The organism is Micromonospora sp. CPCC 205554 (genome assembly GCF_036902745.1).
Classification (GTDB): domain Bacteria; phylum Actinomycetota; class Actinomycetes; order Mycobacteriales; family Micromonosporaceae; genus Micromonospora; species Micromonospora tulbaghiae.
Genome location: NZ_JBAKHP010000003.1, coordinates 336279 through 392036, shown reverse-complemented (window position 1 = coordinate 392036; position 55758 = coordinate 336279). Strand labels below are relative to the sequence as shown.

At 72.1% G+C, this 55758-nt stretch carries 57 protein-coding genes (2 of these 57 running past the window's edge); 27 read left to right on the top strand and 30 right to left on the bottom strand.

The window, feature by feature from the left end; all coding sequences use genetic code 11:
• Positions 1-205: the final stretch of a phosphoenolpyruvate carboxylase gene (ppc, locus tag V6U82_RS07830; protein WP_334460109.1), read on the top strand. Its footprint begins 2582 nt before the window's first position; only the last 205 of its 2787 coding nucleotides appear in the window; its start codon lies off the left edge, out of view; the stop codon is at positions 203-205.
• Between the two features lie 49 nt (positions 206-254).
• On the opposite strand, the gene V6U82_RS07825 is transcribed toward ppc, so the two are convergent.
• Positions 255-1046 (bottom strand): hypothetical protein, encoded by a 792-nt coding sequence (locus V6U82_RS07825; RefSeq protein ID WP_334460108.1) that lies wholly within the window; start codon positions 1044-1046, stop codon positions 255-257.
• Positions 1047-1100: 54 nt separating this feature from the next.
• Here V6U82_RS07825 and V6U82_RS07820 point away from each other — a divergent pair, with 54 nt between their 5' ends.
• Entirely contained in the window at positions 1101-2279 is a 1179-nt protein-coding gene (locus V6U82_RS07820; protein WP_120571611.1) for a DNA recombination protein RmuC, read from the top strand.
• A 148-nt stretch (positions 2280-2427) separates the two neighbouring features.
• Positions 2428-5718: a S8 family serine peptidase gene (locus V6U82_RS07815; protein WP_334460107.1), complete on the top strand. Its 3291-nt coding sequence runs from the start codon at positions 2428-2430 to the stop codon at positions 5716-5718.
• Between the two features lie 58 nt (positions 5719-5776).
• On the opposite strand, the gene V6U82_RS07810 is transcribed toward V6U82_RS07815, so the two are convergent.
• Both V6U82_RS07810 and V6U82_RS07805 read right to left on the bottom strand, forming a co-directional pair.
• Positions 5777-6187 (bottom strand): hypothetical protein, encoded by a 411-nt coding sequence (locus V6U82_RS07810; protein WP_128136696.1) that lies wholly within the window; start codon positions 6185-6187, stop codon positions 5777-5779.
• A 38-nt stretch (positions 6188-6225) separates the two neighbouring features.
• A complete protein-coding gene (locus V6U82_RS07805; RefSeq protein WP_181726526.1) occupies positions 6226-7215 on the bottom strand; it encodes a 4-hydroxy-3-methylbut-2-enyl diphosphate reductase in 990 nt (329 codons plus the stop codon).
• An 87-nt stretch (positions 7216-7302) separates the two neighbouring features.
• Between V6U82_RS07805 and xseA the strand changes: the two genes are divergently transcribed.
• Both xseA and V6U82_RS07795 read left to right on the top strand, forming a co-directional pair.
• Positions 7303-8559 carry an exodeoxyribonuclease VII large subunit gene (gene xseA, locus V6U82_RS07800; RefSeq protein WP_334460106.1) on the top strand — a complete coding sequence of 419 codons (1257 nt, stop codon included), beginning with the start codon at positions 7303-7305 and terminating at the stop codon, positions 8557-8559.
• 13 nt (positions 8560-8572) lie between these two features.
• The gene (locus tag V6U82_RS07795; protein ID WP_128136699.1) at positions 8573-8785 is read left to right on the top strand and encodes an exodeoxyribonuclease VII small subunit; all 213 of its coding nucleotides are present in this window, start codon (positions 8573-8575) and stop codon (positions 8783-8785) included.
• 40 nt (positions 8786-8825) lie between these two features.
• On the opposite strand, the gene V6U82_RS07790 is transcribed toward V6U82_RS07795, so the two are convergent.
• Both V6U82_RS07790 and V6U82_RS07785 read right to left on the bottom strand, forming a co-directional pair.
• The gene (locus V6U82_RS07790) at positions 8826-9665 is read right to left on the bottom strand and encodes a hypothetical protein (RefSeq protein WP_128136700.1); all 840 of its coding nucleotides are present in this window, start codon (positions 9663-9665) and stop codon (positions 8826-8828) included.
• Between the two features lie 92 nt (positions 9666-9757).
• The gene (locus tag V6U82_RS07785; protein ID WP_181726527.1) at positions 9758-10447 is read right to left on the bottom strand and encodes a DUF4245 domain-containing protein; all 690 of its coding nucleotides are present in this window, start codon (positions 10445-10447) and stop codon (positions 9758-9760) included.
• Between the two features lie 147 nt (positions 10448-10594).
• Here V6U82_RS07785 and glpX point away from each other — a divergent pair, with 147 nt between their 5' ends.
• Both glpX and V6U82_RS07775 read left to right on the top strand, forming a co-directional pair.
• The gene (glpX, locus tag V6U82_RS07780; protein ID WP_091415773.1) at positions 10595-11626 is read left to right on the top strand and encodes a class II fructose-bisphosphatase; all 1032 of its coding nucleotides are present in this window, start codon (positions 10595-10597) and stop codon (positions 11624-11626) included.
• Positions 11623-12603 (top strand): DMT family transporter, encoded by a 981-nt coding sequence (locus V6U82_RS07775; RefSeq protein ID WP_442933427.1) that lies wholly within the window; start codon positions 11623-11625, stop codon positions 12601-12603. The genes glpX and V6U82_RS07775 overlap by 4 nt, the downstream gene beginning before the upstream one ends.
• Here the strand turns inward: V6U82_RS07775 and V6U82_RS07770 are convergent.
• Complete coding sequence (locus V6U82_RS07770; RefSeq protein ID WP_334460101.1) at positions 12600-13538, bottom strand: NAD-dependent epimerase/dehydratase family protein; 939 nt, start codon at positions 13536-13538, stop codon at positions 12600-12602. The two genes, V6U82_RS07775 and V6U82_RS07770, sit on opposite strands and share 4 nt — an antisense overlap.
• Before the next feature lie 140 nt (positions 13539-13678).
• Between V6U82_RS07770 and V6U82_RS07765 the strand changes: the two genes are divergently transcribed.
• Positions 13679-14365, top strand: coding sequence for a TetR/AcrR family transcriptional regulator (locus tag V6U82_RS07765; protein ID WP_334460100.1), 687 nt, complete (start codon positions 13679-13681; stop codon positions 14363-14365).
• Between the two features lie 12 nt (positions 14366-14377).
• On the opposite strand, the gene V6U82_RS07760 is transcribed toward V6U82_RS07765, so the two are convergent.
• From V6U82_RS07760 to V6U82_RS07735, 6 genes are all read right to left on the bottom strand, one after another.
• Positions 14378-15346: an NAD(P)/FAD-dependent oxidoreductase gene (locus V6U82_RS07760; RefSeq protein WP_334460098.1), complete on the bottom strand. Its 969-nt coding sequence runs from the start codon at positions 15344-15346 to the stop codon at positions 14378-14380.
• Between the two features lie 106 nt (positions 15347-15452).
• Positions 15453-16106, bottom strand: coding sequence for a rhomboid family intramembrane serine protease (locus tag V6U82_RS07755; RefSeq protein WP_128138489.1), 654 nt, complete (start codon positions 16104-16106; stop codon positions 15453-15455).
• A gap of 101 nt (positions 16107-16207) precedes the next feature.
• On the bottom strand, positions 16208-16894 hold the full coding sequence (locus tag V6U82_RS07750; protein ID WP_181726709.1) for a transglycosylase SLT domain-containing protein: 687 nt from the start codon (positions 16892-16894) through the stop codon (positions 16208-16210).
• Between the two features lie 232 nt (positions 16895-17126).
• Positions 17127-18533: a PhoH family protein gene (locus tag V6U82_RS07745; protein ID WP_128138491.1), complete on the bottom strand. Its 1407-nt coding sequence runs from the start codon at positions 18531-18533 to the stop codon at positions 17127-17129.
• A gap of 317 nt (positions 18534-18850) precedes the next feature.
• Positions 18851-19276, bottom strand: coding sequence for a hypothetical protein (locus V6U82_RS07740; RefSeq protein WP_334460093.1), 426 nt, complete (start codon positions 19274-19276; stop codon positions 18851-18853).
• Complete coding sequence (locus V6U82_RS07735; protein WP_013284064.1) at positions 19273-19614, bottom strand: hypothetical protein; 342 nt, start codon at positions 19612-19614, stop codon at positions 19273-19275. Before V6U82_RS07735 ends, V6U82_RS07740 begins: the two co-directional genes overlap by 4 nt.
• Before the next feature lie 264 nt (positions 19615-19878).
• On the opposite strand from V6U82_RS07735, the gene V6U82_RS07730 reads away from it, so the two are divergent.
• The 3 genes from V6U82_RS07730 to otsB all read left to right on the top strand — a co-directional run bounded on the left by V6U82_RS07730 (position 19879) and on the right by otsB (position 21730).
• Complete coding sequence (locus tag V6U82_RS07730) at positions 19879-20319, top strand: helix-turn-helix domain-containing protein (RefSeq protein WP_135243333.1); 441 nt, start codon at positions 19879-19881, stop codon at positions 20317-20319.
• A gap of 163 nt (positions 20320-20482) precedes the next feature.
• Positions 20483-20836 carry a hypothetical protein gene (locus V6U82_RS07725; protein ID WP_013284062.1) on the top strand — a complete coding sequence of 118 codons (354 nt, stop codon included), beginning with the start codon at positions 20483-20485 and terminating at the stop codon, positions 20834-20836.
• A 69-nt stretch (positions 20837-20905) separates the two neighbouring features.
• Positions 20906-21730: a trehalose-phosphatase gene (gene otsB, locus V6U82_RS07720; RefSeq protein WP_334460090.1), complete on the top strand. Its 825-nt coding sequence runs from the start codon at positions 20906-20908 to the stop codon at positions 21728-21730.
• Between the two features lie 149 nt (positions 21731-21879).
• Here the strand turns inward: otsB and V6U82_RS07715 are convergent, their stop codons facing one another.
• The 4 genes from V6U82_RS07715 to V6U82_RS07700 form a co-directional block, all read right to left on the bottom strand.
• A complete protein-coding gene (locus V6U82_RS07715; RefSeq protein ID WP_334460088.1) occupies positions 21880-22650 on the bottom strand; it encodes an isoprenyl transferase in 771 nt (256 codons plus the stop codon).
• Positions 22651-22681: 31 nt separating this feature from the next.
• Positions 22682-23842, bottom strand: a complete 1161-nt coding sequence (locus tag V6U82_RS07710; RefSeq protein ID WP_334460087.1) for a geranylgeranyl reductase family protein — start codon at positions 23840-23842, stop codon at positions 22682-22684.
• 91 nt (positions 23843-23933) lie between these two features.
• Positions 23934-24800, bottom strand: a complete 867-nt coding sequence (locus tag V6U82_RS07705) for a hypothetical protein (protein WP_334460086.1) — start codon at positions 24798-24800, stop codon at positions 23934-23936.
• Between the two features lie 40 nt (positions 24801-24840).
• On the bottom strand, positions 24841-26682 hold the full coding sequence (locus V6U82_RS07700; protein ID WP_128136441.1) for a phosphoenolpyruvate carboxykinase (GTP): 1842 nt from the start codon (positions 26680-26682) through the stop codon (positions 24841-24843).
• Between the two features lie 492 nt (positions 26683-27174).
• On the opposite strand from V6U82_RS07700, the gene V6U82_RS07695 reads away from it, so the two are divergent.
• Together V6U82_RS07695 and V6U82_RS07690 are read left to right on the top strand one after the other, a co-directional pair.
• Complete coding sequence (locus V6U82_RS07695) at positions 27175-27711, top strand: GtrA family protein (protein WP_128136440.1); 537 nt, start codon at positions 27175-27177, stop codon at positions 27709-27711.
• 62 nt (positions 27712-27773) lie between these two features.
• Positions 27774-28469 (top strand): GtrA family protein, encoded by a 696-nt coding sequence (locus tag V6U82_RS07690; RefSeq protein ID WP_128136439.1) that lies wholly within the window; start codon positions 27774-27776, stop codon positions 28467-28469.
• 55 nt (positions 28470-28524) lie between these two features.
• Here the strand turns inward: V6U82_RS07690 and V6U82_RS07685 are convergent, their stop codons facing one another.
• A complete protein-coding gene (locus V6U82_RS07685) occupies positions 28525-29094 on the bottom strand; it encodes a PH domain-containing protein (protein WP_121685398.1) in 570 nt (189 codons plus the stop codon).
• Between the two features lie 114 nt (positions 29095-29208).
• A complete protein-coding gene (locus V6U82_RS07680; RefSeq protein ID WP_334460084.1) occupies positions 29209-30081 on the bottom strand; it encodes a biotin--[acetyl-CoA-carboxylase] ligase in 873 nt (290 codons plus the stop codon).
• Positions 30082-30153: 72 nt separating this feature from the next.
• Here V6U82_RS07680 and V6U82_RS07675 point away from each other — a divergent pair, with 72 nt between their 5' ends.
• On the top strand, positions 30154-31737 hold the full coding sequence (locus tag V6U82_RS07675; RefSeq protein ID WP_334460083.1) for an acyl-CoA carboxylase subunit beta: 1584 nt from the start codon (positions 30154-30156) through the stop codon (positions 31735-31737).
• 44 nt (positions 31738-31781) lie between these two features.
• Here the strand turns inward: V6U82_RS07675 and V6U82_RS07670 are convergent, their stop codons facing one another.
• The 4 genes from V6U82_RS07670 to V6U82_RS07655 form a co-directional block, all read right to left on the bottom strand.
• On the bottom strand, positions 31782-32651 hold the full coding sequence (locus tag V6U82_RS07670) for a hypothetical protein (RefSeq protein WP_334460081.1): 870 nt from the start codon (positions 32649-32651) through the stop codon (positions 31782-31784).
• A complete protein-coding gene (locus tag V6U82_RS07665; RefSeq protein ID WP_334460080.1) occupies positions 32644-33147 on the bottom strand; it encodes a SigE family RNA polymerase sigma factor in 504 nt (167 codons plus the stop codon). Before V6U82_RS07665 ends, V6U82_RS07670 begins: the two co-directional genes overlap by 8 nt.
• A gap of 59 nt (positions 33148-33206) precedes the next feature.
• Positions 33207-34190: a ketopantoate reductase family protein gene (locus V6U82_RS07660; protein ID WP_334460079.1), complete on the bottom strand. Its 984-nt coding sequence runs from the start codon at positions 34188-34190 to the stop codon at positions 33207-33209.
• A gap of 61 nt (positions 34191-34251) precedes the next feature.
• Positions 34252-34995 carry a M50 family metallopeptidase gene (locus V6U82_RS07655; RefSeq protein WP_334460078.1) on the bottom strand — a complete coding sequence of 248 codons (744 nt, stop codon included), beginning with the start codon at positions 34993-34995 and terminating at the stop codon, positions 34252-34254.
• A 90-nt stretch (positions 34996-35085) separates the two neighbouring features.
• On the opposite strand from V6U82_RS07655, the gene V6U82_RS07650 reads away from it, so the two are divergent.
• Positions 35086-35646, top strand: coding sequence for a Uma2 family endonuclease (locus V6U82_RS07650; protein WP_334460319.1), 561 nt, complete (start codon positions 35086-35088; stop codon positions 35644-35646).
• Between the two features lie 128 nt (positions 35647-35774).
• Complete coding sequence (locus V6U82_RS07645) at positions 35775-36527, top strand: GH25 family lysozyme (protein ID WP_128137881.1); 753 nt, start codon at positions 35775-35777, stop codon at positions 36525-36527.
• A gap of 64 nt (positions 36528-36591) precedes the next feature.
• On the opposite strand, the gene V6U82_RS07640 is transcribed toward V6U82_RS07645, so the two are convergent.
• Together V6U82_RS07640 and V6U82_RS07635 are read right to left on the bottom strand one after the other, a co-directional pair.
• Positions 36592-36804 (bottom strand): hypothetical protein, encoded by a 213-nt coding sequence (locus V6U82_RS07640; protein WP_334460076.1) that lies wholly within the window; start codon positions 36802-36804, stop codon positions 36592-36594.
• A gap of 87 nt (positions 36805-36891) precedes the next feature.
• Complete coding sequence (locus V6U82_RS07635; RefSeq protein WP_334460074.1) at positions 36892-38871, bottom strand: serine/threonine-protein kinase; 1980 nt, start codon at positions 38869-38871, stop codon at positions 36892-36894.
• 91 nt (positions 38872-38962) lie between these two features.
• On the opposite strand from V6U82_RS07635, the gene V6U82_RS07630 reads away from it, so the two are divergent.
• Positions 38963-39175, top strand: coding sequence for an acyl-CoA carboxylase subunit epsilon (locus V6U82_RS07630; protein WP_120571644.1), 213 nt, complete (start codon positions 38963-38965; stop codon positions 39173-39175).
• A gap of 101 nt (positions 39176-39276) precedes the next feature.
• On the top strand, positions 39277-39729 hold the full coding sequence (locus V6U82_RS07625) for a hypothetical protein (RefSeq protein ID WP_120571645.1): 453 nt from the start codon (positions 39277-39279) through the stop codon (positions 39727-39729).
• Positions 39730-40021: 292 nt separating this feature from the next.
• On the opposite strand, the gene V6U82_RS07620 is transcribed toward V6U82_RS07625, so the two are convergent.
• Positions 40022-40276: a hypothetical protein gene (locus V6U82_RS07620; protein ID WP_334460072.1), complete on the bottom strand. Its 255-nt coding sequence runs from the start codon at positions 40274-40276 to the stop codon at positions 40022-40024.
• 797 nt (positions 40277-41073) lie between these two features.
• Between V6U82_RS07620 and V6U82_RS07615 the strand changes: the two genes are divergently transcribed.
• The 3 genes from V6U82_RS07615 to V6U82_RS07605 are packed head-to-tail and all read left to right on the top strand — an operon-like array spanning position 41074 to position 43522.
• Positions 41074-42192 carry a S8 family serine peptidase gene (locus V6U82_RS07615; RefSeq protein WP_334460071.1) on the top strand — a complete coding sequence of 373 codons (1119 nt, stop codon included), beginning with the start codon at positions 41074-41076 and terminating at the stop codon, positions 42190-42192.
• A gap of 10 nt (positions 42193-42202) precedes the next feature.
• Positions 42203-42859 (top strand): Maf family protein, encoded by a 657-nt coding sequence (locus tag V6U82_RS07610; RefSeq protein WP_128138340.1) that lies wholly within the window; start codon positions 42203-42205, stop codon positions 42857-42859.
• Between the two features lie 9 nt (positions 42860-42868).
• Complete coding sequence (locus tag V6U82_RS07605; RefSeq protein WP_128138339.1) at positions 42869-43522, top strand: O-methyltransferase; 654 nt, start codon at positions 42869-42871, stop codon at positions 43520-43522.
• A 77-nt stretch (positions 43523-43599) separates the two neighbouring features.
• On the opposite strand, the gene V6U82_RS07600 is transcribed toward V6U82_RS07605, so the two are convergent.
• The 4 genes from V6U82_RS07600 to V6U82_RS07585 all read right to left on the bottom strand — a co-directional run bounded on the left by V6U82_RS07600 (position 43600) and on the right by V6U82_RS07585 (position 47480).
• Positions 43600-44967 (bottom strand): MFS transporter, encoded by a 1368-nt coding sequence (locus tag V6U82_RS07600; RefSeq protein WP_334460069.1) that lies wholly within the window; start codon positions 44965-44967, stop codon positions 43600-43602.
• Positions 44968-45029: 62 nt separating this feature from the next.
• Complete coding sequence (locus V6U82_RS07595) at positions 45030-45785, bottom strand: ABC transporter permease (protein WP_013284036.1); 756 nt, start codon at positions 45783-45785, stop codon at positions 45030-45032.
• Positions 45786-45802: 17 nt separating this feature from the next.
• Complete coding sequence (locus V6U82_RS07590; RefSeq protein ID WP_128136725.1) at positions 45803-46762, bottom strand: ATP-binding cassette domain-containing protein; 960 nt, start codon at positions 46760-46762, stop codon at positions 45803-45805.
• Between the two features lie 127 nt (positions 46763-46889).
• Positions 46890-47480 carry a PadR family transcriptional regulator gene (locus tag V6U82_RS07585; protein ID WP_334460318.1) on the bottom strand — a complete coding sequence of 197 codons (591 nt, stop codon included), beginning with the start codon at positions 47478-47480 and terminating at the stop codon, positions 46890-46892.
• Between the two features lie 132 nt (positions 47481-47612).
• Here V6U82_RS07585 and V6U82_RS07580 point away from each other — a divergent pair, with 132 nt between their 5' ends.
• Together V6U82_RS07580 and V6U82_RS07575 are read left to right on the top strand one after the other, a co-directional pair.
• Positions 47613-49364, top strand: a complete 1752-nt coding sequence (locus V6U82_RS07580) for an acetyl/propionyl/methylcrotonyl-CoA carboxylase subunit alpha (protein WP_334460065.1) — start codon at positions 47613-47615, stop codon at positions 49362-49364.
• Positions 49365-49435: 71 nt separating this feature from the next.
• Positions 49436-50875, top strand: coding sequence for a GuaB1 family IMP dehydrogenase-related protein (locus V6U82_RS07575; protein WP_128136727.1), 1440 nt, complete (start codon positions 49436-49438; stop codon positions 50873-50875).
• A 21-nt stretch (positions 50876-50896) separates the two neighbouring features.
• Here V6U82_RS07575 and V6U82_RS07570 read toward each other — a convergent pair whose 3' ends face one another.
• Positions 50897-51436, bottom strand: coding sequence for a TetR/AcrR family transcriptional regulator (locus V6U82_RS07570; protein ID WP_334460063.1), 540 nt, complete (start codon positions 51434-51436; stop codon positions 50897-50899).
• Between the two features lie 84 nt (positions 51437-51520).
• Here V6U82_RS07570 and V6U82_RS07565 point away from each other — a divergent pair, with 84 nt between their 5' ends.
• From V6U82_RS07565 to V6U82_RS07550, 4 genes are all read left to right on the top strand, one after another.
• Positions 51521-51964 carry a DoxX family protein gene (locus tag V6U82_RS07565; RefSeq protein ID WP_128136729.1) on the top strand — a complete coding sequence of 148 codons (444 nt, stop codon included), beginning with the start codon at positions 51521-51523 and terminating at the stop codon, positions 51962-51964.
• A gap of 186 nt (positions 51965-52150) precedes the next feature.
• On the top strand, positions 52151-52672 hold the full coding sequence (locus V6U82_RS07560; protein ID WP_128136730.1) for a MarR family winged helix-turn-helix transcriptional regulator: 522 nt from the start codon (positions 52151-52153) through the stop codon (positions 52670-52672).
• On the top strand, positions 52666-54399 hold the full coding sequence (locus tag V6U82_RS07555; protein ID WP_334460060.1) for an ABC transporter ATP-binding protein: 1734 nt from the start codon (positions 52666-52668) through the stop codon (positions 54397-54399). The genes V6U82_RS07560 and V6U82_RS07555 overlap by 7 nt, the downstream gene beginning before the upstream one ends.
• 92 nt (positions 54400-54491) lie before the next feature.
• Positions 54492-55758: the 5' portion of an ABC transporter ATP-binding protein gene (locus V6U82_RS07550; RefSeq protein ID WP_420901027.1), read on the top strand. It continues 689 nt past the right edge of the window; 1267 of the gene's 1956 nt are visible here — the first part of the coding sequence; the start codon lies at positions 54492-54494; its stop codon lies beyond the right edge, outside the window.

Here is a 55758-nt window from a genome sequence, read left to right as displayed (position 1 = left end):
GCTCGCCGTGCGGGACACCTACCTGGAGCCGCTGCACCACCTCCAGGTGGCGTTGCTGCGGCAGTACCGCGAATCAGGCGCCGCCGGGCGGGCGGTGGTGACCGCGCCGGGCGGGCGGCGTGCCCCGAACGACGGTACGGCGCTGGAGCGGGCGCTGCTGACCACCGTCAACGGCATCGCCGCCGGCATGCGCAACACCGGCTGATCCGTCCCGGGCGGGGCACTCGCGTGAGCGGGGGCCCCGCCGGGGCCGGCTACCAGTCGCCGCCGCCGAAGTCACCACCGAAGTCCCCGCCGCCGAACCCGCCGAAGTCCCCACCGCCGAAGTCGCCACCGGCGTAGTCCCCACCGCCGCCCATGTCACCGCCCATGTCGCCGCCCTGGTCGCCGAAGTCCTGGCCGTCGCCGAAGCCCTCCTGGTAGCCGGCGTCGTACCCGGGGTCGGCGAACGCGGGCGAGAACAGCGCGTCCGCGATCAGGAGACCACCGACCACACCGACGCCCGCGCCGAGCGCGGTCTTCCACCACGGCGTGGAGTACCAGCCGGCCGGCACCGGCCGCCCCTGGAACCGCCCACCCGGGTAGTAGTAGGGCGTCGCGTTCCCCGGCTGCGGGCCGGCCCGGAACGTCTGCCCCTGCACGTCGACCTGGCGCTCCTTGGTGAGCGCGCCCGCGCCCTGGGCGGCGGCGAGCGGCGGCAGCTCCGGCCCTGGGTCGATGCCCATCGCGGTCCGCGCCGCCCGGATGTACGCCAGCCCCTCCAGCGCGGTCTCCCGGGCCAGCCCGAACTGGCGCGGCGTGGTCGCCTGCTCCAGCTGCGAGCCGGCCGCGTTGTACCGCTCACCGGCGTCGGCGAGCGCCTGCCGGACCGCCGGGGCGTCGCCGTGCAGGTTCATCAGCTGGCCGCCGAGCCGCTCGTACCACCGCTGTGCCTCGGCGCGGGCGTCGGCCAGCTCGCTGGACCGACGCGATCTGCTCCCCCTCCGCCAGAACACGAACGCACCTCCGAGCAGCAGGATCAGGACCAGCCACAACGCGAACTCCATGACTCGAACGTACCCACCGGGCGCTCGTCGTACCCGTTTGGCAAGCTCTTGGCCATGAGCTTTGCGACGCTGGCCGTGGTGGTGCTCTGCCTCGCCGCGGGCGGCGCGGTGGGCTGGCTGGCCGCCCGGGCGCGCGCCGCGGCGGACATCGCCCGCCTGGAGGCGACACTGGCCGCCACCCAGGCCGGCGAGGGCCGGCTGGAGCAGTCCATGCGGGCGCTCAGCTACGAGGCGACAGCGCAGTCCCAGGAGGCGGTGGCCCGCGCGGTCGCGCCGCTGCACGACACGCTGCGCCGCTACGAGCAGCGGGTGGCGGAGCTGGAGCGGGACCGGGTCGACGCGTACGCCGAGCTGCGCGAGCAGGTGCGGTCCATGAGCGCTGTCTCCGGGGAGCTGCGCACCGAGACCAAGCAGCTGGTCGCCGCGCTGCGCGCGCCGCAGGTGCGGGGCCGCTGGGGCGAGCACCAGCTCCGCCGGATCGTCGAGGCCGCCGGCATGCTGGAGCACTGCGACTTCAGCGAGCAGGTCACCGCCGCGACCGACCACCAGGGGGTACGCCCCGACCTGGTGGTGCGCCTGCACGGCGGCCGGACGGTGGTGGTGGACGCGAAGGCGCCCTTCGACGCGTACCTGACCGCGATGGAGGCGCGCGACGAGCGCGGGCGCGACACCCACCTGGACGCGCACGCCCGGCACCTGCGCGCGCACGTGGACGGCCTGGCGGCCAAGTCCTACTGGTCGGCGTTCGACCAGACGCCCGAGTTCGTGGTGCTGTTCGTGCCGGCGGACCCGTTCCTCGACGTGGCGCTGCAACGCGACCCGTCCCTGCTGGAGCACGCGTTCGCCCGCAACGTGGTGCTCGCCACGCCGGCCACGCTGGTGGCGCTGCTGCGCACCGTCGCCTACTCGTGGCGGCAGGAGGCGCTGGCACGCAACGCCGCCACCGTCCACTCACTGGCCCGCGAGCTGTACGGGCGGCTGTCCACACTGGGCGACCACGTCGGCAAGCTCGGCAGCTCGCTGAGCGGGGCGGTGACCGCCTACAACCGGGCGGTGGGCTCGCTGGAGGCGCGGGTGCTCGTGAGCGCCCGCAAGCTGGCCGAGCTGGGCGTCTCCGACGACGAACTGGCCGCCCCGGCGCAGGTCGAGCTGGCACCGAGGCAGCCGCAGGCTCCCGAGCTGCTGAGTGCGCCGTCCACATCGGCCGAGAGGTCGACGGACGTCGACGCCTAACACGCCGCACGTGATGACGTAGACCGATTCTTGTCACGGACTGATCACAAACCCAGGCCGGGTAGTGACACATGTCGTCGTGGCACGCACGATCACCGTCACACGTGCCCTGCCCCTCGAGGGCCCTGTTCTCTGGAGGAAGAGAACGTTGAGTAAACCCCGCACGCGAAGCCGGCGACCGTCCGCCGCGCTCCTGGCCTCGGTCCTCGCGGCCGGCGCCCTGACCGTCGGAGGTGGCGCCGGTACCGCGAGCGCCGCCCCCGCCACCCAACCCTCGCAGCCGACCGCCGCGAAGGCACTGGGCGCACACGACGCCAAGCTGCTCGACGAGGCCGAGGCGAAGAACGCGCCGACCGTCACGATGATCATCGCGGCGAAGAAGGGCTCGGCCAAGAAGGTCGTCGACGGCCTGACCGGCCTGGGCGCCACCGTCAGCCAGCGGTACGACCAGATCGGCTACGTGCTGGCGAAGGTCCCCACCGCGAAGGCGCTCAAGGCCGCCACGCTGCCCGGTGTCGCCGCCGTCGACCTGGACGAGACCATCAAGCTCCCCGACCCGGCGCCCGAGGCGGCACCGAAGGGCGCGAAGACCGCCGCCCAGGCCCAGGCACTGGCCGGGCCGGGCGGTGACACCGGCGCGGTGAACCCGTACATGCCGACCAACGAGACCGGCGCGGAGGCCTTCAAGGCCGCGAACCCGCAGTGGGACGGCCGCGGCGTCACCATCGGCATCATGGACTCCGGTGTGGACCTCGACCAGCCGGCGCTCCAGACGACCACCACCGGCGAGCGCAAGATCGTCGACTGGGTCACCGCCACCGACCCGCTGGAGGACGCATCCTGGCGGCCGATGCTGACCGAGGTCAGCGGCCCGGAGTTCACCACCTCGCTGGGCACCTGGACGGCGCCGGCCGGCAACTACCGGTTCAACGTCTTCCGCGAGAACATCACCGCGAACAGCGACGCGCGGGGTGACCTCAACCGCGACGGCGACACCACCGACTTCTGGGGCGTGCTCTACAACCCCACCACCGGTGACGTGCGCGTCGACGCGAACCAGAACAACGACTTCACCGACGACGAGGTGATGCGGCCGTACAAGGAGAAGTTCCAGGTCGGTCACTTCGGCACGGACAACCCGGCCACCGCGGTACGCGAGCAGATCCCGTTCGTGGTCGAGTACCGGCGCAACGTGAACACCGCCCCGGTCGGCGGCCCCGGCCTGGTCGACTACGTCAACATCGGCATCATCGAGAGCACCCACGGCACCCACGTCGCCGGCATCACCGCCGCCAACGACATGCTGGGCAACAGCGCCTTCGACGGCGCAGCCCCGGGTGCCAAGCTGGTCTCCGCCCGCGCCTGCTCGTGGGGCGGCGGCTGCACCGCGGCGGCGCTCACCACCGGCATGGCCGACCTGGTGATCAACCGCAAGGTCGACGTGGTGAACATGTCGATCGGTGGTCTGCCCGCGCTCAACGACGGCTCGAACGCCCGCGCGGTCCTCTACAACGACCTGATCAACACGTACGGCGTGCAGCTGTTCATCTCGGCCGGCAACTCCGGTCCGGGCGTGAACACGGTCGGCGACCCGTCGGTCGCCACCGACGTGGTGAGCGTCGCGGCGAGCATCAGCAAGGACACCTGGCTGGCCAACTACGGCTCGGTGGTCCGCAAGGACAACGCGCTGTTCAACTTCTCCTCGCGCGGCCCGCGTGAGGACGGCGGTTTCAAGCCGAACGTCACCGCCCCCGGCTCGGCCATCTCCACCGCGCCGACCTGGCAGCCGGGCAACCCGGTGCCGGAGGCGGGCTACCCGCTGCCCCCGGGCTATCAGATGCTCAACGGCACCTCGATGGCCGCCCCGCAGGCCACCGGCGCCGCCGCGCTGCTGCTGTCGGCCGCCAAGGCGACCGGCAAGGGCGTCACCCCGGCCGCGCTGCGCCGGGCCGTCTACACCTCGGCCCAGCCGATCACCGGCGTCCCGACGTACGCGCAGGGCTACGGCATGTTCAACGTGCCGGGCGCGTGGAGCCTGCTCGCCAAGGGCGTGCCGACCCGCACCTACACCTCCGAGGCGCCGGTCTGCACCGAGCTGTCGCCGAACCTGACCCGCTACGACCGGGCCTCCGGCACGTTCGTGCCGAACCCGAACGTCGGCACCGGCCTCTACAACCGCTGCGCCGCCGACCGTGGTGGCCAGAAGGTCAAGGAGAGCCGCCACTACGAGGTGAAGCTGACCCGTACCAGCGGCCCGAACAAGGGCATCAAGCACGAGGTCGCCTTCCGCGGGAACGACGGCACCTACAGCGCCCCCAAGGTGGTGTGGCTGCCGCTGAACAAGACCGTCACGGTCAAGGTGAAGGCCAAGCCGATGACGGCCGGCGCGCACGGCGCCATCATGACCGTCGACGACCCGGCCACCAACGTGGTCGACTTCGAGGTCGCCACCGTCGTGATCGCCTCGAACCCGGTCGCCGCTCCGGCGTACTCGTTCTCGGCCGACGGCTCGGTCGAGCGCAACGGCTTCCGGTCGTACTTCGTGACGGTGCCGCCGGGTGCGGGCGCGCTCCAGGTCAACCTGTCCGGCATCGCCACCGGCTCGCAGACCCGGTTCATCGCCATCAACCCGTACGGCGTGCCGGTCGAGAGCACCGCCAGCACCGCCTGCTACACCAACTTCTCCGACGCCGCGGTCTGCAAGCCGCAGGAGCGGGACTACCAGAACCCGCTGCCGGGTGTGTGGGAGATCGAGGTGGAGGCGCGTCGCACCTCGCCGGCGCTGGACAACCCGTTCCGGCTCCAGGCGCGCGTGCAGGGCGTCACGGTGGAGCCGGCCGTCGTCCAGCTCCCGTCGGTCACCGCCGGCACCCCGGCCCCGGTGAGCTGGAAGCTGACCAACACGTTCGGCCCGGTCCAGGTGACCGGCGTCGGCGGCCCGCTGGCCAGCGTCCGCACCGAGCGGCCGAGCATCACCGAGGGCGCCAGCCAGGAGTACGTGGTGGAGGTGCCCGCGGGCGCCACCTCGTTCACCGCCCGGATCGGCAACCCGTCCGACCTGAGCGCCGACCTGGACCTGACCGTCTTCCGCGGCACCACCCAGGTGGGCCAGTCGGCCGACGGTGACTCGGAGGAGGCCGTCACGCTGACCAACCCGACGCCCGGCACCTACCGGGTCGTGGTCGACGGTTACTCGATGAGCGACCCGAGCACGGCGTACGACTACCGGGACTCGTTCGCGTCCCCGGAGCTGGGCACGCTCTCCGCGCCGTCCACGCCGCTGTCGCTGGCCAACGGCGCCACCGCCACCCTCACCGGTGCGGTGACCGCCCTGTCCACCCCGGCCGCCGGCCGGGAGCTGTACGGCGACCTGGCCGTGACCACCACCGAGGGCGCGGTCGTCGGCCGCGGTTCGGTCGAGGTCCTCGCGGTCAACTGATCCGCTGACACGACGGAGCCCCGTCCCCTCTCGCAGGGGGCGGGGCTCCGTCGTCTCGTCAGGCGGGGCGGGCGGACTCGACCACGAACGGGGTGCCCTGCTGGCAGGTGGTCATCATGCCCGGCTCGGGGCGGCCGGTGACCTCGACCCGGGCGCCGGCCTTGAGCACGTCGCGGGGGCCGCCGACGAGCAGGTGGCCGTCGAGCAGCAGGCAGTTCGGCTCGACGCCGGCCTGCACGGTGCCGCTGATGACGGTGCCGCCGACACCCGGCGGGGTCGACGGGCCGCCCTTCCAGGAGGGGTTCGGACGGCTCGGGCTCGTGCCGGGGTCGGGCTGGCTGGTCACGGGGGCGGCTCCCGTCGTACTCGGGCTGGGGCTGGGATCGGCGGACCCGTCGCCGGGTGCGGCGCAGGCGGTCAGCGCGAGACCGGCGAGCAGTGCGACGAGCACCGTACGAGGAGTCTTCATGGTCGGTTGGACGCGGCGGGCGGCCGATCCGTTCCCGGTCAGCCGCGGGCCGCGGCGGCGGCCTTCATGTCGCGCTTGAGCTCCTGCGGCAGCGAGAACGTCAGCCGCTCGTCGGCGGTGGTGATCTCCTCGACGTCGCCGAAGCCGCGCTCGGCCAGGTGCGCGAGCACCTGCTGGACCAGCTCGTCCGGCACGCTCGCGCCGGAGGTCACACCCACGGTCCGGGCGCCGGTCAGCCAGGCGTCCTCGATCTCGTGCGCGAAGTCGACCAGGTGCCCGGCGCGGGCCCCGGCGTCGAGCGCCACCTCGACCAGCCGGACCGAGTTCGAGGAGTTGCGCGAGCCGACCACGATCACCACGTCGCACTCGGGGGCGATCTCCTTGACCACGTGCTGGCGGTTGGAGGTCGCGTAGCAGATGTCGTCGCTGGGCGGCGACTGGAGCAGCGGCAGCCGCTTCTTGAGCCGGGCCACGGTCTCCAGCGTCTCGTCCACCGACAGCGTGGTCTGGGACAGCCAGACCACCTTCTCCGGGTCGCGCACGGTGACCTTGTCGACCCCGTCCGGGCCGTCGACGAGCTGGATGTGGGCGGGTGCCTCACCGGCGGTGCCGATGACCTCCTCGTGCCCCTCGTGGCCGATGAGCAGGATGTCGTAGTCCTGCGCGGCGAACCGGCGGGCCTCGTGGTGCACCTTCGTGACCAGCGGGCAGGTCGCGTCGATCGCCCGCAGCGAGCGCTGCTCGGCCTGCTCGTAGACCTCGGGGGCGACGCCGTGGGCGGAGAAGATGACGGTGGCGCCCTCCGGCACCTCCTCGTTCTCCTCCACGAAGATCGCGCCCTGGGCCTCCAGCGTGCGCACCACGTGCTTGTTGTGCACGATCTGCTTGCGCACGTAGATCGGCGCGCCGTAGAGCTTCAGCGCCTCCTCGACGGTCTGCACCGCCCGGTCCACTCCCGCGCAGTAGCCGCGGGGGTTGGCCAGGAGCACGCGCTTGCCGGTCCGGGGAGTCGTCTCAGCGTCAGTCACCCGCCCATCGTACGTGCCGCTCTCCCGCGCGGCAGCGGCCGCGAGGCGCACGCGGGCGCTGTCGGTCCCGCGCCGTAGGGTGGGCGGGTGAGCGCGGGAGAAGACGGCCGGGGAGCGCCGGACGGGCGGAGCACCCCGGACGGGCGGAGCACGGCCGAGGAGCCGTGGCCGGTCCGGGTGGTCAGCCAGAAGGTCGGCGCCTGGATCGCCCGCCTGGGCTGGGTGTGGGTCGACGGCCAGGTGGCGCAGATCAGCCGCCGCCCCGGCGCGAGCACCGTCTTCCTCACGCTGCGCGATCCGTCGGCCGACCTCAGCCTGACCGTCACCACCAACCGGGACGTGCTCGACTCGGGCGCGCCGGAGCTGCGCGAGGGCGCCCGGGTGGTGCTGCACGCCAAGCCCGAGTTCTACGCCGCGCGGGGCACGCTCAGCCTGCGGGCCGACGAGATCCGCCAGGTCGGCCTCGGTGAGTTGCTGGCCCGGCTGGAGAAGCTCAAGAAGCTGCTCGCCGCCGAGGGCCTGTTCGACCGGTCCCGCAAACGGCGGCTGCCGTTCCTGCCGGGCCGGGTCGGCCTGATCACCGGCCGCGCCTCGGCGGCCGAGCGGGACGTGCTGACCAACGCCCGGCGCCGCTGGCCCGCCGTCGACTTCCGCACGATCAACGTGGCGGTGCAGGGGGCGAGCGCCGTGCCGGACATCGTCGGCGCGCTCAAGGTGCTCGACGCCGACCCGGCCGTGGACGTGATCGTCATCGCCCGGGGCGGTGGCGGCATCGAGGATCTGCTGCCCTTCTCCGACGAGGCGCTGTGCCGGGCGGTCTTCGCCTGCCGCACGCCCGTGGTCAGCGCGATCGGCCACGAGACGGACGCGCCGCTGCTCGACTACGTGGCCGATGTGCGCGCCTCCACCCCCACCGACGCGGCGAAGCGCATCGTGCCGGACCTGACCGAGGAGGTCCGGCTGATCGGCCAGGCCCGGTCCCGGCTGGAGCGGGCCGTGCGTCACCTGGTCGACCGGGAGCAGCACCGGATCGACCTGCTGCGGTCCCGTCCGGTGCTGGCCCGGCCGCAGGTGATGGTCGAGCAGCGGGCGGTGGACGTGTCCGCGCTGCGCGACCGCGCCGGCCGGTCCCTGGAGCACCGGCTGCGGGGCGCGACCGACGACCTGCGGCACACGCTGGCCCGGCTGCGCGCGCTGTCCCCGGCGGCCACGCTGGAGCGCGGCTACGCGATCGTGCAACGCGCCGACGGCCACGTCGTCCGCGCGGCCTCCGAGGTGGCCAAGGGCGATCCACTGCGGGTACGCCTCGCCGAGGGCGAGCTGACCGCCACCGTCGACGGCTGAGGGAAGAGAGACGATGACCGGGACGAAGCAGGACGAACAACTCAGCTACGAGCAGGCCCGCGCCGAGCTGGCCTCGGTGGTGGAGCGGCTGGAGGCGGGCGGCACCTCGCTGGAGGAGTCGCTGGCCCTCTGGGAGCGCGGAGAGCAACTCGCCGGGGTGTGCCAGCGCTGGCTGGACGGCGCCCGCGCCCGCATCGACGCCGCCCGCCAGCGCGCCGAGGACTGACGGTGGGGTTCGGCGTGATCGTCGAACCCCACCGACGGCCTCAGTTGAACAGGTTGTACAGCTCGGCGGGGGCCTCGACGACCTGGTCGGCCGGGGGCTTCTGGGCCGCCGACGCGTTGCCGTAGTCGGTGTAGGTGATCTTCAGGTCCTGCGCGGCGCTCTGGCCGGCGGCCGGGATCTTGAGCACCATCTCGCTGAGCCGGCCCTGCGTGTCGACCTTGGCGGTGAACGGCACCGACTGGGCCTGCGCCCCGAGCGCGGTGATCACGGCCGGGTCGAGTGAGCCCGCCTCGGCGGCCTTCGACACGTCGACTGTGCCCTCGTACGCGCCCTCGCCGGTCTGCCGTACCTCGGTGATGCCCTGGGTGAGCACGGCGCTGCCGGCCGGGTCGAGCTTCTCGAAGTCGAAGCCCAGCGCCCGGTTGCCCTTGATCCGGTTCTGGTCGAGGTGGTGGTACTTGCCGGTGTTGAGGTTCTTCACGCCGGGGATCTGCGAGGCCGCCGTGCCGCCGAGTTCCAGCTTGACCCAGCTGTCCGGCTTGGCGTGGATCAGGTCCAGCTTCATCATCAGGTCCGACGACGGGTCGCCGATGGTCATCCGCATGTCGGCGCTCTGGCTCGGCTCGTGCACCTGCCCTTCGGCGGTGGAGCCCGCGCCGGTCATGGAGAACTTGAAGTTCCCCTCGCGGATCGCGTTCGTGGAGTCGAGCAGAGCCTGCTTGGCCGCGCTGCTGGACGCCGTGGCGCTCGGTGCGACGCTGCCGGAGGCGCTCGGGGTCGCGGAGGCGTCGGACGTCGTCCCGTTGCCGTTGCAGGCCGCCAGGCCGGGAATGAGCAGCGCCGCGGCGAACGCGGTGGCGCTGAAGCGTCGTATCTTCACGTCAACCTCTCCAGGTGGGTCGTCCGGGCTCGATGTCCCTTCTGTTCCCGGAAGCGGGGTTCCGCAATCCCGCGTCACCCGGAGGGAGGACGTCAGCGCAGCGACGTGGCGAGCTTGCGCAGCTCGGTCTCGCCCGCGTCACCCACCACGATCACCGTGCGGTTCGGCTCCAGCAGGACGAGCGCATGCTCGTTGCCGCGTGCGGTGTAGCGCTGCCAGCTCAGCCCGCCGGGCAGGTCGGCCGCGCCCTGCGGCTGCCCCTCGGTCAGCTCGGCGGGCAGCAGCTTCTCCGCCGGGACGTTGCTCTCCACGAGCTGCGCGCCCCGGCCCTCCGGGGTCACGTACCCGATCCGCAGCGTCGAGCCGTCCGCCTCGGTCCGGAAGCGGGCGTTGACCGTACGCCAGTCGTCGCCCAGCCCGGTCGGCTCGCTCACCGGGAAGGCGTTCGCGGAGCGGGCCTGCTCCAGCGCGGGCGCCGGGTCGACGGTGACCGGCGAGTCGCCGCCGAGGAAGCCCCGGTAGAAGGCGAGCAGCAGCGCGATCGGGACCAGCAGGATCAGCAGGGACAGCGCCATGTCCTTCGGCGACCGCTCGGACCGGGCCTTCTCCCTGCCGGCGGGCGGCGCGGGGTTGTCCGCCTCGGCGGCCGGCTCGCCCCGGTCCGCGACGAGCGCGGGCTGACCTTCGGACGGGGCCGGGCCGCCGTCCGGTCGGACCGGCGGCTGTCCCTCCGGCGGGGTGGCGTCGGTCGGTGTGCGGTCGGCAGGCTGTGCGGCTTCCACCCGGCCATTGTCGCAGCCCACCGGGTGACGTGATCCTGGCCTCCTCCGCCCCGCCGGGACGGCGAACCTGAGATCGTGTGAGGATCAGCGACAAAACCGGCGGCGGTGACCGCCGGTCCCACCCCGCAACGTCGCGAGGAGGCCGCCATGACAACCACCAGGACGCGGACGCCCCAGGATCTCGACCGCAACCTCGCCCTCGATCTGGTCCGGGTCACCGAGGCCGCGGCGATGGCCGCCGGCCGCTGGGTCGGCCGGGGCGACAAGGAAGGCGGCGACGGCGCAGCAGTCGACGCCATGCGAAAGCTGATCAACTCGATCCCGATGCGCGGCGTCGTGGTGATCGGCGAGGGCGAGAAGGACAACGCCCCGATGCTGTTCAACGGCGAGGAGGTCGGCGACGGGACCGGCCCCGAGGTGGACGTGGCGGTCGACCCGATCGACGGCACCACGCTGATGAGCAAGGGCATGCCGAACGCGCTGGCAGTGCTCGCGGTGGCCGAGCGCGGGGCGATGTTCGACCCGAGCGCGGTCTTCTACATGGAGAAGCTGGCGGTCGGCCCGATGTACGCCGACGTGGTGGACATCAACGCCGGGGTGGCCGAGAACATCAACCGGATCGCCAAGGTCAAGGGCACCGACGCCGCCGAGGTGACAGTGTGCGTGCTGGACCGGTCGCGTCACGACGACCTGGTCAAGCAGATCCGGCGTACCGGCGCGGGGATCCGGTTCATCTCCGACGGCGACATCGCGGGTGCCATCGCGGCGGCCCGGGGCGAGTCGGACGTGGACGTGCTGATGGGCATCGGCGGAACCCCGGAGGGCATCACCGCCGCCTGCGCGCTCAAGTGCATGGGCGGCATGATGCAGGCCAAGCTCTGGCCGAAGGATTCCGACGAGCGCCGCAAGGCGCTGGACGCCGGGCACGACCTGGACCGGGTGCTGTTCACCGACGACCTGGTCACCGGCGACAACTGCTTCTTCGTAGCCACCGGCGTCACCTCCGGCGACCTGCTGCGCGGCGTGCGCTACCGCTCCGGCGGCGCGTACACGCAGTCGATCGTGATGCGTTCCAAGAGCGGCACGATCCGGGTGATCGACTCGTACCACCGCCTGGAGAAGCTCGCCCTCTACTCGGCTGTCGACTTCGACGGGCGCCCGCTGGCCGAACAGGAGTGAGCAGAGCCGGGACGGCGGCACCACCGGCACCGCCGACGCTGTCGACCGGGCGACGTGTCGCCGGTGTCGGGTTGGCCACCGCCTCGGGCGTGATGGTCGCCGTCCAGTCCCGGATCAACGGCGAGCTGGGCGTACGCCTGGCCGACGGGATCGCCGCCGCGGTGGTCTCGTTCGGCGTGGGCCTGCTGATCCTGCTGGTGCTGGTCCCCGCCACTCCCGGTGGCCGGCGGGGACTGGCCGCCCTGCGCGGCGCGCTGCGGGCCGGGACGCTGCGCCCGTGGCAGTGCCTGGGCGGGGTGTGCGGCGCGTTCCTGGTGGCGACGCAGGGGCTGACCATCGGCGCGCTCGGCGTCGCGGTCTTCACCGTCGCGGTGGTGGCCGGGCAGTCGGGCAGCAGCCTGCTCGTCGATCGGGCCGGCATCGGCCCGGCCGGGCGGCAGCCGGTCACCCCGAACCGGCTGATCGGTGCGGTGCTCACAGTGCTCGCCGTCCTGCTGGCGGTGGGCGACCGCCTCGGTGACCCGCAGGCGCTGGCGCTGGCCCTGCTGCCGCTGGCGGCGGGGGTGGGCATCGCCTGGCAGCAGGCGGTCAACGGGCGGGTCCGGGCGGCGGCGGGCAGCGCCATGACCGCCACGCTCGTGAACTTCACGGTCGGCACGGCGGCGCTGCTCGTCACCTTCGCGGTGGACCTGGCGGTACGCGGCCGGCCGGCCGGCGCGTTCCCGGACGAGCCGTGGCTCTATCTCGGCGGCCCGCTCGGGATCGTGTTCATCGCGCTGGCCGCCGCCCTCGTCCGGTTCACCGGGGTGCTGCTGCTCGGCCTGGCCACGATCGCCGGGCAGATCGTCGGCGCGGTGCTGCTGGACCTGGTGCTGCCGACCGCCGCCTCGCACCCGGGGCTGGACACGCTGCTCGGCGCGGCGCTGACCATGGTCGCCGTGCTCGTCGCCGCCTTCGGTCCGAGCCGCCGCCCCTAACGGGCGGCGGCGGGCGCGGCGGCGCGCAGACCGGTGACCATCTCGTCGACGACCCGGTCCAGCGGCGTCCCCTCGATCCCGAACGTCTCGCTCGCGGCGGTGGAGTCCATCACGAACGGTCCGGCGAACTGGTGCGCGGTCTCCCGCAGTTCCCGGGCGAACGGGTCGGCCAGGCCGCCGAGCCAGAGCACCGGGTAGGGCATCCGGGTCAGCCGGGGCGCCGGCGCCCCGGCCCGCGCCGCCGCCCGGTCGGCGAGCGCCCGCATGGACATCGGGGGCGCGCTGGGCACGTGCCAGGCCCGCCCCCAGGCCCGCGGGTCGGTGGCGGCGGCGACGAGGGTACGGGCGACGTCTCCCACGTACGTCCAGGTGTGCGGCGCGTCCCAGGCGACCGGCAGGAACACCCGCCGCCCGGCGAGCACCTTGGGCAGCACCATCATGGGCAGCGAGTTGCCGCCGAGGCCGATGTAGTCGGAGCCGCGTACCTCGGTGATCCGGGCCCGGCCGGCGCGGTGGGTGGCCAGGGCGTCGGCCCACATCCGGTTGCGGACCCGGCCCTTGACGCCGGTGGCGGCGAGCGGGGTCGCCTCGGTCATCGGTGCGTCGACCGGGCCGTACCCGTAGAGGTTGCCGACCGTGGTGAGCACGGCGCCGCTGCGCTCGGCGGCGGTGAGCAGGGCGGCGGCGAGCGGCGGCCAGTCGGTCGGCCACGTGTGGTACTCGGGGTTGGCGCAGTTGTAGAGCGCATCCGCGCCCTCGCTGAGCGCGGTGAGCCGGTCCGCGTCGGCGGCGTCGGCGGCCACCCGCTCGATCGCCGGGTGCTCGGGGCCGGTGCCACGCCGGGTGACCACCCGCACCCGTTCGCCGCGTTCGGCGAGGAGGCGAGCGGTGGCGGTGCCGACGGGGCCGGCGCCGACGATCACGTGCAGTGCCATGACAGGTCCACCTTCACTGAAGCAGTAATCCGAATCGAGAGCACCGCTCTCGCAACAGAGCATGACCCATGCGGGCGGATCGCGTCAAGAGCAGTGCTCTCTCTTTTGAATGCTGCTCTCATCCGTGGCAGAGTGAGGGCATGGTCGCTCCCTCGCTCCGCGCCCGGGTCCGCGCCGGGATGATCGAAGAGATCAAGACGGTCGCCCGCCGCCACCTGGACACCGACGGCGCGAACCTCTCCCTGCGCGCTGTCGCCCGCGACCTCGGCATGGTCTCCTCGGCGATCTACCGCTACTTCCCCAGCCGCGACGACCTGCTCACCGCGCTGATCCTGGAGGCGTACGACGCGCTCGGCGACGCGGTCGAGGCGGCCGACGCCGCCGCCGACCAGGCCGACCTGCGCGGACGCTGGCTCGCCGCCTGCCGGGCCGCCCGCGCGTGGGCGCTGGCCCACCCGGCCGAGTACGCGCTGCTCTACGGCAGCCCGGTGCCCGGGTACGCGGCACCGGACGACACGGTCGCGCCGGCCCAGCGACCCCCGGTGACCCTGGTCGGCATCCTGCGCGACGGCCTGGCCTCCGGCCGGCTCACCCCGCCCGACGAGGAGCTGCCCGAGCCGCTGCGCGGCGACGTGGCCGAACTGGTCGGCCTGCTCGGCATGGACGTGCCGCCCGCGCTGCTGGCGCGCGGCATGGCCGGGTGGACCCAGTTGTTCGGGCTGATCAGCTTCGAGCTGTTCGGCCGGATCAACCGGGCGCTACCGCACCGCGACGAGTACTTCGACCACCAGATCGGCCTGATGGCGGACCTGGTCGGCCTGCCCTGACACCGATCGGCGTCAGGTGCCGTCGGAGGAGTGACCGGGGAACAGGTGCACGGTCGGGTCGATGACGACGGCCGCGTTGTTCACGGCGGTGGCGGCCTCGCCGAAGCCGGTGGCGATCAGGCGGACCTTGCCCGGGTACTCGGTGATGTCCCCGGCCGCGAACACGCGGGGCAGGTTGGTGGCCATCGCGCTGTCCACCACGATGTGCCGCCGGTCGAGGTTCAGCCCCCACTCGGCGAGCGGGCCGAGGTCGGCGGTGAAGCCCAGCGCGGCCACCACGGTGTCCACCGGCAGCGTCTCCACCTCTCCGCCGCGTACGGTCAGCTCGGCGCCGGTGACCGTCTCCTCGCCGTACAGGCGGCTCACCTCGGCGTTGACCACGATCCGCACCGGCAGCGCGCGGACGCGCTCGATGGTGGCGGCGTGCGCCCGGAAGCGGTCCCGCCGGTGCACCAGCGTCACCGACCGGGCCAGCGGGGCGAGCGTGGCCGCCCAGTCGAACGCCGAGTCGCCGCCGCCGACGATGAGCACGTGCCGGTCGGTCAGCTCGGTCGGCTGCGGCACGAAGTAGACGATCCCGCCGCCGGTGAAGCTCTCCGCGACCGGCAGCGGCCGGGGCGTGAAGCTGCCGAGCCCGCCGGTGACCAGCACCGCGCCGCAGCTGAGCTGCTCACCGCCGGCGAGGCCGAGCACCGGCCGGCCGTCGAGGTAGGACAGCTTCTCCGCGCGTACGCCGAGCCGGTAGTCGGGGTGGAACGGCGCGGCCTGGGCGACCAGGTTCGTGACCAGCTCGCGGCCCTTGATCGCGGGGAAGCCGGCGACGTCGAGGATCAGCTTCTCCGGGTACATGGCGGTGACCTGACCGCCCGGCTCGGGCAACGCGTCGATCACCGACACGGAGAGTCCACGGAAACCGGCGTAGTAGGCGGCGAAGAGCCCGGCGGGACCGGCCCCGATCACGGCGACATCGACCTCGCGCATGGCGCACCGTCACTTTCCGCTTCGGGGTCACCCCGTGCTGATGCGGAAACGGTAGGCGGGCGGGTGGCCGCGGGCAAGCACGTCCCGCGGTTCGATCAACGCGCCGTCAGGGCAGCGTCATCCTCGGTGAGCCGAGGCGATCGGCGTCGCCGGTGTCGTTGCGGCGGCGGAACAGGATCGCCGCGACCACGCCGCCGAGCAGCCCGAACAGGTGACCCTGCCAGGAGATGCGCTCGTCGGTCGGGAGGATGCCGAGCAGTTGCCAGCCGTAGAGCAACCCGACCAGCAGGCCGACGGCGAAGTTCCACCAGCTCCGCTCCACCACGCCCCGGGTGAGCAGGATGCCGAGATAGCCGAAGATCACGCCGCTGGCTCCGACCACCACCGAGTTGGGTGAGCCGGTGAACCAGACGCCCAGGCCGCTGACCAGGATGATGACTCCGGTGGACCAGAGGAACCGGCGGGTGCCCGCGGCGAGCACGAACGTGCCGAGCAGGATCAGCGGGATGCTGTTGCTGTAGAGGTGGTTCCATCCGGCGTGCAGGAACGGCGAGAAGAAGACGCCGTCCAGGCCCTGGAGCCGCTGCGGGATGATGCCGGCGGTGTAGTCCAGGCCGAGTCGCAGGCCGACGTCGAGCGCCTCGATGAGGAACAGCACCGGCACGACCGCGCACATGGCGACGAAGGCCCGGCCGAGCGCCGCGTAGAACGCATCGGTGCCGAACCGGTGGGGGTCGCCACTTGGGCCGTACCAGGTCACCTACCAAGAGCTATCAGCAAATGCGGCGGCCCGCCAGTCGGGGCGGCACGACGACGGCGGGACACCCGGGTCTGCCCGCGTGTCCCGCCGTCGTGGTGATGTCAGTACCAGCCCGAACTCTGCGACTTCTGCCACGCGCCGCAGGGGGTGTCGTACCGGCCCTTGATGTAGCCGAGGCCCCAGGTGATCTGGGTCGCCGGGTTGGTCCTCCAGTCGTCGGCCACCGAGGCCATCTTGCTGCCCGGCACCGCCTGCGGGATCCCGTACGCCCCGGAGGAACTGTTGGAGGCCTTCGGGTTCCACCCGCTCTCCTTGGTCCAGAGCTTGTCCAGACACGGGAACTGGTCGATGCCGAAGCCCTTGTCGAGCATGACCGCGCAACCGATCTTCCGGTTGCCGCTGTACTCCGCGCACGAGGACGGGATCGGGCCGTCGTACGGCTTGATCTTCGCCTCCGCCTCCTCGGCCGCGGCCCGCTCCTTCTTGCGGGTGGCGGCGGCCGCCTCGGCCTTCCTGGCCCGCTCGGCGGCCTCCTTCGCCGCCGCGGCGGCACGCAGCTTCGCCTGGTACTCGGCGGCACGCTGCCGGGACGAGTCCACGCGGTGGTCGGACAGCCGTTCGCGCTGGTACGCGTACTCCGCCTGGTCGACCTCCAGGCCGACCTGCGCGGTCAGGCCCTGCTGCTGGGTCTGTCGATCCTCACCCAGATAGAAGCCGCCGGCGACGCCCACGGAGAGCAGTGCGACAGCGGCCGTGCGGGCGCCGAACCGGCTCCACAGCCGACTCACGAAGTTTCCCTTCGTCGGGGGCAGGGACACGGCACGCGCATGGCCGGGTCGGGTCACGCCGGTGCCGTGAGCGCACCGGTACCGGTGTGACTCCGGGCCGTGTCCGGCTCCTGAGTGGTAGGTGACGCTCGATGGACACCATCGCGCACAGTGAGGCCGGTGGGAAATGGCCGGGCCTAAAAGTGATCTGCGTCACCCTGAAAATGCGGACAAAGTAGGACGAAAGCGGCGGTCAGCCAGGGATGTCCTCCAGCAGATCGGTGACCATGGCGGCGATCGGAGATCGCTCCGATCGGCTGAGCGTGACGTGCGCGAAGAGGGGATGCCCCTTCAACGCCTCGATCACCGCCGTCACCCCGTCGTGCCGGCCGACACGCAGATTGTCCCGCTGGGCCACGTCGTGGGTGAGCACCACCCGCGACCCCTGGCCGATGCGCGACAGCACGGTGAGCAGGACGCCCCGCTCCAGCGACTGCGCCTCGTCCACGATGACGAAAGCGTCGTGCAGGCTCCGGCCACGGATGTGGGTCAGCGGCAGCACCTCCAGCAGCCCGCGCGAGGTGACCTCCTCCAGCACGTTCTCGTGCACCACCGAGCCGAGCGTGTCGAAGACGGCCTGCGCCCAGGGCGACATCTTCTCCGACTCCGACCCGGGCAGGTAGCCGAGTTCCTGGCCGCCGACCGCGTACAGGGGACGGAACACGATCACCTTCTTGTGCCGGCGCCGCTCCATCACCGCCTCCAGGCCGGCGCAGAGCGCCAGCGCGGACTTGCCCGTGCCGGCCCGCCCGCCCAGCGACACGATGCCGATGGACTCGTCCAGCAGCAGGTCGAGCGCGACCCGCTGCTCCGCCGAGCGCCCGTGCACACCGAACGCCTCCCGGTCGCCCCGGACCAGCCGGATCGTCTTGTCCGGCAGCACCCGGCCCAGCGCCGAGCCCCGCCCCGAGTGCAGCACCAGGCCGGTGTGGCAGGGCAGCCCCGCCGCGGCGTCGACGTCGAGCGTCTCGCCCGCGTACAGCCGGCCGATCTCCTCCTCGGCCAGGTCCAGCTCGGCCATCCCGGTCCAGGTCGGGTCGCTGGCCTGGCCGTGCCGGTACTCGTCGGCGCGCAGGCCCACCGAGGCAGCCTTCACCCGCAGCGGCATGTCCTTGCTGACGAGCGTGACCTCACGCCCCTCGGCGGCCAGGTTGAGCGCCACGGACAGGATGCGCGCGTCGTTCGACTCGTTGCGGAAGCCGGGCGGCAGCACCCCGTCGTCGGTGTGGTTCAGCTCCACCCGCAGCGTGCCGCCTTGGTCGTTGGCGGGCACCGGGCGGTCCAGCCGACCGTGCCGCACCCGCAGCTCGTCCAGCATGCGCAGCGACTGACGGGCGAACCAGCCCAGCTCGGGGTGGTGCCGCTTGCCCTCCAACTCGGAGATCACCACCAGCGGCAGCACCACCTCGTGCTCGGCGAAGCGGTGGAACGCCGCCGGGTCGGACAGCAGGACCGAGGTGTCCAGGACGAAGGCCGGGCCGGCTGGTCGGGGCTCCTCAGCCTCGGCGGCGGCGCCACGGCGGCTACGGGTGGTCCGGCGGGTCGGGGCGGTCGAGGCCGGGGTCTGCTCGGCTCCGGCGGGGGTACGGCGAGTGGTCACAGGCCTGCTCCGCGGATGGGCACCCGGCCACCCGAGTTCCGCCTCTTCCGGTGCCCGGAGGACACGGGGTCGGATGCGGGCCCCGTGCGCGAGGACGCAGGTCCGGGCTGTCCGGCTGGCCCGGGAAAACCCCGCGCCATGCCTAGACGCTAATCGCCGCGGGGCCGCTGGGCTAGAGGTGCGCGTGGATCATCGCGTGGTCCTCGCGGGACGTACACCTGTTCGGGTGACGGGCGGACCGGAACCGGCCGGGATGCATGCCCCCTGCGCGCACCCCGGCCGGTCGTCCACTGCGGCGCCGCGACGCGGCGCGGGTCTCAGCCCTGGCGGCGCACCAGGGTGCCGGCCCGCGGTCCGGCGCCTGCCGCGCCGAACGACGATCCGGTGTACGTGGTGCCCACCCGGCCGACGGCGCCGAGCTGGGCGGTGGCGGTGACGCGTACGGCCGGGGCCGAGCCGGGCCGGGCGGCGACCGCCGCGGGTACGGAGGTGCCGGCGAACGGCACGGCCGAGCGCCCGGCCGAGGTCACCACGGTCGGGCCGGGACCGGACAGCGCCGAGGCGATCGCCGCCTGGGCGTCGCGCCGGCGGCGGTTCCAGGCGCCCCGGTCGCCGTCGAAGTAGCCCTGGCGGTAGCCGAACCGGTAACCGATGCGGTAGCTGAGCTGGCCGTGCAGGCGGCCGGCCGCGTAGCAGGTGGAGCCGAGCACGAGGACGAGCACCACGGCGAGAAAAGGGGTCATCGCTCGTCCGCCCCGGGCAGTGGGTCGACCACCAGCAGCCGCTCCAGGTCGTCGGTGCTGACCTCCTCGACCAGCTCGACGCTGATCCGGCAGCCGTCGAGGATCACCTCGGCCACCGACGCCCGGCGGATCTCCCCGCCGGAGTCGTAGACCCGCACGCTCAGCTCCGGGCAGCCGAGGTGGGTCCGCCAGGCGTCCCACTCCCCCCGGTCGCCGACGCTGAGTGAGAGGTACCGGCACCCGCGGGCGAGATAGAGACGCCAGGGGGCGCTCAGCCCGGCGGACACTCCGTCCGCGATCAGCCCGAAGGCCTGGGCGCGGGTCGCGAGCTCGGTCACGAGACCCCCTCGGCACCCGCGGAGTGACGCATGTGAGCACTCGTCGTCTCAAGCACGTGACACACCGTAAGTTGTCTCATGAGCGTGACAGTATCAGCTTTTCAGGCCTTTGCCGCCGTACTGGCGTCCATCTATTCTGCCCGGGTGACACCCCTCAGGAGCAGCACTGGATCGTTTACCGGAAATCCCGGATCGGCGTCACGTCGGCGTGACAGCAGCGTGCCGAGCCGCCCTCTCGGGACCGACTGGCCGTACCGTCACGGGGTGACCGAGACGACCAACGCACGGAAGATCGCGTTCGCCACCTTCGTCCGGCGCGCGCTCGACGACGCCCGCGCGCTACGGGCCTGGAGCGGCACCGAGGTCTCCCGGCGCACCGGCGTCTCCCGCCAGACCATCAACCGATGGGTACGCGGCGACTGGGCCAGCGACCCGGAGGCGGAACGGGTGGTCGCCTTCTGCGAGGGCCTGGGGCTGGATCCGGCCGCCGCGTTCACCGCGCTCGGCTGGGACCGGGCCGCCGGACCGCGTACCGCGCCGGCCCCGCCCCCGATGGACCCGGACGTGGAGGCGCTGCTGCGCCGGCTGGTCGACCCGAACGTGTCCGACGCGGAGAAGTTCCACATTCGAGAAACCATTCGTTACCTCGCATATCGCCCGACTCTGCCGGGCGGTGTCCGAAATAGGGGTAAACAGGCGGGCTAGTTCCTCAGATGGCGAAAGAACGGAAGGTCGGACCCGATCGTTTCGCCGCGGGGACGGATCGGACCCGCTAGCGTCCACGTTTGTACTGCTAGGGGCTCGTCATCGGCGGGGGGACGGGACAAAGCCGAACCCAGCCCTGCGGGACAGAAGGAGGGGTCTGTCCATGACCCTGAAATGGTTGGCAGTCGTGGTCGCGGTGGTGTCGCTGACATCGTGCGTGACCGGCAACGTGGTGGTCGGCGTACTGGACGGCGGACAGCTTCCCCTGGTCGTCAACCTCTTCGCGCTCACCACGGCCGGCACCGCGGTGATCCTCGCCGTCGTCGCCGAACTGCACGATCGGCTCAACGACCGGGTCAGCGCGCTCACCGAGTTCCTGGTGGCGCGGCTCAACGAGATCGAGGCGCACACCGGCGACCGCAACACCGGCTTCGTGGAGGGCTACCTGCTCAGCCACGGGCAGGAGGCGGCCGTGGTGCCGTTCGGTCGCCGGGGACGAGGAGCCGCCGAACGCTGATCCCCACGTCGTTCCGACGTCACATCTCGGCCACGAATACGCCGCCCGGCGCGGGGTACGCTGACGCGCGTGCCGCCGTTGAATCTGGGCAACCAGCAGCCGAAGACCCCGTTGAACGCGGAGCACGCCTGGCGTGCGACCGCCGCCCGCGCGGGTGACGTCGTCCTCTTCTTCGACTTCGACGGCACCCTGGCGCCCGTCGACGACGATCCCACGGCCGTACGGCCCGCGCCCAACGTGCTCACCGCGCTGGAGGCGCTCGCCCCGCACGTCCGCCGGATCGCGATCGTCTCCGCCCGCCCGGTGGACTTCCTCCGCGACCACCTCGGCGGGCTCGCCGGCATCGACCTGTACGGGCTCTACGGCCTGGAGCACAGCCACTCCGGCGGCGAGACGGTCACCGAGCCGGCCGCCCTGCCGTGGGTGCCCACCATGTCCGAGCTGGCCGAGCAGGCCCGCGCCGAACTGCCGCCCGGCGCACTCGTCGAGTTCAAGCGGCTCTCCGTCGCGCTGCACTGGCGTACCGCCCCGCAGCTCGGCGACCTGGTGCAGGAGTGGGGCCGCGCCCAGGCCGAGCGGCTGGGCCTGCGCGCCCAGCCGGGCCGGATGGTGCTGGAACTGAAGCCCCCGGTCGACCGGGACAAGGGCATGGTGATCGGCGAGACGGTCCGGGACGCCGGTGGCGCCTGGTACTTCGGTGACGACGTCTCCGACATCAAGGCGTTCGCCGCGCTGCGCGCCCGCGCCGCCGCCGATCCCGACTTCCTCGGTGTCTGCGTCGCGGTCGCCAACCCGGAGACCGGTCACGAGGTGGCCGACGCCGCCGACCTGACCCTGGACTCCCCGGCGGCCCTGGCCGACTTCCTCACCGCCGCCCTCCCCCACCTCCGCTGACCCCCGGTCCGCGCGGGCCGGGCTTGCCCCTCGCGATCTTGCACTTGCTGCCCCGGCGAAGGGGGCATAAGCCGCGCCCTCGGGGCCGAAAGTGCAAGATCGCCGAGGCGGGCCTGCGGGCGCGGGCGGGGTGGGGAGGCCGCGGTGGGTCAGGTGCCGAAGCGGCGCTGGCGGGTGGCGTAGGAGCGCAGGGCCCGCAGGAAGTCGACCTTGCGGAAGTCGGGCCAGTTCAGCTCGCAGAAGTAGAACTCCGAGTGCGCGCTCTGCCAGAGCATGAAGCCGGAGAGCCGCTGCTCACCACTGGTCCGGATGATCAGATCCGGGTCCGGCAGCCCCTTCGTGTAGAGGTGCTCGGAGATGTGGTCGACGTCGATCGAGGTGGCCAGCTCCTCGATCGTGCCGCCGTTGGCCGCGTGCTCCAGCAGCAGCGAGCGGACCGCGTCGGCGATCTCGCGCCGCCCGCCGTACCCGACCGCGATGTTGACCTGAGCCCCGCCGTCGCGGTCGCGGGTGCGTTCCTCGGCGGCCTTGAGCGCGGCGGCGTGCTGCGCCGGCAGCACGTCGAGCGCGCCGACCATCCGCAGCCGCCAGGGGTTGCCCTCCTCGGCCAGCTCGGTGGTGAGGTCCTCGATGATCTGGAGCAGCGGGTCCAGCTCGGCGGCCGGGCGGGAGAGGTTGTCGGTGGAGAGCAGCCAGAGTGTGACGTGCCCGACGCCGGCCGCGTCGCACCACCGCAGCAGCTCCTTGATCCGCTCGGCGCCCATCCGGTGGCCGTCGTTCGGGTCGACGAAGCCCATCTCCCGGGCCCATCTGCGGTTGCCGTCGCACATCACGCCGACGTGTGCGGGTACGGGCTTGCCCGCGAGCTTCGCCGTCAGCCGGCGCTCGTACACGGAGTAGAGGAGTTTCCGCAGAGTCATCACCTTGCAGGGTAGCGACCCGCGGGAGAGATCAGTGTCTCGGTGGCATATCACCTGACGGTGAGACGGTCCGGCGCGGTCGCGGCAGGTCGGCCCCGATCGCCATCAGGGTGCGGGCGTCCAGCCGGCCGTCGCCGAGTCCCAGCTCCACCACCGTGCGGTAGACGCGCTCGTCCCGCCCGGCCGCGCCCACCGCCGCGTCGACCACCCGGCGCCGCCGGGCCAGCCACGCGGCCACCGAGCTGTGCCGCAGGTGGGTGCCGAGCCGGGCGCGCAGCGTGGCGGCGTACGCCCGGGCGGCCTCGGCGGGAGAGCCGGCCGCCGCCGCGCCGGCCAGCGCGCCGGAGCGCAGCGCGTAGAAGATGCCCTCGCCGGTGAACGGGTTGATCAGCGACAGCGCGTCCCCGGCCAGCAGCACCCTGCCCTGGCCGGGCGCGGCCCGGTGGGTGGACAGCGGCAGGTGGTGCGCCCGCAGGCCGGTCACCGTCGCCGGGTCGACGTCCGGCAGCAGCGCGGCCATCCGGTCCAGCAGGTGCGCGCGGGTCAGCGGTTCGCCGCGCAGCACCTCCCCGTACCCGACGTTCGCGCGCCCGTCGCCGATCGGGAAGGCCCAGGCGTACGCGGGCCAGCGCGCTGCCGAGGTGACGATGAGCTGTTCGGGCGGTCCGGCCGGTGCGGGCGCGTAGCCGCGGATGGCGAGGGCCAGGTGCCGGTCCGGGTTGACCGGGTGGCCGAGCGCACGCCGTACCACCGATCCGGCGCCGTCCGCGCCGACCACCGCCCGCGCGGACAGCTCTCCGTCGAGCAGCACCCGGTCGGCGGCGATCTCCACCCGGCGTACGGTGTGCCGCCGCAACTCCGCGCCTGCGGCCACCGCCGCCGCCACCAGGCGTGCGTCGAACACCTGGCGGGGCACCGTGTACGCGGGCCGGGGCAGCGTCCGGGCGACGGTGCCGCCGCCGGGGCCGACCAGGCGCAGCGCGGGCAGCGGCGCGTAGCCGTCGACCGCCCCGGTCACGCCCAGCTCGGCGAGGACGTCCAGCGCGTGTGCGGCGATGCCGTCCCCGCACGCCTTGTCGCGGGGGAAGTCGGACCGGTCGAGCAGCAGCACCCGCGCGGCCCCGGCACGCCGTGCGCCGAGCGCCGCGGCGGCCCCAGCCGGCCCCGCCCCCACCACCACGACGTCCCACACCCCCTCATCCTGCCCCGCCGCGCCCCGCCACGGGCGACGATCATGAGGTTGACGGCATCAACGGAGATCGAAAACGCCGCCAACTTCATGGTCAACGGGGTGTGGTGGTGGGCGTGGGGGTGCGGGTGGCTCGGTTCAGGGACCAGAGGGTGAGGGCGGCGGCCGTGACCAGGGGGGCGCCGTCGCGGATCAGGCCGTCGGTGCCGAGCAGCCACCAGCACAGCGGCAGGTCGATCGCGAGCACGCCGAGGGTGACGACCACCAGGGCCTTCCGCGCCCACGCCTTGTCGCGCAGCAGGAAGGCGGTGCAGAACAGCACGGCGTAGCTGACCGCGATGCCCGCGCCGAACCAGAAGATCACTGCCGGTACGGCGACCAGCCGCCCGTCCAGCACGGCACCCGTCGCCACCAGCGCCGGCACCAGCATCAGCGGGCTGTAGGTGAACGCCGCGACCCGGGCGGTGAGCAGCCAGCCGTTCGCCTGCGGGCGCTTCGGCGCCATCTCCCGCCAGGCGATCGTCCCGCCCTCGACGACCAGGCCCTTGCGGTGCCGGACCAGGTGGGCGCGGATCGCCTCGGAGCGGTACAGCAGCACCACCACGGCGACGCAGAGCGCGGTGAGCACGGCGAACCCGACCAGGCCGGGCAGCGCGGGCACCCCCTGCCGGGGTACGATCAGCCGCCCGACCGCGAAGATCGTGGTCACGGCCAGGATCAGCCCGAACGGCCGGGCGCCCACCCGGCCCTTGTTCACATGGCCGATCAGCAGCAGGAAGCCGAGCGACCGGAGCATCGCCCAGCCGGTGCGTACGGCGAGACCGAACTCCTGCTCCGGGGCGTACCAGTAGTTGAGCAGCTCGACCACGACGGTGGCCGCCGCGGTCACGGCGAGCAGCGTGGTGAGCGCCCGGACGGCGGACGGCCGCCGGACCTCGACAGGTTCAGCGGCCGTCCTCATGGCATCCGATGTTGCCCGGCAGGGGCAACAGGCACACCTGTTACTTCTGCGGCTCCGCGTCCAGCCGGGCGCGCAGCGCGTCCAGCTCGGCCCAGAGCACGCCGGGGAGCTTGTCCCCGAACTTCTCGAACCACTCGGTGACCAGCGGCAGCTCGTTGCGCCACTCGTCCGCGTCGACCTTCAGCGCGATCCGGACGTCCTCCGGGGTCATGTCCAGGCCCTCGACGTCGAGCGCGTCCTGCGCCGGGACCATGCCGATCGGCGTCTCCACGGCCTCGGCCCGGCCCTCCAGCCGCTCGATGACCCACTTGAGCACGCGGGAGTTCTCGCCGAAGCCCGGCCAGAGGAAGTTGCCCTCGGCGTCCTTGCGGAACCAGTTGACGTAGTAGATCTTGGGCAGCTTGGACTCGTCGCCGTCCGCGCCCTTGCCCATCTCGATCCAGTGCCGGAAGTAGTCGCCGGCGTGGTAGCCGATGAACGGCAGCATGGCCATCGGGTCGCGGCGGACCACGCCGACCGCGCCGGAGGCGGCGGCGGTCGTCTCCGAGGAGAGCGTGGCGCCCATGTAGACGCCGTGCACCCAGTCGCGGGCCTCGGTGACCAGCGGGATGGTGTCCCGGCGGCGGCCACCGAACAGGATCGCGTCGATCGGCACGCCGTTCGGGTCGTAGTAGTCGTCGGCCAGGATCGGGCACTGCGTGATCGGCGTGCAGAAGCGGCTGTTCGCGTGCGAGGAGAGGCTCTCGCTCTCCGGCGTCCAGTCGTTGCCCTTCCAGTCGATCAGGTGCGCCGGCGGCTCACCCATGCCCTCCCACCAGATGTCGCCGTCGTCGGTGAGCGCCACGTTGGTGAAGATGGAGTTGCCCCGGTCCAGCGTCCGCATGGCGTTGGCGTTGGTCTTCCAGTCGGTGCCGGGAGCGACGCCGAACAGACCGTACTCGGGGTTGATCGCGTAGAGGCGGCCGTCCGCGCCGAACCGCATCCAGGCGATGTCGTCGCCGATGGTCTCGACCTTCCAGCCCGGGATGGTCGGCTCCAGCATGGCGAGGTTGGTCTTGCCGCATGCGGACGGGAAGGCGCCGGCGATGTGGTAGACCTTGCCCTCCGGCGAGGTGATCTTGAGGATGAGCATGTGCTCGGCCAGCCAGCCCTCGTCGCGCCCCATCACGCTGGCGATGCGCAGCGAGTAGCACTTCTTGCCGAGCAGCGAGTTGCCGCCGTAGCCGGAGCCGTACGACCAGATCTCCCGGGTCTCCGGGAAGTGCGAGATGTACTTGGTCTCGTTGCACGGCCACGCCACGTCCTGCTGGCCCGGCGCGAGCGGGGCGCCGATGGAGTGCAGCGCGTGCACGAAGTCGGCGTCGTCGCCCATCGCCTCCAGGATCGACGACCCCATCCGGGTCATGATCCGCATCGAGGCGACGACGTACGGGCTGTCGGTGATCTCCACGCCGAACATGGGGTTCTCGGCCTCGACCGGGCCCATGCAGAACGGGATGACGTACATGGTGCGCCCGCGCATGCTGCCGCGGTACAGCTCCGTCATCGTCCGCTTCATCTCGGCCGGCGCCATCCAGTTGTTGGTGGGGCCGGCGTCCGCCTCGTCGGCGGAGCAGATGAAGGTGCGCTCCTCCACCCGGGCGACGTCCGTGGGGTCGGTACGCGCGTAGAACGAGTTGGGCTTCTTCTCGGGATTCAGGCGGATCAGGGTGCCGTTGGAGACGAGTTCGTCGGTGAGGCGGCGCCACTCCTCATCAGACCCGTCCACCCAGACCACGCGGTCCGGGGTGGTCAGTTCCGCGACCTCACGTACCCAGGCGAGCAGCTTGGGGTGGGACGTCGGGGCCTGATCGATACCCCGAACAGCAGCCGGAGCAACCATGTCACTTCTCCTTGTGGTCGACGCTGACCGATCTATGGGGTGCACGAGTTCCGGCGGGCTGGTACGCCGCCTCGTGGAAACCTGGGATTGGGCTCAGCGTAAACCGGACTGCCTCGTCAGTCAGTGGGACTGGTTGTGAAGAACTGCACAAGGTACGGCCACGCTGCGGCATCACGATCTGATACCCGCTTTCGCGCGCAGTTTCACGCAAATCCTGCGGTGAACCTTCGACGGCCGGGTCCGGCAGCGGAGTGACCGCGAGGCCCGATCGCGGGGAAGCGTACGAACATGTCGCGAAAGACGATTCCGTGATGCGCTCCACAGATTCGCACAGCGCGTTACGCTCTGCTCACGGACATCGAGAACGGGCGACGCCTCTCCGACGCGGGCGGCCCGAGCGAGACGGCCACGGCGAAGCCGTCGTCGGCCGACTCGCCGTTGCAGTCCGCCCGGTTACCGCACAACCGGTACTCTCGGCGGGTGGCCGCGACGATGACCGGAGACCAACCGGGGGCTCCGCAGACCCGCCGGGGTCCGATCGGAGCACTGCTCGACCGTTTCGGTCATCTCATCCACGAGCTGAGCAAGTTCGCCACCGTCGGCGGCCTGGCCTTCGTCGTGGACTTCGTCCTCTTCAACTACCTGTCGAGTGGCCGGGACATGCCACCGCTGGCCGCGAAGACCATCTCCACGGTGATCGCCGCGACCGTCGCCTTCCTCGGCAACCGGTTCTGGACGTGGCGGCACCGGCAGCGGTCGAACCCGGCCCGCGAGTACGCGCTGTTCTTCTTCTTCAACGCGGTCGGCCTCGGCATCGCGGTGGCCTGCCTGGCGATCAGCCACTACGGGCTGGGTGCGATCTGGCCCGCGGTGTTCCAGACCCCCCTGGCCGACAACATCGCGAGCTTCATCGTCGGCACCGGCCTGGGCACGCTCTTCCGGTTCTGGTCGTACCGACGGTTCGTCTTCGTCGAGGCGGGAACACCTCCCGTTCCGGCAACGAGCCACGACCGAGAGTCCGGGGCGTGACGAACCGCCCATCCCGACCCGCCGGGCCGAGCCGGCCCAGCCAACTGCCTAAGGTGTTCCGCATGCCTGGAGTCCGTCTGCTGCCCGAGCGCTGGCAGAAGTTCATCCACGAGGCGCTCAAATTCGGCATCGTCGGCGGCATCAACACCGTCATCAATTACGCGGTGTTCAATGCTCTGGCACTCACGGTTTTCCGCGACGGCCAGCTGAAGGCGACGGTGATCGCGACGATTGTCGCCACGATCACGTCGTATCTGATGAATCGTCACTGGACGTACCGCGATCGACCGAAATCGGCACTCCGGCGCGAATACGTCCTGTTCTTCCTCTTCAACGGCGCGGGCCTGGTCATCGAACTCGGCGTCCTGGCCCTGGCCAAGTACGGCCTCGGCGTACACGGCCTGCTCGCGCTGAACGTCGCCAAGACCATCGGTGTCCTGCTGGCCACGCTGTTCCGCTTCTGGTCCTACCGGACGTTCGTCTTCCAGCCCGTTCCCAAGCACGCCGAGGAGACCTGGCACTCGGTGCCCCGTGACGAGTGGGACAACGTCGCCGAGATGGACCCGGTGGCCGAGCTGGCCGAGTCGGTCAGCGAGCTGGAGGAGGAGGAACCGCCTCCGGGCACCGGCCGGGCGGTCGACTTCCCGCCACCGCGCGGCCGCCCCGCACCCGCGGACGCCGGACTCGGGGACGCGCTCGGCGCCGACCTGGACGCCGAGATCGCCGCGGAACTCCAGCCCCGCCGCGCCCGCCGCTGAACGACGAGAGGCCGGCACCCCTGACACGGGGGTGCCGGCCTCTACCGTCGGCGCGTCAGGGCTGGTCGCGCAGGGACTTGCCCTCGGTCATGTCGGCCAGGATCTCGCGCATCTCGCCGTCACCCAGGCTGTGCTTGTCGTGGTGCGCCTCGACCAGCTCGTAGAGCTTCGTCTGCACCCGGTCCACGCCCGGCACGTCGTGCAGCACCGACTGGCCGCGCTCGCCCGCCGACTCGATGGTCAGCGTGCCGCAGCCGAGCAGCCGCTCCACGAAACGCTGGTGCATGGCGTGGTCGTTGATCCGGGTCAGCGGCAGATCCCGCCGGTTACGCGACAGCACCCCCTGCTGGAGCAGCACCCGCTCGTTGGTGAACAAATAGTGCGTGGTGCGCCAGACCAGAAACGGCCACAGACCCAGCCACAACACCAGCACCAGCGCGACCACCGCGATCGCGTAGAGCGCGATCGTGCCGCCGCTGCCGTCGGGCAGCAGGAGCCACCCGGCGACGACCGCCGCGACGGCGAGCACGAGCACCAGGACCGGCCGGATCAGGGCCTTCCAGTGCGGGTGCAGGTGCAACACGACGTGCTCGTCCTCGGTGAGCACGTCTTCGGGGAACGCCACGGCGGAACCTCCTCGCAGAACCGGACGCGCTGACCGTAACCGGTCGGCGCATCCGGCCGGCATCGGCCGCGCGGGCGGTCGGCGACGGTTGTTGCGGTGATCTTCCCGGGCGCCTCAGCGCAGGTGCAGCACGTCGCCCGCGGCCAGCCGCAACGTCTCCCCGTCGGCGTCGACCAGGAGCTGCCCGTCGGCGTCCACGCCGGTGGCGGTGCCGTGCGCCTCGCGGCCGTCGGGCAGCAGCACCCGCACCCGGCGGCCGACTGTGGCGCACCCCGCCAGGTACGCCTCACGCAGCCCACTGGCCTCCGCGTCACCGCCGGCGTCACGCCACCGCTCGTACCAGTCGGCGAGCGAGCGCAGCAGCGCCCGTAGCAGCGGATCGCGGTCGGTGGCGGTGGCGCCGGCGAGCTGGAGCGAGGTGGCCGGCAGCCCGGTCGGGTTCTCCGGCAGCTCGTCGGCGCGCAGCGTCACGTTCAGCCCGACACCGACCACGATCGCCGGGGGTCTGTCGATCTCCCCCGGCACCGCCTCGGCCAGCACCCCGGCGCACTTCGCGCCGTCCACCAGCAGATCGTTGGGCCACTTCAGCCGCGCGTCCAGCTCGGCCAGCAGGCGTACCGCCTCGACCAGCGCGACGCCGGCGAGCAGCGGCAGCCAGCCGTACCCGGTGGCGGGCACGGGCGACCAGCCGCGCTCCGCGACCGCCTCGCCGGGCCGCAGCAGCACGCTCGTCGCGAGACCCGCGCGCGGCGGCGACTGCCAGACGCGGCCCCGCCGGCCACGGCCGGCGGTCTGCCGCTCGGCGACCACCACCAGCCCCTCCGGCTCGCCCGCCCGTGCCGCGGCCACCGCGTCCGCGTTCGTCGAGCCGGTCTCGGCCAGCAGCTCCAACCGGCGCCAGGGCCCGTGCGGCGCGACGAGCGCGCGCCGCAGCCGGGCCGCCGACAGCGGCGGTCGGTCCAGATCGGTGTACGGCGAGCCGGGCATCCCGCCAGCCTACGGCCCGAGTGAGGCGCACTGCACAGCCTCTTCGACCTGAACCATCGTTATATTCCACGGGTGACTACCGAGACCGGGTTCAACATCCACACGACCGCCGGCAAGCTGGCGGACCTGGAGCGACGGCTCGACGAGGCGGTGCACGCCGGGTCGGCACGCGCGGTCGAGAAGCAGCACGCGCGGGGCAAGAAGACCGCCCGCGAGCGGATCGAGATGCTCCTCGACGAAGGCTCGTTCGTCGAGCTGGACGAATTCGCCCGGCACCGCTCGACCAACTTCGGGCTGGAGAGGACCCGCCCGTACGGCGACGGCGTGGTGACCGGATACGGCACCGTGGACGGCCGGCAGATCTGCGTGTTCGCGCAGGACTTCACCGTCTTCGGCGGCTCCCTCGGCGAGGTCTTCGGCGAGAAGATCGTCAAGCTGATGGACCTGGCCATGAAGATCGGCTGCCCGGTCGTCGGCATCAACGACTCCGGCGGCGCGCGGATCCAGGAGGGCGTCGCGTCCCTCGGCCTCTACGGCGAGATCTTCTTCCGCAACGTACGGGCCAGCGGCGTCATCCCGCAGATCTCGCTCATCATGGGCCCGTGCGCGGGCGGCGCTGTCTACTCCCCGGCGGTCACCGACTTCACCGTCATGGTCGACCAGACCTCGCACATGTTCATCACCGGTCCCGACGTGATCAAGACGGTCACCGGCGAGGACGTCGGCATGGAGGAACTGGGCGGCGCCCGCACCCACAACGCCCGCAGCGGCAACGCGCACTACCTCGGCACCGACGAGGAGGACGCGATCGAGTACGTCAAGGCGCTGCTGTCGTACCTGCCGTCGAACAACCTGGACGAGCCGCCGGTCTTCGACGCGCCCGCGATCCTCGACGTCACCGACTCCGACCGTGAGCTGGACACGCTGATCCCGGACTCGGCGAACCAGCCGTACGACATGCACCGGGTCATCGAGCACGTGCTCGACGACGCCGAGTTCCTCGAGGTGCAGCCGCTGTACGCGCAGAACATGGTGGTCGGCTTCGGCCGGGTCGAGGGACGCCCGGTCGGCGTGGTGGCGAACCAGCCGATGCAGTTCGCCGGCACGCTCGACATCGCCGCGTCGGAGAAGGCGGCCCGGTTCGTGCGCACCTGCGACGCGTTCAACGTCCCGGTGCTCACCTTCGTGGACGTGCCCGGCTTCCTGCCCGGCACCGGCCAGGAGTGGGACGGCATCATCCGCCGCGGCGCGAAGCTCATCTACGCGTACGCCGAGGCCACCGTCCCGAAGGTCACAGTCATCACCCGCAAGGCGTACGGCGGCGCGTACGACGTGATGGGCTCCAAGCACCTCGGCGCGGACCTGAACTTCGCCTGGCCGACCGCGCAGATCGCGGTGATGGGCGCGCAGGGCGCGGTGAACATCCTCTACCGCTCGGAGCTGGCGAACGCCGAGGACCCGGCCGCCGTCCGTGCCGAGAAGATCGCCGAGTACGAGGACACGCTCGCCAACCCGTACATCGCGGCCGAGCGCGGCTACGTCGACGGGGTGATCCCGCCGCACGAGACGCGTACCCAGATCGTCCGGGCGCTGCGGGTGCTGCGCACCAAGCGCGAGACACTGCCGCCGAAGAAGCACGGCAACATCCCGCTGTAGTACGCCGGGTGCCCCCGCCGTCTCGGCGGCGGGGGCACCCGCCGTCAGCAGCCCGGGTTCGCGGCCACGCACATCCGCTCGGCGGCGACCCGGGCCATCTGCCGTACCTGTTCCTCGGTCACCTGGGCGCCCGGGACGTCGGTCCGCAGCCCGCCCGACAGGATCAGCACCGTCACCAGGTCACCCACCCGTACGACCAGCCGGTCCTCGAACGACGGCGCATAGCCGGGCGGCCGGCCGGTCGCCTCGTCCGGCGGCACGCTCGCCTCGTGCCGCAGCAGCAGCGCCTGATCTCCGGCGAAGCCGCTCGCCGCGACGTACCAGCGGTGCACGACGTCGGCGCCGACCATCCCCCGTTCGGTGTAGACCTGGCCCGTCGTCCGCCACGCGCCGCAGGCCGCGACGGTGCCCTCCAGGTCGGTGAGGAACCCGCCCGCCGTCCCGGATTCCATCCGGTAGACGTCCTGGGTGAGGACCGTTCCGATGGTGGTCGCGGGCTCGGTCGGCGGTTCCATCAGGGTCTGCGACCGCGAGTAGCGCGAGCGCGGTTCCTCGGCCGGCCGCCCCTGCTCCCGGGCGCAGACCTGGAGGAGATCGTCGACCCGGACCGGCTCGGCGAGGCCGGTCTCGCCGAGCCGCTCCCCGGTCGGAGCGGGGATGTCGGCCGGTTCCAGCATCGCCTCGGCCACGATCTCTCCCGGCCCGTCGACGGCAGCGGCGGACGGTGGCGGCGCACCGGTCCGGTCCACCAGGGTCGCGGTGAGCGCCGCCACGACCACCACCGAGACCGCGGCGAGCGCGGCGGAGCGCCGGCTGCGCCGCCGGGCGGTGGCCCGGAGGGCCCCCGGCTCCGGCCAGGTGACGTTGCGCAGATCCCGGTGCAGCAACTCCACGAGCGCGACGTCGTCAGGCATCTGCCGCCTCCTCTTCCAGGTCCACCACGGCGAGCAGCTCGGCGAGCGCGGTCCGCCCCCGGGACAGCCGGGCCTTCACGGTGCCGATCGGGGCCTCGGTCTCCCGCGCCACCTCGGCGACCGGCATGCCGAGCAGGTAGTGCATGGCGATCGCGGTGCGCTGGGCTTCGGGCAGCCGGCGCAGCGCGGCGACCACCTCCAGCGTCTCGGTGCTCGGCGCCGGCACGTCCGCCGCCGCGCCGTGGCGCAGGTAGGCGCGCGCCCGGCTGCGCAGGCTGCGCCAGCGGCTCACCGCGATCCGGCTCGCCACCACCCGTACCCATGCCTCCGGGTCGTCGTACCCGCGCACTGTGGACCACCGCTGCCAGGCCCGGATGTACGCCTCCTGCACGGCGTCCTGCGCCTCGGCGAGGTCACCGGTGAGCACGTAGACGAAGCCGAGCAGCCGCTGTCGGCTGCCCCGGTAGAACTCGTCGAAGCCTTCGCTGTCGGGCACCTGCCACCTCCCCGTGTTCGTGAGGGGACACGCCTGGCGGCGCGGCGCGGGTTGCCCGCTCAGCCGAGCAATTTCTCCAGTTCGCCGAGCGGGAAGCCGCCGGCCGGGCTCCGGTCGCGCACCGCCCGGCGTACCGCGACCTGCACCGCCGCGTTGGCCGGGGTGGGCACGCCGTGCAGGCGCCCGAGCAGCACGATCTCGCCGTTGAGGTGGTCCGTCTCGACCGAGCCCGCGCCCCGGGCCAGGCTCTGCCAGGTGGAGCCGCCGGACCGCTCCTCGCCGCCCACCGGCCGGTGCGACACCAGGTCACCCCGTTCGGCGGCCTCCTCCTCGACTGTGGTGTGGGCGATGCCCGCCGCAGCGAGCGCCGCCTCTCCCTCGGCGCGTACCCGCTTCGACAGCGACTCGGGCACGTCCCGGCCGAGCAGCGCCTGGAGGCCGTTGCCGAGGTTGGCGAGCAGCTTGCCGTACTTCCAGCGCATCACGTCGTCGCGGACCGGCGCGACGAACCCGGCGGCGGTCAGGTCGGCGGCGACCGCCCGGCTGGTGTCGTCGGCGCCGCCCGGGTAGCGGCCGACGTGCAGCATGCCCGGATGCGGATGGCCGTTGGCGACCACCACGCCCGGCTCCAGGTGGGTGGCGGGCAGCCACACGCACACCGGGTGTACGCGGGCGAAGCGGCGCAGCGCGGCCGGCTCGTTCGCCACGCCGTTCTGGGCGAGCACGACCGGCAGCCGTTCGCCCGCCGTCCCACCACCCTCGACCGGGGCGTCCGCCCAGGTGTCGAGCGCCGCCACGGTGTCCTGCGACTTCACAGTGAGGACCAGCACGGTGTCGGCGGCCAGCGGCGGCCCGTCCGGCCCGGCCACCGCGGACAGTCGGCCGGTCACGTCGCGGTCCGGCGTGCGCAGCGTCAGACCCCGCTCCCGCAACGCGTCCAGGTGCGCGCCGCGGGCCACGAGCGTCACGTCGTGGCCCGCGTCGGCCAGGAGTACGCCGATGGTGCCGCCGACCGCGCCCGCTCCGATGATCACGTATCGCACGGATCCGATTCTGCCCTGCCGGGAGGCGGCCCGCCTCGCGACGCGATGCGGATCGGCGCGGTCAGGCGGTGAGCCCCGTGTCGGCCAGGATCGGGCCGGCCAGCAGCAGCGCACCTGCGGCCAGCGCGCCCACGCTCACCAGCAGGAACAGGCCCACCCAGAACAGCGCCGGGAACGGCGTGATCCGGGCGAGCTGGTCGGCGTCGGACTGCGGCATCCGGCCCCGGGCGCGTTGCCGGTGCAGCTCGAACACCGGTCGTACGCCGCCGATCAGCAGGAACCACACCGACGTCCAGGCGAACGCGGCCTGCACCTCGGGCGAGGTGTACCAGGAGACGGCGAGCACCACGCCGCCGGTGACCAGCAGCGACAGCACGCCGAACAGGTTGCGGATCATCACCAGCATGGCCAGCAGCAGCGCCACCGCGAGCCACAGCAGCAGCGTGATCCGGTTCCCGGCCAGCAGCCACGCGCCGCCGAGGCCGAGCAGCGACGGCGCGACGTACCCGGCGAGCAGCGTGAGGATCATGCCGGGCCCGGTGGGACGACCGGCGGAGAGCGTCAGCCCGGAGGTGTCCGAGTGCAGCCGGATGCCGTGCAGCCGCCGGCCGGTGAGCAGCGCGACGAGCCCGTGGCCGCCCTCGTGCGCGATGGTCACCGCGTTACGGGCGATCCGCCAGGGCAGCCGGGCCACGACCACCGCGAGCGCGATCACGGCGGTGGCCACCACGAGCAGCGGCGGCGGGTCCGGCTGGGCGCTGGTCAGCGTGTCCCAGAGCGTGGTGAGACCGTCGATCAGGGGCATGGGCGGGGAGCCTACCGCCCCGAGCCGTGTCGCTCGACCGACGTGCTCTGTGGGGCGGTCACACTTGGCCGGGCAGACGCGGGAACGGAGATGGGATCACGTGGATCCGGTAGGCGGTTCGTCCGTGACTCCGCTGACCGAGGTGCCGACTACCTCGCGGCGGACTACGGTCGTCATCGCGTCGAACTGCTCGACCGGGGACTGATCGTCAGTCCCGCCCCCGACCTTCGGCATCAGCGGGTGGCGCGACGGCTGGCGAACGCCGTCGAGTCGGCGGCCGCGCCGGCCGGTCTCCTCGTATATCACGGCGTCAACGTTCGGCTCGACGTCGACCGGGTCATGATCCCCGACCTCGTCGTCACGGCTGCACAGGAAGAGGGCACAGTCCTCGAGGCGAAACGTGTCGCGCTGGTCGGCGAGGTCGTCTCGCCCCGGAACGCAGGCGTCGACCGGGTGTTGAAGACGCAGCTCTACGCGATCGCCCGGATTCCGTGGTACCTGCTGGTCGAGCAGGACGGCGACAGCCACTCGCTGCGGCTGCACCGGCTCGACGGCGCGCACTACGTCGAGGATGCCGTCGCCAAGGCGGGTGAGACACTCAGCGTCACCGAGCCGTTCCGCTGGGCGATGGACCCGAGCGCCCTGCGCTGATCCGCAACTGTCGTGCCACCTGGGCGAACGACGACCCTCGATGAAAATTTCCTTTCATCCTATTGCGATCTAGGGCACTAAGCTCCAAAGATGGGCGTCAATAGACGGACGTCCCTCTGGAGGCAACCATGCCCAGCACCAGACTCTCCGTACGCCGGCTTCTCGCCGCCGGCCTGGCCGCCGCCGCCACCGCGGCCGCGGCCCTCGTGGCGACCGCCGGACCGGCCGCCGCCGCGACCACGCCCGGGATCGACGTCTCCCGCTACCAGGGCAGCATCAACTGGACCAGCGTGCGCAACGCGGGCATCCAGTTCGCCTTCATCAAGGCCACCGAGGGTACGAGCTACAAGGACCCGAACTTCAACGCGAACTACGTCAACGCGTACAACGCCGGGGTGATCCGCGGGGCGTACCACTTCGCCCGGCCGAACATCTCCGCCGGCTCCACCCAGGCCAACTACCTGGCCAGCAACGGTGGCGCCTGGTCGGCGGACAGCCGTACGCTTCCCGCCGCGCTGGACATCGAGGGCAACCCGTACAGCGGCGGCTACTGCTACGGCCTGAGCACGACCGGCATGCGCAACTGGATCCAGGACTTCCTGAACACCTACCGCTCCCGCACCGGCCGGTACGCGGTCATCTACACCACCACGAGCTGGTGGAACCAGTGCACGGGCAGCTGGACCGGCCCGTGGGCCAACCACCCGCTGTGGCTCGCCCGCTGGGCCAGCTCGCCCGGCACGCTGCCGGCCGGCGCCCCGTTCTGGAGCTTCTGGCAGTACACCAGCACCGGCGCCGTCTCCGGGATCAGCGGCAACGTCGACCGCAACTACTGGAACGGTGACCGCAGCCGGCTCATCGCCCTGGCCAACAACACCTGACGTACGCGCGACACAAAGTGGGACCGCCTCCTCACGAGGCGGTCCCGCTGTCGTCGTACCCGGGTCAGGCTCTACGGCGCGCGGTGGCCGGGACGGGCACCGGCGTGCGGCGCGTCAGGCGCCACGCCGCCACGCCCACGACCGTGAGCGTCAGCACGCCGAGGACCGCGACCGGCGCGGACAGGCCGGCGCTGATCAGGAGCAGTACGACGTCGCCGAGCGCAACGAGCATCCACAGTGCCAGCCGCAGGCCGGTGTACCTCCGTCGGTGACCCATGTCGCGCCTCCTTCCGTCGTCGGGGGATTCATACCCCCCAGGACGGAAAGCCATGCGAGCGAGTTTCGTGACCGGCGGGATTCCCGGTCAGTTCTTGCGGTCCGGCACGAAGCCCTTGGTGATGATCTCCCAGTTGGCCAGGTTGGCGTCCCAGTCCTTCGCGGGCACCTCCCAGCGCAGCGCGAAGCCCCGGTTGCTGGCCGTCGCCACACCCCGGTTACGGACGTGGAAGCGGGTGCCGTCGTCACGGGTCTCCAGCCAGTCCCAGTCGGCGTAGGTGCGGTAGTAGCCGTCGCACTTGGTGATGCCGACCAGCTTGTAGTTGCGCACGTAGTTACGCCGGCTCGACTCCTGGCCCTTCCAGTCGGCGTACGCGTCGGGCTTCGGGTTCGACGTCCACTGGATGAACAGCACCCGCCGAGCGCCGCCGACCTCGTAGAGCACGACATTGTCGCTGCGGACCCGCGCCTCGAAACCGTTCGGGATCGGCACCTTGAAACCGTTCGGACCGGTGTAGAGACGCCATCCGGCCGGCAGCGTGAACCCCGACGCCGACGGGCTGGCCGACGGCGTGGGGCTGGCCGACGCGCTGGCCGCCGGGGCGCTCGGCGACGCGCTCTCGCTCGGCGCGGGTGGCGCCGCCGCCGACGCGGAGGTGCCCGCCGTCGGCTCACCGCCGTCGCCGTCGTCACCGTTGTTCAGCAGCGGCACGGCCACCACCAGGCCGACGAGCAGCAGGAGGACCAGCGCGCCGATCAGCAGGTTGCGCCGGTTGGGCGCGGACTTCTCGACCGGCAGCACCGTCGCGCGGCCGGTCGACGACGCCTCCTGCACGGGAGCCGGGCTGACCGGCGCGGAGCCGGTCACGGGCGGGCTCACCGGCGCCGGGGTGTCGGTGACCGCCTCGCCGTCGAGCCGCGTCTCGTCCAGCGCCGGGTCGACGCCGTCCACCCGCGCCTCGTCGTCCACAAGCGTCTCGTCGGCCGAGGGCGCCGGGTCGAGCTTCGCCGTCGGGTCGGCGGGCGGCGGGGTCACCTTCGCGGTGGGCCCGGCGTCCGAGGTGGGCGCCGGCACCTTCGCCGTCGGGTCGGCGGCTGCCGCCGTACCCCCGGTTGCGGCGACCCCGGACGCGGCACGTTCGGCCTGGTCGGCGGGGCGCGGCGCGGGCACCAGCGGCGGGCGCGGCACGCGCGGACCGTTCGGCCCCGGCCGGCGTACGCCGTCCAGCAGCGAGATGCTCTTGGCCCGCCGGCCGGCGGCCTTGCGCAGCATGCGCTCCGCCACCTCGGCGGTGATCCGCTCGTCCGGGTCCTTGCGCAGCAGGCCCTGGAGCACCGGCTTGAGCGGCCCGGCGTTGCGCGGCGGCGGCATCGGCTCGGTGGCGAGCGCGGCCAGCGTGGCGATCGCCGACGGGCGCGCGTACGGCGACTTGCCCTCGACGGCCGCGTAGAGCGTGGCGCCGAGCGACCAGAGGTCCGCCTCCGGACCGGCCGTGCCGTCGCGGGCGCGCTCCGGCGAGATGTACGCGGGCGAGCCCAGCACCATGCCGGTGCGCGTCACGTTCGGGTCGCCGGGGATGGTGGCCAGGCCGAAGTCGGTGAGCACCACGCGGCCGTCCTCGCCGAGCAGCACGTTGCCCGGCTTGACGTCGCGGTGCATGATGCCGGCCTTGTGCGCGGCCTTCAGCGCGTTCAGCACGCCGAGGCCGATCTCGACCGCCTTGGCCGGGGTGACCGGGCCGTCCTCGGCGATGGTGTCCTGCAACGACTTCGACGCCACGTACTCCATGACGATCCACGGATCGCCGTCGGTGCGCAGCACGTCGAAGATGCGGACCACGTTGATGTTGTTGAGGCGGGCGATCGCCCGCGCCTCACGCAGCGAGCGCTCGCGCATCTCGCGGCGCTCCTCCGGGGTGAGGCCGGGGGGCGGGACCAGTTCCTTGATGGCCACGTCCCGGTGCAGCACCTCGTCCCGCGCCTTCCAGACGCGGCCCATGCCGCCCTGACCGAGCGGCGTGAGAAGCCGGTACCGGTCGGCGACGAGTTGGGGGAGCGCGTTCGACATCGCAGAAACCGTACCCGGCCGCTGCGACGCCCACACCGTCGGCACGCCACTGTACGGCGAAGGTCGAATTCGCGACGCGTACCCTTGGGTCATGTCTGCCGAGGAGCCGCTGTTCCGGATCGTCCGTGGCGTGCCCACCGCCGAGGAGCTGGCCGCTCTGGTCGGCGCGATCGTGGTGCGCACCCGCCCGGCCCAGGCCGCCGCGCCGGCCCCCGTGTCGCAGTGGGCGCGCAGCGCACGCCCCGCCCTGGCCGGGCCCATCGCGGGCCCCGGCGCGTGGCGGGCCTCCGGCCTCCCCCGCTGACCTCGCCTCCCGCCCACGGCGACGTTGCGGGGCTGCCGGGATCAGCTTCGAGCCATTAACCTCACTCAGGGAAACCGTGTGGTGACGGGCAGGAGGCTCCGATGATCCCGGAGGACAACCAGCCAGCCGGCTGGCTGCGCGGCTACGGCGGCATCGAGGCCGACATCCGACAGATGCGGGAGTTCGCCGACCGCCTCCAGGACGAGGTGACACGCAACTACGCGCCGCACCTGTCCTACATCGCCGACGACATGAAGGCGCCGGTGCCCAACCCGGCGGACGCCTTCATCGAGCTGGTCCAGTTCCTCCAGGCCCACCACGACACCCAGACCGCTGCGGTGAGCGCCGTCTGGGATCTCGCACCGGCGACCGGCCGCCTCGCCGACGCCGCCGGACAAATCGCCGCCCGCTACGGCGACGCCGACGCGTTCTCCTCCGCCCGGGTGGCCGACGTGGAACGAGCGCTCGCCGGCCCGTCCAGCACCGTCGCCCGCCCGATGCCGCCGCTGGCCGACCCCACCGCCCCCGAACAGAGCCGGGTGATCCTGCCGTGATCGAACGGGGCAGCGGACGCACGTCCGGGCTGACCGACTGGCGGCTGATGGACGTCCTCAGCATGTGGGCGTGCGTGCAGGACCAGGACACCACCGGCCAGTGGAAGCAGGTCGCCGGTTGGCGCAAGGTCTGCGACCTCGCCCTGGCCCACCTGAGCCGCCTGCGCGAATACCGTCGCGGCCTGGCCGAGGCATGGCCGCCCGAGACCAACACCGCCGCGCGGGCGTACATCGGCGAACTCGACCAGCTCATCGACCGCGTGCAGCGTACCCACGACGCCGCCGCCGCGAACTACGACGCGCTGGCAGCCGCCGCCCGCGCCATCGGCAGCGCGCGGGCCGAGCTGCAACCGCTGCACGAGGAGTACGCGAAGAAGCTGCGGCAGAAGCAGGCGTACGAGGCGACGATCGCCGACCCGAAGGCGGTGGCGGGCAGCCGGTTGCCGGAGCGGCCGCCGGTGACGGACGACGACCTGGAGCAGCTGAACGTACGGGCGCGCGGGTTGATGACGGGGTTGAGCGGCGAACTCCAGCACGCCCAGGTCATGCTCCAGCGCCCGCCGGCTGTTCCTCGGCCTGGAATCGAGACGAACAACCCAGATGTCTATGGGGCCAGCGGGGCAACACCTGTTATTCCACCAATCGTTCCGGTTGCAGTCACAAGTTCAGGTTCCAGGCCAAAGCCAGTGCCGCTAACCGGCACTTCCAGCCAAAGGCCACCAACTCCCCCCACCGTAGGTGTCGGGCCTGTCCTTGGCAGCGCCGGTTCCACCCTGGCCCCTTCTCCAAATACCGCCACACCGACCGCTCCATCGACTCCCCCAGCGTTGCCAAACTCGGCCCCCCTTCCGCCAACCACTCCTGGCTCTAACTCATTTTCGCGTGATGCGCGACCGCACCCCTTCACAGGCAGACCAGTTTCAGGCGAGGCGCCGAAGAACGCGCTCCCCCGGGCGCAGCCGAACGGATTAATCGGTCAGCCATTCGGCCCAGGTCTCGTCCAGCCATCCCCTCCTAATGCCACGCCCCGCAGGGTGAATCCCGTGGGTGGCGTCATCGGAGGCGGCGGCGCGGGTACAGCACCCGCTGGCAACGCTGGGTCGCGCCCCGGAATTGGCAGAAGCTCAATGATGGGTCCCGTGGGCGGATCACCTCTGGGCGGCTATCCCTCTTCGAGCGGCCGATCCGGTCGCCAGAATGAAACGAGTGGAGTACTTCGACCATGGGATCCAGACCACCCATGGGAGACTGATCAAGGGGTTAATCCAGTCGTGCTGCCTCCGCCCGACGACGGTCCGATCGATCCTGGACCAGCCATCGGTCGAGATCGTTGACTGATTCGGTATGCGTGCAGCCCTCTCGATCTTGGCCATAGTCAGTTTCATCTCAGCCCAGGCAGTCCAGCCAGCCGCCCCGGAGGATGCCTCCCGCGTCCGCAAAGATCAGTGGCATCTGACCTTCCTCAAGGTACCCGAAGCTCATAAGATCTCTCGCGGCGCAGGGGTCCTAGTGGCCGTCCCTGATACTGGCGTTGACCCTCATCCGGACCTGTCCCAAAACCTGCTTCAGGGCAGGAATATTCTGACGGGCACCAACGACGCCTTACATGACACAAACAGCCACGGAACCGCCATGGCAGGACTCATCGCAGCCCATGGCTCTGCCGGGGAAATCGGCGCACTCGGCATAGCACCGGAAGCCAAGATTCTCCCAATAATATCGTCCACATCAGACAACTACGGCGAGGCCGACAAGCTCGCCGAGGCGATAGATTATGCAGTCACGCAACATGTCGAAGTTATAAGCATCTCGAGCGCAGGCGTCACAAGTGAGAAATTGATTCGCTCAGTTAAGAATGCGCTGGCCGCCGACATAGTCGTCATTGCGGGCGTCGGTAACCTCCCCGAAGCCGCCGCAATCGGCTATCCAGCCGCAGAGGAAGGCGTCGTCGCCGTAAGTGGCACAGATCAGGCCGGCAACCATGCTCCAATCTCGGTCACAGGATCCAAGATTGATATCGCTGCCCCTGCCGTTGATATCTACAGCACCAGCTACGACGGCAAGTACTCGAAGGGCACAGGGACTTCCAGCGCCACCGCGATCGTTGCCGGGGCTGCTGCTCTCATTCGCTCTAAGTACCCCGACCTCCCCGCCCAGGAAGTCGCCCACCGGCTGACCGCCACCGCCGTCGACAAGGGACCACCCGGCCGCGACGACCAGTACGGCTACGGCGTCATCGATCTGGTCGCCGCGCTCACCGCCGACGTCCCCCCGCTCGGCTTCGAGTCCTCGAACGTCACGCCACCGGCGTCGGCGGAGGCAGCACCCGAGAAGGGCGGCGACAAAGCCGCCACCGCACGCGGGCTCGCCACCCTGGGTGTCCTGGTGGCGGCGGGCGGCGGGTACCTGTTTTGGCGGCGTCGCCGACGCGCCGACGACCCGCCGCCGAGGGTCAGCCGGTAGCGTCGGCGGGGTGTCGACCTCCGTACCGGTGCGCCTCGTGCTCGCCTCGCAGTCCCCCGCCCGCCGCAAGCTGCTCCAGGCCGCCGGGATCGAGCCCGACGTGCTGGTCAGCGGCGTGGACGAGTCGCAGGTGGTGAGCGACCGGGCCGAGGATCTGTGCCTGGAACTGGCCCGGCTGAAGGCGCAGGCCGTACGCGATCGGCTGCGGCCCTCGCCGGACGAGCGCACGCTGGTGCTCGGCTGCGACTCGGTGCTCGCCTTCGACGGGGAGATCCTCGGCAAGCCTGACGACGCGGCGGACGCGACCCGGCGGTGGCAGCGGATGCGCGGGCGCAGCGGTGTGCTGCACACCGGGCACTGCCTGATCGACGTGACCCACGAGTCCCGGGCCGAGGCGGTCGCCTCGACCACCGTGCACTTCGCCGACATCAGCGACGAGGAGATCGCCGCGTACGTGGCGACGGGCGAGCCGCTGGCCGTGGCCGGCGCGTTCACCATCGACGGACTTGGTGGGGCGTTCCTGACCGGGATCGAGGGCGACCCGGGCACGGTGGTGGGCTTGTCCCTGCCGCTGCTGCGCCGGCTGCTCGCCGAGGTGGACCTGAGCATCGTGGACCTGTGGACGAAGGTCGCGCCCGGGGGCCAGGAGATCGAACATCTCGGCTAACGTCCGGACATGACCACGAAGCCGCTGCCGCTCACCCCGGAACTGCACGCCTATCTGGTGGCCCACGGGTCAGCGCCGGACGAGATCGTCCGGGAGCTGGCCGAGGAGACCCTCGCGGCCCTGCCCGCCGAGGCGGTCATGCAGGTCGCGCCGGAGCAGGCGGCGTTCCTGACGTTCCTGACCCGGCTGCTCGGCGTACGGCAGGCGGTCGAGGTGGGCACGTTCACCGGCCTCTCGTCGCTGGCGATCGCCCGTGGGCTGGCCGAGGGCGGCCGGTTGACCTGCTTCGACATCTCCGAGGAGTACACGGGCGTGGCCCGGCGCTACTGGGAGCGCGCCGGCGTGCAGGACCGCATCGAGCTGCGCATCGGCCCGGCCGCGCAGACGCTGCGCGAGCTGCCCCGCGAGCGTCACCTGGACTTCGCGTTCATCGACGCGGACAAGGTCGGCTACCCGATCTACTGGGACGAGCTGGTGCCCCGCATGCGTCCCGGCGCGGTGATCGCCGTCGACAACACGCTGCGCGACGGCCGCGTGCTCGCCCCGCGCAACGCCGACGACCGGGCGATCGCCGCCTTCAACGACGCGGTGATCGCTGACGTCCGCGTCGAGGCGGTCATGCTGCCGATCGCCGACGGCGTCACGCTCGCCCGGGTGCTCTGAGCCGGCCGAACACAATCTCGCCGTGGTGGCGGTACCCCTGATCTCCGGAAGCCGCCACCTCGCCGTAGTGGAGTCGATCAAGCCGCGCGGACCGGCGCAGGCAGGGCACGCCCCAGCCGCACCGTGAGCAGCACCGCCACCGCGATCAACGCGGGCAGCAGCAGGAACGCCGGGTGCGGGCCGACGCCGTCGGCCACCCACCCGAGCGCCACCGGCGCGATCCCGAAACCCACACCCATCGAGTACGCGGACCAGCCCGCCGCCTTGTCGGCGGCCGGACCGGCCACGGCCAGCGCGATCGAGATCGCCAACGGGTAGTGCAGCGCGTTGCCGAGCCCGAGCACGACCAGCCCGGTGACCGCCAGCCAGCCGACCGTGCTGGCCCAGAACAGCCCGAACCCGGCCAGTGAGACGGTGAGCGCGCCGAGCAGCAGCGGTACCGGCGCCCAGCGCAACGCGGCCCGGCCACCGGCGATCCGGCCGGCGAACATGCCGCAGACGATCGCGGCGACCGCGGCCGACGCCCCGCCCGCGCTCAGCCCGGCGTGGGTCCGCAGCACATCGGCCGTCCACAGCGACAGGCACACTTCGATCGACCCGGTGACGGACATCAAGACCCAGGCGATCCAGTACGCACGCGGCAGCCACCCCGCCGCACCGGAGCCGGAGGAAACGGGCGTCCCGGAGGCGGGAACTGCCGAAGCCGGGACGGAGTGAGCGGGCGCGGCGGCTTCGGCGGCACCGGAGGCGGGAACGACCGAAGCGGGGACGGCAGGAGCGGGCGCGACGGCCTCGGCCACCCCGGGAGCGGGGACGGCGGGCACCCGGGTGGGGGCGGCGACGGGGACCGGCATGCCGGCAGCCGCGGCAGCGGGGGCGCGTTGCGGCACGCGTACCCGGAAGGTCAGGGCCGCGAGCGCGACCAGCGTGATCATCCCGACCTCGACGGCCATCAGCGGTCGCCAGCCGAGACCGGCGTCGACGCTGGCGCCGATGGTCAGCGGCGCCAGGATGCCCATGCCGGCGCAGGCCGCGTTGGCCTCGGTGAGCGCGGCGGGGGCGGCGGGTCCGTGCCGGGCGGTGAGCACCACGCTGACGCCGCTGACGACCATCATGCCGAAGGTGGCGATGACCGCGACGGCGGCGAGCGTGGCGGGCAGCGGGCGGAGCAGGCCGAGCGCGGTGACGCCGGCGGCGACGCCGGCGAGGCCGAGCCAGATGGCGGGGCCACGGCCGAGGCGGCGGGCGACCGGGGCGAACAGCGCGCCGCCGGCGAGCGCGCCCACAGCGATGCCGGTGCTGTGCAGGCCGGCGACGGCGGCGCTGGTGCCCTGTTCATCGCGGAGCAGGGGTACGACCGGGCCGAACCCGTAGAGGAAGAAGCCCCAGAGACCGAGCTGGGCGTAGGTCAGCCAGGTGATCCGGTCACGGGTGAGGCGGGGCACCGGCCCACGCTACGCGCGTGACACCGGTGCCCCCTGCCTGCTGAGAGGTACGTCTCCCCTGCTCAGCGGACGCTGCGGGCGAACTGGCGGGCGGCCCAGAACACGCCCGCGGCGGCGAGCACCGCGATGATGCCGAGGCCCTGCCAGACGCGGTCGTTGCCGAGGTCGCCGTTGAACAGCGCGCGGGTCCCCTCGACCGCCCAGGAGAACGGGTTCCACTTGGCCACGCCCTGGAGCCAGCCGGGGGCGAAGGTGAGCGGCAGCAGGATGCCGGAGAGCAGCAGCACCGGCTGCGCGACGGTGTTCATCAGCGGGGCGAGCGCGTCCTCGCTCTTGACCTTGAGCGCGATGCCGTAGGAGACGGCCGAGGTCATCAGCGCGATGAGGGCGAGCATCAGGTACGCCAGGAGCAGGTTGCCGATGAACACCCGCAGGTCGAACGCGAGCGCCAGCAGCGTGATGATGATCGCCTGCGCGATCAGCGAGACCACGTCGCGCAGCGAGCGGCCGAGCAGCAGGGCGAGCCGGCTGACCGGGGTGACCCGGGAGCGTTCGATCACGCCGGCCCGCAGCTCGGCGATCAGGCCGAAGCCCTGGAACAGGCCGCCGAAGATGGCCAGCAGCACGAGCAGGCCGGGCACGAAGATCTTGTACGCGGCGGCCTGGGTGGGCGCGTTCAGCGCGGGCTTGAGCAGCGGGGCGAACAGGAGCAGGTACATCACCGGCTGGAAGACGCCGACGAAGATCCAGACCGGGTTGCGCAGCAGCAGTTGCGTCTGGCGCTGGAAGATCAGCCAGGTGTCGCGGGCGAGTTTCATGACAGCTTCTCCGGGGGTCAGGACTCGCGCAGCGAGCGGCCGGTCTTGGTGAGGAAGACGTCGTCGAGGCTGGGGCGGTGCAGCTCGATCGAGCGCAGGTCCAGCCCGGCATGGTCGAGACGGCGCAGCACCTGCGGGATGGCGGTGGCGCCCTCGTCGACGTAGAGGCGCAGGCCACCCTCGTCGACGGTTTCCAGCTTGCTCACGTACGCCTCGGTGTCGAGCAGCTCGGCGGCGCGCGGGGTGCTCGGCGCGTCCAGGCCGACGATCACCACCTCGCCGGAGATCTCCCGCTTCAGCTCGGCCGGTGTGCCCTCGGCGACCACCTCGCCGTGGTCCATGATCGCGATTCGGTCGCAGAGGGCGTCCGCCTCGTCCAGGTAGTGCGTGGTGATGAAGACGGTCATCCCCTCGGTACGCAGCCGGCGGATCTCGTCCCACATGTGCGCGCGGCTCTGCGGGTCCAGGCCGGTGGTCGGCTCGTCCAGGAAGACGATCTTCGGCTCGTGGATGATGCCGAGCGCGATCTCGACGCGCCGGCGCTGGCCGCCGGAGTAGGTCTTGCACTTGCGGTCGGCGTACTCGACGAGCTGGAACGCTTCGAGCGCGCGCTCGGCACGGCGGTGCGCGTCGGCCTTGCCGATGCCGTAGAGGCGGGCCTGGAGCACCAGCTCCTCGCGGGCGCTCGACTCGTCCCAGGTGCTGCCGCCCTGGGCCACGTACCCGATCCGGCGGCGCACCTCGGCCGGGTCCTTGCGCAGGTCGGCGCCGGCCACGGTGGCCTCGCCGCCGTCCGGCTCGATGAGCGTGGCGAGCATCCGCAGCGTGGTCGTCTTGCCGGCGCCGTTGGGCCCGAGGAAGCCGAAGATCTCCCCCGCTGCGACGTCGAGGTTGACGCCGCGGACCGCGTCCACTGTCTTCGTCTCGCGACCCGCGCGGGAGCGGTACGACTTCCGCAACCCCCTGGTCTCGATCATTTCTGCTCCTGGTCGTCCGGGCGGACCTGAGCGGCCGCCGATCGTCCGCGAGGACGCACGAATCCCCCGCGATTCCCGCTGAGGCTAACGCGATATAGCTCTTCTGGTCAACGTTGATTATGTCGTGTCACCGTGATCCGTCGGACCAGCCCGACCAGCCCTCGGCCCGCTCCATCCCATCGGGCAGGTACGACACTCCCGACTCGATCCGCTCCGCGATCCGCTCGCACCAGGCCGTCTCCGCCTCGGCGCGGGCCAGCCACAGCTCGAACATCCACCCGACGTGCACCGGCTTGCGGGTGCGCACCCAGTCCGAGTCGAGCGAGGCGCGCATCGACTCGACCCCAGCCCGGAGCAGGTTCGCCCGGTTGCGCAGCGCCGCCGCGGCCTCCTCGCGCGGCATCGCCGGCAGGAACGAGAACGCCGCGACGAACGGGTCCGGCGGCTCCTGGACCTGCCACCACTGCGCCCGCAGCAACGTCTCGAACTCGTCCTCCCCCTTCGGCGTCACCTCGTACGTGGTGCGGGCCGGGCGGGCGCCCACCTGCTCGACCGAGACGGTCCGGAGCAGGCCCTCGTCGGTGAGTTTGCGCAGCGCGTGGTAGATCGAACCGGGCTGCACGTTGGCCCACTTGTCCGCACTCCAGCTCAGCAGCTCACGGCGCACGTCGTAGCCGTGCACCGGCTGCATCCACCTGACCAGACCCAGAATCATCATCCGTGTTGCCGACACGGGACAAGCGTAATAACCAAGTTTGACTACAGTGCCGCATCCCACACTGAGCGATCGTTAGGCTCCGCAGCTCGGCCGCTAAACTCCCGGCAACGACCTCCCGGGAGGAGCCACAAGGTGCGCAAGGTTCTCATCGCCAACCGCGGCGAGATCGCCGTCCGCGTCATCCGCGCCTGCCGCGACGCCGGGCTGGCCAGCGTCGCCGTCTACGCGGACTCCGACCGGGACGCCCTGCACGCCACGCTCGCCGACGAGGCGTACGCCCTCGGTGGCGACACCGCCGCCGACAGCTACCTGCGCATCGACAAGCTGATCGACGTGGCGGCCCGCTCCGGCGCGGACGCGGTGCACCCCGGCTACGGCTTCCTCTCCGAGAACGCCGACTTCGCCCAGGCCGTCATCGACGCCGGGCTGACCTGGATCGGCCCCACCCCGCAGGCGATCCGCGACCTGGGCGACAAGGTGACCGCCCGGCACATCGCGCAGCGGGCCGGTGCGCCGCTGGTGCCCGGCACCCCGGACCCGGTCGGCAACGCCGACGAGGTGATGGCGTTCGCCGTCGACCACGGCCTGCCGGTCGCCATCAAGGCCGCCTTCGGCGGAGGCGGGCGGGGCCTCAAGGTCGCCCGCACCATGGAGGAGATCCCGCACCTGTTCGAGTCGGCCACCCGCGAGGCGGTCGCCGCGTTCGGCCGGGGCGAGTGCTTCGTCGAGCGCTACCTGGACAAGCCGCGCCACGTCGAGGCGCAGGTGCTGGCCGACCAGCACGGCAACGTGATCGTGGTGGGTACCCGGGACTGCTCGTTGCAGCGCCGCCACCAGAAGCTGGTCGAGGAGGCGCCCGCGCCGTTCCTCACCGAGGCCCAGCGGGCCCAGATCCACGACAGCGCCAAGGCCATCTGCCGGGAGGCCGGCTACCACGGCGCCGGCACCGTGGAATACCTGGTCGGCGCGGACGGCACGATCTCGTTCCTGGAGGTCAACACGCGGCTCCAGGTCGAGCACCCGGTCACCGAGGAGACCGCCGGCATCGACCTGGTGCGCGAGCAGTTCCGCATCGCCGACGGGGAGAAGCTGCGCTTCACCGAGGACCCGACGCCGCGTGGGCACGCCATCGAGTTCCGGATCAACGGCGAGGACCCGGGCCGCAACTTCCTGCCCGCCCCGGGCACCGTCACCGCCCTGCGCCTGCCCTCCGGGCCGGGTGTGCGGGTGGACACCGGCATCTCGGCCGGCGACGTGATCGGCGGCAACTTCGACTCGCTGCTGGCGAAGGTGATCATCGTCGGCGAGACGCGTACCGAGGCGCTGGAGCGGGCCCGCCGCGCGCTCGACGAGATGGTGGTCGACGGCATGGCCACCGCGCTGCCCTTCCACCGCCTGGTGATCCGCGACGAGGCGTTCACCGCCGAGCCGTTCACCGTGCACACCCGGTGGATCGAGACCGAGTGGGACAACACCGTCCCGGCCTTCACCGCCGCCGCGGGCGCCGCCGACGAGCCGGCCGGGCGCGAGACCGTGGTGGTCGAGGTGGGCGGCAAGCGGCTGGAGGTCGTCCTCCCCGCCGGGCTCGGCGCGGGTACGGCGGCAGCCGCGCCCGCCGCGAAGAAGCCGGCCCGCCGGGGTGGCGGCGGCAAGGCGGGCGCCGCGGTCAGCGGCGACACGCTCACCTCCCCCATGCAGGGCACGATCGTGAAGATCGCCGTCGCCGACGGCGACGAGGTGGCCGAGGGCGACCTCGTCGTGGTCCTGGAGGCGATGAAGATGGAGCAGCCGCTGCACGCGCACAAGGCCGGCACGGTGAGCGGGCTCGCCGCCGAGGTCGGCGCGGTGATCACCGCCGGCGCGGCGATCTGCACCATCGCCTGACGACGCGGGCCGGGGGGTGGTGTGAGCCACCACCGGCGGCGGGACCGCGCTCGGGCGGGAATGATGGCCGGGTGCGGTTCCTTCACGGCGCGGTCCCCGCGCACGACCTGACATACAACGACGTCTTCATGGCGCCCAACCGTTCCGAGGTGGGCTCCCGGCTCGACGTCGACCTGGCCACCACCGACGGGACCGGCACCACGATCCCGCTCGTGGTGGCGAACATGACAGCCGTCGCGGGCCGGCGGATGGCCGAGACCGTGGCCCGGCGCGGCGCGGTGGCGGTGATCCCGCAGGACATCCCGATCGAGGTCGTCGCCGACGTGGTCGGCTGGGTCAAGCAGCGGCACCTGGTGCACGACACGGCGATCACGCTCGGCCCGACCGACACCGTCGGCGACGCCATCCACCTGCTGCCGAAGCGCTCGCACGGCGCGGTGGTCGTGGTCGACGCGGACGGCCGGCCGATGGGCGTGGTGACCGAGGCGGACACCGTCGGGGTGGACCGCTTCGCCCAGCTCCGGCACGTGATGTCGACCGAGCTGCACACCGTTGGGGCGGACGCGGACCCGCGTACCGGATTCGACCGGCTGTCGGCGGGCCGGCGGCGGATCGCGCCGGTGGTGGACGGCGACGGCCGCCTGGTCGGGGTGCTGACCCGGCAGGGCGCGCTGCGCGCCACGCTCTACAAGCCCGCTGTGGACGACCGGGGCCGGCTGCGGATCGCCGCCGCCGTGGGCATCAACGGCGACGTCACCGGCAAGGCCGCCGCGCTGCTGGAGGCGGGGGTGGACACGCTCGTCGTGGACACCGCGCACGGGCACCAGGAGCGGATGCTCCAGGCGCTGCGGGCGGTCCGACGGCTGGACCCGCCGGTGCCGGTGGCGGCCGGGAACGTGGTGACCGCCGACGGCGTACGGGACCTGGTGGACGCGGGCGCGGACATCGTGAAGGTGGGCGTCGGTCCGGGCGCGATGTGCACCACCCGGATGATGACCGGCGTGGGCCGTCCGCAGTTCTCGGCGGTGCTCGACTGTGCCGCGGCGGCTCGTTCGCTGGGGCGGCACGTCTGGGCCGACGGCGGCGTACGGCACCCGCGGGACGTGGCGCTGGCGCTCGCGGCGGGCGCCTCGAACGTGATGATCGGCTCCTGGTTCGCCGGCACCTACGAGTCCCCCGGCGACCTCTACACCGACGCCGACGGGCGGCGCTACAAGGAGAGCTTCGGGATGGCGTCGTCGCGTGCGGTGAGCGCCCGGACGGCCGAGGACAGCGCGTTCGACAGGGCCCGGAAGGCGATCTTCGAGGAGGGCATCTCCTCGGCCCGGATGTACCTGGACCCGAACCGGCCCGGCGTCGAGGACCTGATCGACGAGATCATCTCGGGCGTGCGCAGCGCGTTCACGTACGCGGGGGCGCGCAGCCTGGAGGAGTTCCACGAGCGGGCGCTCGTCGGCGTGCAGAGCGCCGCCGGGTACACCGAGGGGATGCCGCTGCCGACGAGCTGGTGACGCCCCGGCCGGTCCGCCGGATCAGTCGAACAACCGCCCGATCACGGTGCGGGCGGCGGCCTCCGGGTCGTCGCCCACCCGGGGCGGCAGTGCGCCGGAGAGCCAGAGCGTGGCGAAGCCGTGCACGATCGACCAGGCGGCCAGCGCGTCCGTGTCCGGCTCCCGCCCGGTGTGCCGGGCGACGCCGCCGCGCAGCAGTTCCCCGGACCGCGTCCGGGCGGCGACCAGCTCCGGGTCGTCGGACCGGTACAGCTCGGGCCGGAACATGACGTCGAAGTGCGCCCGGTGCCGCACCGCGAACCCGACGTAGGCCACTCCGGTGTCGAGCAGGTCGTCCCCGGCCTGCCGCAGGGCGTCGGCGAGCAGGTCGAAGCCCTGGGTGGCGAGCGCGGTGAGCAGCCCGGCCTTGTCGCCGAAGTGGTGCGCGGGCGCGGCGTGCGAGACCCCGGCGCGCCGGGCCAGCTCCCGCAGGCTCAGCGCGACCGGCCCGGACTCGGCGATCGCCTCGGCCGCGGTGCTCAGCAGGACGCGGCGGAGGTCGCCGTGGTGATACGAGGCCATGCCGCCACCCTAACTTGTCATTGACAAGATGGCACCCGTCGCGCAATCTTGTCACTGACAAGATACTCGTCGGAGGGATCGACAATGGCACCCCTGATCGCACTCCTCGCCGGCACCGCGCTGGCCCGGATCGCCGGCCTGCTCGGCGTGGACGCCCTGGACGGGTGGCACCCCGCGCTGCGGGTCGGGCTGGCGCTGATGTTCGTGCTGACCGGCGTGGCCCACTTCGCGTCCCGCCGGGCGGACCTGATCGCGATGGTCCCGCCGTCCCTGCCCCGGCCCGCCCTGCTGGTCACCGTCACCGGCGTGCTGGAACTCGCCGGCGCGCTCGCCCTGCTCTTCCCGGCCACCGCGCGCTGGGCGGCGGCCGGGCTGGTGCTGCTGATGCTCGCCATGTTCCCGGCGAACGTGTCCGCCGCACGGCGTCGCCTCACGCTCGCCGGCCGTCCGGTGACCCCGCTCGGCGTGCGTACGGCGCTCCAGGTCGCCTTCGTGGCCGCCGCGCTGGCGGTGGCCCTCGGCGGATGAGCCGAGGTCCGGGGACGGTCCCGGGCCGGCTCGGCCTCGGCGGGTGGGCCGTCCCCGGCCTCCTCGGCGCGCACCGTCGGCAGGCCAGGCCCGGCGCACCCCGGGCGCGCGCCGACCGCGGCTGAGGAGATTCTCAGAAATAGTTTGGGCCCTGATGGTTCGGGAGCTAATCTGACGCTCGTGAACATGGGACCGCTCGTCCGCTTCCCCGACGCGTTGCACCACGCGCCACTCGGCCGGCTGGTCTCGATCGCCGGTCACGTCGTCGAGCAGCACTGGGGGCGTTACCTGGCCGAACACCACGGCCTCACGTCCGCCGGCATGCGGGTCCTGATGATCCTGCTCCGCTCCGGCGACGTGAGCCACCGAGAAATGGCGGAGCTGTGCTTCGTCCGGCCCGCCACGCTCACCGGCATCGTGGACACGCTCGAACGCGACGGCTTCGTCAGCCGCCGCCGCGCACCGGAGGACCGCCGCACGGTCCGGCTCACGCTGACCGACAAGGGCGGCGAGCACGCCCGCGCCATCATCGACATGATCCACAGCGACCGGCCGTTGACGTCGGTCGACGCCGACCCGGCCAACCGGGCGGTGATCCGCGAGTTCCTGATCGAAATCATCACCGGCATGTCCGACGGGGACCTCCGTCGGTTGAACCGGGACAGCGAGTCCGACACCGAGCCGCCAACGGGGAGCCATCCGTGTTGATCCGCCTGCTCCGCACACATCTGCGCCCGTACCGACGATGGCTGGCCGCCGTGGTGGCGTTCCAGTTCGTCGGCACCATCGCCTCGCTCTACCTGCCGAGCCTGAACGCCGACATCATCGACCGGGGCGTCGCCGTCGGCGACACCGACCAGATCATGCGTACGGGCGGATGGATGCTGGTGGTCAGCCTGCTCCAGATCGCCTGCTCGATCGCCGCCGTCTACTTCGGCGCGAAGACCGCGATGGCGTTCGGCCGCGACGTACGCGGCTCGATCTTCCGGCGCGTCAACAGCTTCTCCGCCCGCGAGGTCGCCCGGTTCGGGGCGCCGTCCCTGATCACCCGTAACACCAACGACGTCCAGCAGGTGCAGATGCTGGTGCTGCTGAGCTGCACCATGCTGGTGGCCGCGCCGATCATGAGCGTCGGCGGCGTGGTGATGGCGCTGCGCGAGGACGTCGGGCTCTCCTGGCTGATGCTGGTCTGCGTACCGGTGCTGGCAGTCGCGCTGGGCCTGATCATCCGCCGGATGGTGCCGGGCTTCCGGCTCATGCAGACCCGGATCGACACCGTCAACCGGGTGCTGCGCGAGCAGATCACCGGCATCCGGGTGGTCCGGGCGTTCGTCCGCGAGCCGTACGAGACCGACCGGTTCCGGGTCGCGAACACCGACCTGACCACCACCGCGCTGCGGATCGGGCGACTCCAGGCGCTGATCTTCCCGATCGTGATGCTGGTGCTGAACGTCTCCAGCGTCGCGGTGCTCTGGTTCGGCGCCGCACGGGTCGACTCCGGTCAGATCCAGGTCGGCGCGCTCACCGCGTTCCTGCAGTACCTGATGCAGATCCTGATGGCGGTCATGATGGCCACCTTCATGCTGATGATGGTGCCCCGGGCGGCGGTCTGCGCCGAGCGCATCGAGGAGGTGCTGGACACCGACTCGTCGGTGGTGCCGGCGGCCGACCCGGTCACCGAGGTCACCGGCCGGGGCGAGCTGGAGTTGCGCGGCGCCGGATTCCAGTACCCGGGCGCGAGCGCCCCGGTGCTGCACGACATCTCGTTCCGCGCCGGACCGGGCCGGACCACGGCGATCATCGGTTCCACCGGCGCCGGCAAGACCACGCTGCTGACGCTCATCCCCCGGCTGGTCGACCCGACCGCCGGCGCGGTCCTGGTGGACGGCGTGGACGTACGGGACCTGGCCCCGGACGAGCTGTGGCGGCGGATCGGGCTGGTGCCCCAGCGGCCGTACCTGTTCACCGGCACCGTCGCCAGCAACCTGCGCTACGGCAACCCGGACGCCACCGACGCCGACCTGTGGGCCGCGCTGGAGATCGCCCAGGCGCGCGACTTCGTCGCCGAGATGCCGGGCGGGCTGGAGGCGCCGATCGCGCAGGGTGGCACGAACGTCTCCGGCGGCCAGCGGCAACGCCTGGCCATCGCCCGCGCGCTCGTCCGCAAACCGGAGATCTACCTCTTCGACGACTCCTTCTCCGCGCTCGACCTCGGCACGGACGCCCGGCTGCGGGCCGCCCTCAAGCCGGTCACCGCGGACGCGGCGGTGGTGATCGTGGCCCAGCGGGTCTCCACGATCGTCGACGCCGACCAGATCATCGTGCTCGAGGACGGGGGTGTCGTCGGGATGGGACGACATGAGGAACTGCTGGAGAGCTGCCCCACGTACGCCGAGATCGTCGCGTCGCAGCAGACGGCGGAGGTGGCCGCGTGACCTCGTCGGTACCGCAGCAGAAGAACGAGCCGACGCGGCTGCCTCCGGCCGGGCGGCGGCCCGGCGGCGGCCCGCCGCACATGAGCATGGGCATGCCGGCCGAGAAGGCGATGAACTTCGGGCCGTCGGCGCGCCGGTTGCTGGGGCGGCTGCGGCCGTACCGGCTCCAGCTCACCGGCGTGCTCGCGCTGGCCCTGGCCAGCGTCGGGCTCAGCGTCATCGGGCCGAAGGTGCTCGGCCACGCCACCGACATCATCTTCAGCGGCGTGATCGGGCGGCAGCTGCCACCCGGCACCACCACCGAGGCGGCGGCGGAGGCGGCCCGCGCCGAGGGCAACGGCAACTTCGCCGACATGCTGGCCCGGATGGACGTGATCCCCGGCGCCGGCATCGACTTCGACGCGCTGGGCCGGGTGCTGGCGTTCGCCGTCGTGCTCTACGTCGGCGCCAGCATGCTCCAGTGGGCGCAGGGCTGGGTGCTCAACGGCGTGGTGCAGCGCACCGTGCTGACGCTGCGCGCCGACGTGGAGGACAAGCTCAACCGGCTGCCGCTGCCCTACTTCGACAAGCAGCCCCGCGGTGAGCTGCTCAGCCGGGTCACCAACGACATCGACAACGTGTCGCAGACGCTCCAGCAGACGCTGAGCCAGTTGCTCACGTCGCTGCTCACCGTCGTCGGCGTACTCGGGATGATGTTCTGGATCTCGCCGCTGCTGGCGGTCGTCGCGCTCGTCGCGGTGCCGCTGTCGGTGGTGGTCACCGGCCAGATCGCCAAGCGGTCGCAGGGCAAGTTCATCGCGCAGTGGAAGCACACCGGCGAGCTGAACGGCCAGATCGAGGAGGCGTACACCGGGCACGAGCTGGTCAAGGTCTTCGGCCGGCAGAAGGAGGTCGAGGCCGCCTTCCACGCCAAGAACGAGGAGTTGTTCCGGGCCGGATTCGGCGCGCAGTTCGTCTCCGGGCTGATCATGCCGGCGATGTTCTTCATCGGGAACCTCAGCTACGTGGCAATCGCCGTCGTCGGCGGCCTGCGGGTGGCGTCGGGCTCGATGAGCCTCGGTGACGTGCAGGCGTTCATCCAGTACTCGCGGCAGTTCACCCAGCCGCTCACCCAGGTCGCGTCGATGGCCAACCTGCTGCAGTCCGGCGTGGCCTCGGCCGAGCGCGTCTTCGCCGTGCTCGACGCCGGCGAGCAGAGCCCGGACCCGGCCGAGCCGGCCCGGGTCGCCGACCCGCACGGGCGGGTCGAGTTCGAGCACGTCTCCTTCCGGTACGACCCGGAGAAGCCGCTCATCGACGACCTGTCGCTGGTCGCCGAGCCGGGTCACACGGTCGCCATCGTCGGCCCCACCGGCGCCG

What these genes read in the sequence shown, in the direction of transcription:
- V6U82_RS07825 (WP_334460108.1), bottom strand. Translation starts at nt 1,046, where the DNA reads ATGGAGTTCGCGTTGTGGCTGGTCCTGATCCTGCTGCTCGGAGGTGCG.
- V6U82_RS07820 (WP_120571611.1), top strand. Translation starts at nt 1,101, where the DNA reads ATGAGCTTTGCGACGCTGGCCGTGGTGGTGCTCTGCCTCGCCGCGGGC.
- V6U82_RS07810 (WP_128136696.1), bottom strand. Translation starts at nt 6,187, where the DNA reads ATGAAGACTCCTCGTACGGTGCTCGTCGCACTGCTCGCCGGTCTCGCG.
- V6U82_RS07795 (WP_128136699.1), top strand. Translation starts at nt 8,573, where the DNA reads ATGACCGGGACGAAGCAGGACGAACAACTCAGCTACGAGCAGGCCCGC.
- glpX (WP_091415773.1), top strand. Translation starts at nt 10,595, where the DNA reads ATGACAACCACCAGGACGCGGACGCCCCAGGATCTCGACCGCAACCTC.
- V6U82_RS07770 (WP_334460101.1), bottom strand. Translation starts at nt 13,538, where the DNA reads ATGGCACTGCACGTGATCGTCGGCGCCGGCCCCGTCGGCACCGCCACC.
- V6U82_RS07765 (WP_334460100.1), top strand. Translation starts at nt 13,679, where the DNA reads ATGGTCGCTCCCTCGCTCCGCGCCCGGGTCCGCGCCGGGATGATCGAA.
- V6U82_RS07760 (WP_334460098.1), bottom strand. Translation starts at nt 15,346, where the DNA reads ATGCGCGAGGTCGATGTCGCCGTGATCGGGGCCGGTCCCGCCGGGCTC.
- V6U82_RS07740 (WP_334460093.1), bottom strand. Translation starts at nt 19,276, where the DNA reads ATGACCCCTTTTCTCGCCGTGGTGCTCGTCCTCGTGCTCGGCTCCACC.
- V6U82_RS07725 (WP_013284062.1), top strand. Translation starts at nt 20,483, where the DNA reads ATGACCCTGAAATGGTTGGCAGTCGTGGTCGCGGTGGTGTCGCTGACA.
- V6U82_RS07715 (WP_334460088.1), bottom strand. Translation starts at nt 22,650, where the DNA reads ATGACTCTGCGGAAACTCCTCTACTCCGTGTACGAGCGCCGGCTGACG.
- V6U82_RS07705 (WP_334460086.1), bottom strand. Translation starts at nt 24,800, where the DNA reads ATGAGGACGGCCGCTGAACCTGTCGAGGTCCGGCGGCCGTCCGCCGTC.
- V6U82_RS07700 (WP_128136441.1), bottom strand. Translation starts at nt 26,682, where the DNA reads ATGGTTGCTCCGGCTGCTGTTCGGGGTATCGATCAGGCCCCGACGTCC.
- V6U82_RS07695 (WP_128136440.1), top strand. Translation starts at nt 27,175, where the DNA reads ATGACCGGAGACCAACCGGGGGCTCCGCAGACCCGCCGGGGTCCGATC.
- V6U82_RS07690 (WP_128136439.1), top strand. Translation starts at nt 27,774, where the DNA reads ATGCCTGGAGTCCGTCTGCTGCCCGAGCGCTGGCAGAAGTTCATCCAC.
- V6U82_RS07680 (WP_334460084.1), bottom strand. Translation starts at nt 30,081, where the DNA reads ATGCCCGGCTCGCCGTACACCGATCTGGACCGACCGCCGCTGTCGGCG.
- V6U82_RS07670 (WP_334460081.1), bottom strand. Translation starts at nt 32,651, where the DNA reads ATGCCTGACGACGTCGCGCTCGTGGAGTTGCTGCACCGGGATCTGCGC.
- V6U82_RS07655 (WP_334460078.1), bottom strand. Translation starts at nt 34,995, where the DNA reads ATGCCCCTGATCGACGGTCTCACCACGCTCTGGGACACGCTGACCAGC.
- V6U82_RS07650 (WP_334460319.1), top strand. Translation starts at nt 35,086, where the DNA reads ATGGGATCACGTGGATCCGGTAGGCGGTTCGTCCGTGACTCCGCTGAC.
- V6U82_RS07645 (WP_128137881.1), top strand. Translation starts at nt 35,775, where the DNA reads ATGCCCAGCACCAGACTCTCCGTACGCCGGCTTCTCGCCGCCGGCCTG.
- V6U82_RS07640 (WP_334460076.1), bottom strand. Translation starts at nt 36,804, where the DNA reads ATGGGTCACCGACGGAGGTACACCGGCCTGCGGCTGGCACTGTGGATG.
- V6U82_RS07635 (WP_334460074.1), bottom strand. Translation starts at nt 38,871, where the DNA reads ATGTCGAACGCGCTCCCCCAACTCGTCGCCGACCGGTACCGGCTTCTC.
- V6U82_RS07630 (WP_120571644.1), top strand. Translation starts at nt 38,963, where the DNA reads ATGTCTGCCGAGGAGCCGCTGTTCCGGATCGTCCGTGGCGTGCCCACC.
- V6U82_RS07625 (WP_120571645.1), top strand. Translation starts at nt 39,277, where the DNA reads ATGATCCCGGAGGACAACCAGCCAGCCGGCTGGCTGCGCGGCTACGGC.
- V6U82_RS07620 (WP_334460072.1), bottom strand. Translation starts at nt 40,276, where the DNA reads ATGACCTGGGCGTGCTGGAGTTCGCCGCTCAACCCCGTCATCAACCCG.
- V6U82_RS07615 (WP_334460071.1), top strand. Translation starts at nt 41,074, where the DNA reads ATGCGTGCAGCCCTCTCGATCTTGGCCATAGTCAGTTTCATCTCAGCC.
- V6U82_RS07605 (WP_128138339.1), top strand. Translation starts at nt 42,869, where the DNA reads ATGACCACGAAGCCGCTGCCGCTCACCCCGGAACTGCACGCCTATCTG.
- V6U82_RS07595 (WP_013284036.1), bottom strand. Translation starts at nt 45,785, where the DNA reads ATGAAACTCGCCCGCGACACCTGGCTGATCTTCCAGCGCCAGACGCAA.
- V6U82_RS07590 (WP_128136725.1), bottom strand. Translation starts at nt 46,762, where the DNA reads ATGATCGAGACCAGGGGGTTGCGGAAGTCGTACCGCTCCCGCGCGGGT.
- V6U82_RS07585 (WP_334460318.1), bottom strand. Translation starts at nt 47,480, where the DNA reads ATGATGATTCTGGGTCTGGTCAGGTGGATGCAGCCGGTGCACGGCTAC.
- V6U82_RS07570 (WP_334460063.1), bottom strand. Translation starts at nt 51,436, where the DNA reads ATGGCCTCGTATCACCACGGCGACCTCCGCCGCGTCCTGCTGAGCACC.
- V6U82_RS07565 (WP_128136729.1), top strand. Translation starts at nt 51,521, where the DNA reads ATGGCACCCCTGATCGCACTCCTCGCCGGCACCGCGCTGGCCCGGATC.
- V6U82_RS07560 (WP_128136730.1), top strand. Translation starts at nt 52,151, where the DNA reads ATGGGACCGCTCGTCCGCTTCCCCGACGCGTTGCACCACGCGCCACTC.